56 protein-coding genes (2 of these 56 only partly in view) are annotated in these 57221 nt (G+C 65.4%); 43 read left to right on the forward strand and 13 right to left on the reverse strand.

Annotation, left to right across the window (positions count from 1 at the left end):
- The 6 genes from IPG14_RS11785 to IPG14_RS11810 all read left to right on the forward strand — a co-directional run.
- Window positions 1-156: the end of an Rrf2 family transcriptional regulator gene (locus IPG14_RS11785; RefSeq protein ID WP_343386622.1), read on the forward strand. It extends 282 nt beyond the left edge of the window; 156 of the gene's 438 nt are visible here — the last part of the coding sequence; its start codon lies off the left edge, out of view; the stop codon is at window positions 154-156.
- Entirely contained in the window at window positions 153-1088 is a 936-nt protein-coding gene (cysK, locus tag IPG14_RS11790) for a cysteine synthase A (protein ID WP_343387685.1), read from the forward strand. Before IPG14_RS11785 ends, cysK begins: the two co-directional genes overlap by 4 nt.
- Window positions 1089-1172: 84 nt before the next feature.
- Entirely contained in the window at window positions 1173-2279 is a 1107-nt protein-coding gene (gene moeB, locus IPG14_RS11795) for a molybdopterin-synthase adenylyltransferase MoeB (protein ID WP_343386624.1), read from the forward strand.
- Between the two features lie 51 nt (window positions 2280-2330).
- Window positions 2331-2627, forward strand: a complete 297-nt coding sequence (locus IPG14_RS11800) for a MoaD family protein (protein ID WP_343391965.1) — start codon at window positions 2331-2333, stop codon at window positions 2625-2627.
- A 19-nt stretch (window positions 2628-2646) separates the two neighbouring features.
- Window positions 2647-3591: a cysteine synthase family protein gene (locus IPG14_RS11805; RefSeq protein WP_343391966.1), complete on the forward strand. Its 945-nt coding sequence runs from the start codon at window positions 2647-2649 to the stop codon at window positions 3589-3591.
- An 86-nt stretch (window positions 3592-3677) separates the two neighbouring features.
- Window positions 3678-3977: an HNH endonuclease gene (locus tag IPG14_RS11810; RefSeq protein WP_343391967.1), complete on the forward strand. Its 300-nt coding sequence runs from the start codon at window positions 3678-3680 to the stop codon at window positions 3975-3977.
- A gap of 13 nt (window positions 3978-3990) precedes the next feature.
- On the opposite strand, the gene ppk2 is transcribed toward IPG14_RS11810, so the two are convergent.
- Entirely contained in the window at window positions 3991-4845 is an 855-nt protein-coding gene (gene ppk2 / locus IPG14_RS11815) for a polyphosphate kinase 2 (RefSeq protein WP_343386715.1), read from the reverse strand.
- A 501-nt stretch (window positions 4846-5346) separates the two neighbouring features.
- On the opposite strand from ppk2, the gene IPG14_RS11820 reads away from it, so the two are divergent.
- The 4 genes from IPG14_RS11820 (at window position 5347) to IPG14_RS11835 (ending at window position 8577) form a co-directional block, all read left to right on the forward strand.
- Window positions 5347-5604, forward strand: coding sequence for a hypothetical protein (locus IPG14_RS11820; protein ID WP_343386628.1), 258 nt, complete (start codon window positions 5347-5349; stop codon window positions 5602-5604).
- Window positions 5605-5731: 127 nt separating this feature from the next.
- Window positions 5732-5950, forward strand: coding sequence for a hypothetical protein (locus IPG14_RS11825; RefSeq protein WP_343386629.1), 219 nt, complete (start codon window positions 5732-5734; stop codon window positions 5948-5950).
- A 53-nt stretch (window positions 5951-6003) separates the two neighbouring features.
- On the forward strand, window positions 6004-7152 hold the full coding sequence (locus IPG14_RS11830) for a site-2 protease family protein (protein ID WP_343386630.1): 1149 nt from the start codon (window positions 6004-6006) through the stop codon (window positions 7150-7152).
- Between the two features lie 39 nt (window positions 7153-7191).
- Window positions 7192-8577, forward strand: a complete 1386-nt coding sequence (locus IPG14_RS11835; protein WP_343391968.1) for a MurT ligase domain-containing protein — start codon at window positions 7192-7194, stop codon at window positions 8575-8577.
- Between the two features lie 19 nt (window positions 8578-8596).
- Here the strand turns inward: IPG14_RS11835 and IPG14_RS11840 are convergent, their stop codons facing one another.
- Complete coding sequence (locus tag IPG14_RS11840; protein WP_343386632.1) at window positions 8597-9379, reverse strand: XdhC/CoxI family protein; 783 nt, start codon at window positions 9377-9379, stop codon at window positions 8597-8599.
- 314 nt (window positions 9380-9693) lie between these two features.
- Between IPG14_RS11840 and IPG14_RS11845 the strand changes: the two genes are divergently transcribed.
- The 7 genes from IPG14_RS11845 (at window position 9694) to IPG14_RS11875 (ending at window position 19284) form a co-directional block, all read left to right on the forward strand.
- Window positions 9694-10821 (forward strand): SH3 domain-containing protein, encoded by a 1128-nt coding sequence (locus tag IPG14_RS11845; RefSeq protein WP_343391969.1) that lies wholly within the window; start codon window positions 9694-9696, stop codon window positions 10819-10821.
- A gap of 284 nt (window positions 10822-11105) precedes the next feature.
- The gene (rplJ, locus tag IPG14_RS11850; RefSeq protein ID WP_343386634.1) at window positions 11106-11633 is read left to right on the forward strand and encodes a 50S ribosomal protein L10; all 528 of its coding nucleotides are present in this window, start codon (window positions 11106-11108) and stop codon (window positions 11631-11633) included.
- A gap of 27 nt (window positions 11634-11660) precedes the next feature.
- Window positions 11661-12050, forward strand: a complete 390-nt coding sequence (rplL, locus tag IPG14_RS11855; RefSeq protein ID WP_343386635.1) for a 50S ribosomal protein L7/L12 — start codon at window positions 11661-11663, stop codon at window positions 12048-12050.
- A 100-nt stretch (window positions 12051-12150) separates the two neighbouring features.
- The gene (locus tag IPG14_RS11860) at window positions 12151-13377 is read left to right on the forward strand and encodes a GNAT family N-acetyltransferase (protein WP_343391970.1); all 1227 of its coding nucleotides are present in this window, start codon (window positions 12151-12153) and stop codon (window positions 13375-13377) included.
- A gap of 48 nt (window positions 13378-13425) precedes the next feature.
- The gene (gene metH / locus IPG14_RS11865) at window positions 13426-17001 is read left to right on the forward strand and encodes a methionine synthase (protein WP_343391971.1); all 3576 of its coding nucleotides are present in this window, start codon (window positions 13426-13428) and stop codon (window positions 16999-17001) included.
- A 17-nt stretch (window positions 17002-17018) separates the two neighbouring features.
- Window positions 17019-17978, forward strand: a complete 960-nt coding sequence (locus IPG14_RS11870; protein ID WP_343391972.1) for a GNAT family N-acetyltransferase — start codon at window positions 17019-17021, stop codon at window positions 17976-17978.
- Between the two features lie 25 nt (window positions 17979-18003).
- Complete coding sequence (locus IPG14_RS11875; protein WP_343391973.1) at window positions 18004-19284, forward strand: hypothetical protein; 1281 nt, start codon at window positions 18004-18006, stop codon at window positions 19282-19284.
- Here the strand turns inward: IPG14_RS11875 and IPG14_RS11880 are convergent.
- Complete coding sequence (locus IPG14_RS11880; protein WP_343391974.1) at window positions 19257-20033, reverse strand: hypothetical protein; 777 nt, start codon at window positions 20031-20033, stop codon at window positions 19257-19259. The genes IPG14_RS11875 and IPG14_RS11880 overlap by 28 nt on opposite strands.
- Before the next feature lie 103 nt (window positions 20034-20136).
- Between IPG14_RS11880 and IPG14_RS11885 the strand changes: the two genes are divergently transcribed.
- Together IPG14_RS11885 and IPG14_RS11890 are read left to right on the forward strand one after the other, a co-directional pair.
- Window positions 20137-21060, forward strand: coding sequence for a trypsin-like peptidase domain-containing protein (locus IPG14_RS11885; RefSeq protein ID WP_343391975.1), 924 nt, complete (start codon window positions 20137-20139; stop codon window positions 21058-21060).
- A 41-nt stretch (window positions 21061-21101) separates the two neighbouring features.
- The gene (locus tag IPG14_RS11890; RefSeq protein WP_343387671.1) at window positions 21102-22358 is read left to right on the forward strand and encodes an MFS transporter; all 1257 of its coding nucleotides are present in this window, start codon (window positions 21102-21104) and stop codon (window positions 22356-22358) included.
- Window positions 22359-22366: 8 nt separating this feature from the next.
- Here IPG14_RS11890 and IPG14_RS11895 read toward each other — a convergent pair whose 3' ends face one another.
- Entirely contained in the window at window positions 22367-22783 is a 417-nt protein-coding gene (locus IPG14_RS11895) for a PPOX class F420-dependent oxidoreductase (RefSeq protein ID WP_343391976.1), read from the reverse strand.
- A complete protein-coding gene (locus IPG14_RS11900; protein ID WP_343391977.1) occupies window positions 22780-23583 on the reverse strand; it encodes an alpha/beta hydrolase in 804 nt (267 codons plus the stop codon). The genes IPG14_RS11895 and IPG14_RS11900 overlap by 4 nt, the downstream gene beginning before the upstream one ends.
- 100 nt (window positions 23584-23683) lie before the next feature.
- Here IPG14_RS11900 and IPG14_RS11905 point away from each other — a divergent pair, with 100 nt between their 5' ends.
- From IPG14_RS11905 to IPG14_RS11920, 4 genes are all read left to right on the forward strand, one after another.
- Window positions 23684-25417, forward strand: coding sequence for a PEP-utilizing enzyme (locus IPG14_RS11905; RefSeq protein WP_343391978.1), 1734 nt, complete (start codon window positions 23684-23686; stop codon window positions 25415-25417).
- Window positions 25417-27597, forward strand: coding sequence for a pyruvate, phosphate dikinase (locus IPG14_RS11910; RefSeq protein ID WP_343391979.1), 2181 nt, complete (start codon window positions 25417-25419; stop codon window positions 27595-27597). The genes IPG14_RS11905 and IPG14_RS11910 overlap by 1 nt, the downstream gene beginning before the upstream one ends.
- A 132-nt stretch (window positions 27598-27729) precedes the next feature.
- Window positions 27730-28533, forward strand: coding sequence for an alpha/beta hydrolase (locus IPG14_RS11915; RefSeq protein ID WP_343391980.1), 804 nt, complete (start codon window positions 27730-27732; stop codon window positions 28531-28533).
- A gap of 35 nt (window positions 28534-28568) precedes the next feature.
- Entirely contained in the window at window positions 28569-29282 is a 714-nt protein-coding gene (locus IPG14_RS11920) for an HAD family hydrolase (RefSeq protein WP_343391981.1), read from the forward strand.
- A gap of 14 nt (window positions 29283-29296) precedes the next feature.
- On the opposite strand, the gene IPG14_RS11925 is transcribed toward IPG14_RS11920, so the two are convergent.
- Window positions 29297-30328: a zinc-binding dehydrogenase gene (locus tag IPG14_RS11925; RefSeq protein WP_343391982.1), complete on the reverse strand. Its 1032-nt coding sequence runs from the start codon at window positions 30326-30328 to the stop codon at window positions 29297-29299.
- A 99-nt stretch (window positions 30329-30427) separates the two neighbouring features.
- On the opposite strand from IPG14_RS11925, the gene rdgB reads away from it, so the two are divergent.
- The 7 genes from rdgB to IPG14_RS11960 all read left to right on the forward strand — a co-directional run bounded on the left by rdgB (window position 30428) and on the right by IPG14_RS11960 (window position 35578).
- On the forward strand, window positions 30428-31033 hold the full coding sequence (gene rdgB, locus IPG14_RS11930; protein ID WP_343391983.1) for an RdgB/HAM1 family non-canonical purine NTP pyrophosphatase: 606 nt from the start codon (window positions 30428-30430) through the stop codon (window positions 31031-31033).
- Window positions 31034-31044: 11 nt separating this feature from the next.
- Complete coding sequence (locus tag IPG14_RS11935) at window positions 31045-31542, forward strand: hypothetical protein (protein ID WP_343391984.1); 498 nt, start codon at window positions 31045-31047, stop codon at window positions 31540-31542.
- A 184-nt stretch (window positions 31543-31726) separates the two neighbouring features.
- Window positions 31727-31999 (forward strand): hypothetical protein, encoded by a 273-nt coding sequence (locus tag IPG14_RS11940; protein WP_343386653.1) that lies wholly within the window; start codon window positions 31727-31729, stop codon window positions 31997-31999.
- A 2-nt stretch (window positions 32000-32001) separates the two neighbouring features.
- Window positions 32002-32658: a hypothetical protein gene (locus tag IPG14_RS11945; protein WP_343387661.1), complete on the forward strand. Its 657-nt coding sequence runs from the start codon at window positions 32002-32004 to the stop codon at window positions 32656-32658.
- 83 nt (window positions 32659-32741) lie between these two features.
- Window positions 32742-33788: a hypothetical protein gene (locus IPG14_RS11950; RefSeq protein ID WP_343386655.1), complete on the forward strand. Its 1047-nt coding sequence runs from the start codon at window positions 32742-32744 to the stop codon at window positions 33786-33788.
- Window positions 33789-33842: 54 nt separating this feature from the next.
- On the forward strand, window positions 33843-34508 hold the full coding sequence (locus IPG14_RS11955; protein ID WP_343386656.1) for an ATP-binding cassette domain-containing protein: 666 nt from the start codon (window positions 33843-33845) through the stop codon (window positions 34506-34508).
- Window positions 34505-35578, forward strand: coding sequence for a hypothetical protein (locus tag IPG14_RS11960; RefSeq protein WP_343386657.1), 1074 nt, complete (start codon window positions 34505-34507; stop codon window positions 35576-35578). Before IPG14_RS11955 ends, IPG14_RS11960 begins: the two co-directional genes overlap by 4 nt.
- A 4-nt stretch (window positions 35579-35582) precedes the next feature.
- Here the strand turns inward: IPG14_RS11960 and IPG14_RS11965 are convergent, their stop codons facing one another.
- Window positions 35583-37154, reverse strand: a complete 1572-nt coding sequence (locus IPG14_RS11965; RefSeq protein ID WP_343391985.1) for a fatty acid--CoA ligase — start codon at window positions 37152-37154, stop codon at window positions 35583-35585.
- 173 nt (window positions 37155-37327) lie between these two features.
- Here IPG14_RS11965 and IPG14_RS11970 point away from each other — a divergent pair, with 173 nt between their 5' ends.
- Window positions 37328-38200, forward strand: coding sequence for an HDOD domain-containing protein (locus tag IPG14_RS11970; RefSeq protein ID WP_343386659.1), 873 nt, complete (start codon window positions 37328-37330; stop codon window positions 38198-38200).
- 133 nt (window positions 38201-38333) lie between these two features.
- Complete coding sequence (locus IPG14_RS11975) at window positions 38334-40049, forward strand: CapA family protein (RefSeq protein ID WP_343391986.1); 1716 nt, start codon at window positions 38334-38336, stop codon at window positions 40047-40049.
- Window positions 40050-40055: 6 nt separating this feature from the next.
- Here the strand turns inward: IPG14_RS11975 and IPG14_RS11980 are convergent, their stop codons facing one another.
- A complete protein-coding gene (locus IPG14_RS11980) occupies window positions 40056-41915 on the reverse strand; it encodes a DUF4838 domain-containing protein (protein ID WP_343391987.1) in 1860 nt (619 codons plus the stop codon).
- A gap of 39 nt (window positions 41916-41954) precedes the next feature.
- Window positions 41955-42548: a PilZ domain-containing protein gene (locus tag IPG14_RS11985; protein ID WP_343391988.1), complete on the reverse strand. Its 594-nt coding sequence runs from the start codon at window positions 42546-42548 to the stop codon at window positions 41955-41957.
- Window positions 42549-42622: 74 nt separating this feature from the next.
- Between IPG14_RS11985 and rimI the strand changes: the two genes are divergently transcribed.
- The gene (rimI, locus tag IPG14_RS11990; protein WP_343386663.1) at window positions 42623-43177 is read left to right on the forward strand and encodes a ribosomal protein S18-alanine N-acetyltransferase; all 555 of its coding nucleotides are present in this window, start codon (window positions 42623-42625) and stop codon (window positions 43175-43177) included.
- 1 nt (window position 43178) lies between these two features.
- On the opposite strand, the gene IPG14_RS11995 is transcribed toward rimI, so the two are convergent.
- Both IPG14_RS11995 and IPG14_RS12000 read right to left on the reverse strand, forming a co-directional pair.
- Window positions 43179-43505 carry a hypothetical protein gene (locus IPG14_RS11995; protein WP_343386664.1) on the reverse strand — a complete coding sequence of 109 codons (327 nt, stop codon included), beginning with the start codon at window positions 43503-43505 and terminating at the stop codon, window positions 43179-43181.
- A 42-nt stretch (window positions 43506-43547) separates the two neighbouring features.
- Window positions 43548-43964, reverse strand: coding sequence for a hypothetical protein (locus IPG14_RS12000; protein ID WP_343386665.1), 417 nt, complete (start codon window positions 43962-43964; stop codon window positions 43548-43550).
- Window positions 43965-44067: 103 nt separating this feature from the next.
- Here IPG14_RS12000 and IPG14_RS12005 point away from each other — a divergent pair, with 103 nt between their 5' ends.
- The 4 genes from IPG14_RS12005 to IPG14_RS12020 all read left to right on the forward strand — a co-directional run bounded on the left by IPG14_RS12005 (window position 44068) and on the right by IPG14_RS12020 (window position 47956).
- On the forward strand, window positions 44068-44517 hold the full coding sequence (locus tag IPG14_RS12005; RefSeq protein ID WP_343386666.1) for a hypothetical protein: 450 nt from the start codon (window positions 44068-44070) through the stop codon (window positions 44515-44517).
- Window positions 44518-44561: 44 nt separating this feature from the next.
- Window positions 44562-44891: a metallopeptidase family protein gene (locus IPG14_RS12010; protein ID WP_343392274.1), complete on the forward strand. Its 330-nt coding sequence runs from the start codon at window positions 44562-44564 to the stop codon at window positions 44889-44891.
- 109 nt (window positions 44892-45000) lie between these two features.
- Window positions 45001-46425: an LCP family protein gene (locus IPG14_RS12015; RefSeq protein ID WP_343386667.1), complete on the forward strand. Its 1425-nt coding sequence runs from the start codon at window positions 45001-45003 to the stop codon at window positions 46423-46425.
- Window positions 46426-46501: 76 nt separating this feature from the next.
- A complete protein-coding gene (locus IPG14_RS12020; RefSeq protein ID WP_343391989.1) occupies window positions 46502-47956 on the forward strand; it encodes an LCP family protein in 1455 nt (484 codons plus the stop codon).
- Between the two features lie 9 nt (window positions 47957-47965).
- Here IPG14_RS12020 and IPG14_RS12025 read toward each other — a convergent pair whose 3' ends face one another.
- Window positions 47966-49138: an acyl-CoA dehydrogenase family protein gene (locus IPG14_RS12025; RefSeq protein WP_343391990.1), complete on the reverse strand. Its 1173-nt coding sequence runs from the start codon at window positions 49136-49138 to the stop codon at window positions 47966-47968.
- A gap of 183 nt (window positions 49139-49321) precedes the next feature.
- Window positions 49322-51517 carry an MMPL family transporter gene (locus IPG14_RS12030; protein ID WP_343391991.1) on the reverse strand — a complete coding sequence of 732 codons (2196 nt, stop codon included), beginning with the start codon at window positions 51515-51517 and terminating at the stop codon, window positions 49322-49324.
- A 244-nt stretch (window positions 51518-51761) separates the two neighbouring features.
- Between IPG14_RS12030 and IPG14_RS12035 the strand changes: the two genes are divergently transcribed.
- The 6 genes from IPG14_RS12035 to IPG14_RS12060 form a co-directional block, all read left to right on the forward strand.
- Window positions 51762-52337 (forward strand): TetR/AcrR family transcriptional regulator, encoded by a 576-nt coding sequence (locus IPG14_RS12035; protein ID WP_343386671.1) that lies wholly within the window; start codon window positions 51762-51764, stop codon window positions 52335-52337.
- 138 nt (window positions 52338-52475) lie between these two features.
- Window positions 52476-53426 carry a MoxR family ATPase gene (locus IPG14_RS12040; protein WP_343386672.1) on the forward strand — a complete coding sequence of 317 codons (951 nt, stop codon included), beginning with the start codon at window positions 52476-52478 and terminating at the stop codon, window positions 53424-53426.
- A 6-nt stretch (window positions 53427-53432) separates the two neighbouring features.
- Window positions 53433-54683, forward strand: coding sequence for a DUF58 domain-containing protein (locus IPG14_RS12045; protein ID WP_343386673.1), 1251 nt, complete (start codon window positions 53433-53435; stop codon window positions 54681-54683).
- Window positions 54671-56074: a hypothetical protein gene (locus IPG14_RS12050; protein WP_343391992.1), complete on the forward strand. Its 1404-nt coding sequence runs from the start codon at window positions 54671-54673 to the stop codon at window positions 56072-56074. Before IPG14_RS12045 ends, IPG14_RS12050 begins: the two co-directional genes overlap by 13 nt.
- Window positions 55998-56963: a transglutaminase domain-containing protein gene (locus IPG14_RS12055; RefSeq protein WP_343391993.1), complete on the forward strand. Its 966-nt coding sequence runs from the start codon at window positions 55998-56000 to the stop codon at window positions 56961-56963. The genes IPG14_RS12050 and IPG14_RS12055 overlap by 77 nt, the downstream gene beginning before the upstream one ends.
- A 39-nt stretch (window positions 56964-57002) precedes the next feature.
- On the forward strand, window positions 57003-57221 hold the start of the coding sequence (locus IPG14_RS12060) for a methylated-DNA--[protein]-cysteine S-methyltransferase (RefSeq protein WP_343391994.1). The gene runs 300 nt beyond the window's last position; the window shows 219 of its 519 coding nt (coding positions 1-219); it begins with the start codon at window positions 57003-57005; the stop codon falls past the right edge of the window.

The raw sequence follows: 57221 nt of genomic DNA on the forward strand, positions 1-57221 counted from the left end.
GAGCCGCCAGAGCTGACAGACCACCCGCACCACTGCGGCCAGCGGGAAATCTGGGAGCGCATCCGCAACGCGACTACGGAGATCCTGGAGTCTTATTCGGTGGCCGACCTCCTCGAACGGGAGCCGACGGCCGTGAGCGGAAGGTGGGTGATATGACCGCCCCGGTTGCGCGGCCCGCGATCGCCGAGTCGGTGCTCGACCTCATCGGGGCGACCCCTCTGGTGCGCCTGAAGCGGGTCATCCCGCAGGACGCCGCGGCGGTCCTTGGGAAGATGGAAAGCTTGAACCCCGGCGGGAGCGTGAAGGACCGAATCGCGCTGGCGATGATTGAAGACGCAGAGCGTTCGGGCCGCTTGAAGCCCGACTCCGTGATCGTCGAGCCGACTTCCGGGAACACTGGCATCGGGCTCGCGCTGGTGGCGGCCGTGAAGGGCTATCGCATCATCCTGACGATGCCGGAAGACATGTCGATCGAGCGGCGCAGACTGCTGGAACGCTACGGCGCCGAGCTCGTTTTGACCCCTGCGATCGAAGGCATGACCGGGGCCGTCTTCGCCGCCCAGGAGCTGTGCAGGGAGAACGCCTCGTACTTCATGCCGCAGCAGTTCGAGAACCCCTCGAACCCTGAGGTCCACCACCGGACGACGGCGCGGGAGATCCTGGATGCCACGGGTGGACGGATCGATGCATTCGTTGCCGGGGTGGGGACGGGCGGGACGATTACCGGGGTCGGGAAGTTGCTGCGCGAACAGATCGGCAAAGGCGTCCTGATCGTCGCCGTGGAGCCCGCACGATCGCCCGTCTTGAGCGGGGGCCGCGCGGGTATGCACGGGATCCAGGGCATCGGAGCAAGCTTCGTGCCGGGAGTACTGGACCGCGGTGTCTACGACGAGATCATGCGCATCGAGGACAAGGATGCGATGGCCTTCAGCCGCCGCCTGGCGCGGGAAGAGGGCCTGCTCGCGGGCATCTCCGCGGGTGCGAACGTGTTCGCAGCGCGGAAGGTCGCGGAGAAGCTCGGCGCCGGGAAAACCGTGGTCACCATCATCTGTGATACGGGGGAGCGTTACCTCAGTGTCAACATGTAAGTGAGAGCATTTTCCACCGTGCACGAGGTTGTGCGGGGTGGGTTTCAATGTGCAACGATGGATCGCCGCCGAAGGAGGGCCACCATGTCAGTTAACGTGTATATCCCCACGCCGTTCCGGCACCTGGTCGGGAACCGGGCGAACGTGAAAGCCACCGGCGCAACCGTTTCGGACCTCCTGAAGGACCTGGATACGCAATTCCCGGGATTCAAAGCCCAGGTGGTGGATAGCAGTGGCGAGCGCGCGCCACACATCAACATCTACGTGAACCAGGTGGAAATCGAGAATCTCCAGGGCGAATCGACGGCGCTGCAGGACGGTGACGAAGTGGCCGTCATCCCCGCACTCGCGGGCGGCGCGCCGACGGTGATGACGCCGGAGATGGTGGAGCGCTACAGCCGCCACCTGATCATGCCCCAGGTCGGCAGCGCCGGTCAGCGAAAGATCATCGAAGCGAAGGTGCTGATGATCGGAGCAGGTGGGCTGGGTTCGCCGGTAGCGCTCTACCTCGCCCTCGCCGGCGTCGGGACGATCGGCATCGTGGACTTCGACGTTGTGGACCGTTCGAACCTCCAGCGCCAAATCCTGCACCAGACGGCCGACATTGGTAAGCCGAAAGTGCAGTCCGCAAGCGAAACCCTCCTGGCGCACAACTCGAATGTGAATGTGGTCACTCACGAGGCGCCGATCACGAGCGACAACGCGTTCGAGATCATCTCGCAGTACGACATCGTGGTGAACGGCGCGGACAACTTTGCGACGCGTTACCTGGTCAACGATGCCTGCTACCTGTTGAAGAAGCCGCTCGTGGACGGCTCGATCCTGATGTTCGACGGGCAGGCCACGACATACCTGCCGGGGAAGGGCTGCTACCGCTGCCTGTATCCGGCGCCGCCGCCGCCGGGCCTCGTGCCGAGCTGCGCGGAAGCGGGCGTCCTCGGGGCCATGTGCTCGACCATCGGAAGCATACAGGCGACCGAGGTGCTGAAGCTCGTCCTCGAAGTTGGCGAGCCGCTGGTGAACCGGCTGCTCCTTTACGATGCCCTCTCACTCGAGTTCCGCATCGTGAAGGTCCGCAAGGACCCGGAGTGCCCGCTGTGCGGCGACAACCCGACGATCAGCGAGCTGATCGACTACGAGCAGTTCTGCGGTTCGCCAATCCCCCACCGCGACGACCCGACCGGCGGTTGAAAGGGCAGCTGCCCCACCGCTTCGCCACTTATTGAAGGAGAACCTGCACCTATGACGAGTGCGACCGCCCCAACAATCAATGTCCGTGTGACCGCCGTCCTGCAGAAGGTGACCGGCGGGCAGAAGACCGTCGAGGCCAGCGGCTCGACGGTCTCGGAGGTGTTCAACGACATCGACGCCAGGTACCCGGGCTTCAAGGCCCAGGTCTACGGGCCAGATGGGAAGCTGCATCGCTTCGTGAACATCTACCTGAACGACGAGGACATCCGCTACACGGGCGGAGTCGAAACGGCGCTCAAAGCCGGGGACACACTTGATGTGCTTCCCGCGCTGGCGGGCGGCTGTTAGAAACGGGAGACCACGCCGCGTGACGCTTTACCGCTCCGTCATCGAGATGATCGGCAACACGCCGATCGTTGAGTTGCGCTCGTTCGCACCGCGGGCCGATGTCCATATTTACGCGAAGCTCGAGGGCCAGAACCCGACGGGCTCGGTGAAGGACCGGATCGCGAAGTACATGATCGAAGCGGGAGAACGCTCGGGAGAGTTGAAACCCGGCGCAACGATCCTCGAGCCGACCTCTGGAAACACGGGCATTGGCCTCGCGATGATCGGTAAGGTGAAGGGCTACAAGGTTGTCTGCGTGATGCCGGAGAGCGTGAGCGAAGAACGCACGTTTCTGCTGAAGGCGTACGGCGCGGAGATCATCTACACGCCCGGCGACCTGGGCTCGAACGGGTCCATTGCGAAAGCGAAGGAGATCGTTGCCGAGAACCCGGGCAAGTACTACTTCCCCTACCAGTACGGAAACGCTGCGAACCCGAGGGCGCACTACGAAACGACAGGCCCAGAGATCCTCCGCGACTTGCCGCAGACGACGGTGTTCGTCGCCGGGTTGGGGACGGGTGGCACACTAACGGGGACGGGCCGCTACCTGAAGGACCAGAAGCCGGGCATCCGCGTGATCGCGGCTGCGCCCCATCCCGGGGACCTCGTCCAGGGCCTGCGAGCACTGGAAGAGGGCTTTATCCCGCCGATCTTTGATGAGACGGTGCTGGACGGGAAGATCGTGGTCGACAGCCGGAGCAGTTTCGCGATGTCGAAAGACCTGACCCAGAGGGAAGGCCTTTTCGTCGGCATCAGTTGCGGGGCCGTCGTGCGTGCGGCGGTGAAGGCGGCGGAGCGACTCGAAGGTGAGCAGCACATCGTTTGCCTGCTGGCAGACGGCGGCTGGAAGTACCTCTCTTCCAACCTCTGGACGACCGAATGGGAAGACCAGCCGGACGATGTGGAGAGCAAGATCTGGTGGTAGCAGGATCGCTCGGCTGCGTTCCTTACGATGGCGGCTGCAGGGTCTGTTTCGGACCGATTGGCGGGAGACAAATCGTCTACTGCTCCGTGAAATGCCGCCGGCTCTTCTACCGCAACCACCAGTGGATGTGGGCACGCCGTGCCGCGAAGATCAGGGCGCGGCGACGGGTGGAAGGAAGGCTGCTCCCGGGCTGGAAGTGCGCTCGCTGCGGCGATGTCACCTTTGAACCAGAGGTGAACCACATCGTGCCGCTCAACGGGGATCGACCGAACCTCTCCTGCGGGCACCACCAGGCCAATCTCGAAGTGCTGTGCCGCAAGCCCTGCCACGTGGAGGCGACAGCGGAGCAGCGGGCCGCCGGGCTGATCAGGACGAAGCAGAACTGACGGCCCGAAGGCCTCAGTCGATCCGCCTGGCCGAGCGGTGGAACCGGCCAACGACCTCTGGGTCCGGGATGACCGAGACGCGCGACTTGTCTTTCCCGGTGTAGTCGAAGGCTGAGAGCACGTAGCGGATGCTCTCCAGCCGGGCCGCGCGCTTATCGTTCGCCTTCACGATGATCCAGGGGCTGAAGCTCGTGTGCGTCAGGCTGAACATCCGCTCCTTGTAGCGGGTGTAATCATCCCAGAGTTCCTGGCCGCGTTCATCGATGGGGCTGAGCTTCCATTGCTTCAACGGGTTGTTTCGTCGCGAGTCGAAGCGGGCACCCTGGACCTCCTTGGAGATGGAGAACCAGAACTTCACGATCTCCACGCCGTCTTCGACGAGCATGTGTTCAAACTCGGGGGTCTGGCGCATGAATCGTTCGTACTGGTCCGGGTCACAGAAACCCATGACCGGTTCGACGACAGCGCGGTTGTACCAGGACCGATCGAAGAAGACGATTTCGCCGCGGTTGGGGAGCTGACGCATGTAGCGCTGGAAGTACCACTGCCCGGTTTCGTCGTCGGTCGGCTTGGGAAGCGCGACGACGCGGATCGCGCGCGGGTTAAGGTGCTCGATGAAGCGGCGGATGGTTCCGCCCTTGCCGGCAGCGTCACGGCCTTCGAAAAGGATTGCGACGCGCCGTCCGGAGTCCTGGATCCAGCGCTGCAGCTTCACGAGTTCGATCTGGAGGCTCTCGAGCTCGAACTCGTATTGCATCGCGCGCTTCACGCGCGAGACGTTCACGTTTTTCGTCCGGAGCAGTTGGATGAATTCGCGGGAGGTATGGAGGTCGCTCAGTTCTTCGCGGAGGACCACCTGATCGGGCATCGGGCTCCAGGAGGTGGAGTGGATCGCGTCGGCGATCTCCCGGAGCTTCTCATCGGGAAGGTCTGCCTCCTCGGGCAGGACTGCGCGGAGAACGCCGAGAAGCTCTCGTTTCAAGGAGTCGGCCGGGACGATTTCACCGTTTCGCGCGGGGCCGGTCCGGTTGATGCTGTGGAGAGTGGCGTGTGTCATGCAGTTTACCTGGCGGCTCGAAGTGAAAATGTGGCCGACCGCCATAATCTTCGGCAGATCAAAGGGAAAGTTCATGGCCTTAAGGACAGAGAGTTGTGTCCCGAGGGGGCCGGTAGGGCACGGCGCCTCGCAGGGGGTGCTGAACTTCGTCTCGCAAGCCAGGTCGCTGGCCACCAAAAGATCTGTTGACACGGTGATCCATAGCGGCGTAGGTTGCAATGGTATGGGTGTGTTGGTTGGCATCCATGGATAGAGACGGCGGCGCCACATAGCGCCGCCGTTTGCGCTTCTCGTGAGAAGGAGTTACCCGTCATGCAGTCGAGCTTGATTGGCAAGGTTGAGAAGGCAAAGGCCTACGCGGGCGAACGGCACCGCATGCAGATAGATGATCTGCACGTAGCTTTCCACGGCGAAAACAGCGACCACGAAGTCGCCCTGCACGAAGGCAAGTGGCGCTGCAATTGCGACTTCTTCGTAGCGTGGGGCTCCTGCAGCCACACGATGGCGCTGGCACGCGTGCTCGAGGGCATGGTCCCCGCGGCGGCAGTGCCGGAGCTGGTCACGGCTTGAGCCAGGCGGGCCGCACCGGCCCTCCCGGGTCGCGTGGCTGAGGCGTACTTCTAACTGGTTTCTCCCTGTTGAACGGGTTACTGAGGCCGAATTCGGGTTGTAGGATCCGGGCAACAAGGAGCGAGCTATGTTGCCACTCGGTTTCAGTTGGGGTGCGTTCTTCGTTTACGTTGCCGCCCTGATCTTCGTGACACTCGGCGGTGTCTGGGGGCTCATCGAGAGCCACCACCCGGCCTTCCTCGTCCCAATCCTCATTGGACTGTTCTACTTCTACCTGTGCTGGGAAGCGGTCGTGGAGGACGAGGACAACCCTACCGCCCCACCCGCGAGTAAGAATCACGGTTAAGCCAGGAGTTTGGCGAGACGCGGCGCTAACCGGTCAACCGCTAAGGTAGGCGCATGAAGTTCGGCAATATCCGAGTTGGTTCGCTGGCGGGCATCCCGATCCTGGTGAGTCCCAGCTGGTTCATCCTCTTTGGCCTGACGACATGGCTGCTGGCGACGCAGTTCTACCCGGATGCACTCGAAGGGGCGGGCCGCACCACGCATTACGCGATGGCCGTCGCCAGCGTCATCCTGTTCTTCGCCTCGATCGTCCTCCACGAACTCGCGCACAGCCTGGTCGCACGCGCCTACAACATCCCGGTGAAGAGCATCACGTTGTTCATCCTCGGCGGGGTCGCGCAGATCACGCGAGAGGCGGCGAAGCCGCTACACGAGTTGTTGATGGCGGCAGCCGGCCCGCTTACGAGCTTCCTGTTGACCGGCACTTTCTTCGGCGCATGGTTTGCGCTGGGAGCGAACGACACGCGCCCGGTGGACTATGTCCTGGTCTGGCTTGCACTCATGAACCTCATCCTGGGCGTCTTCAACCTGTTGCCGGCCTTCCCGATGGACGGCGGCCGCGTCTTCCGCTCGATCTGTTGGCTCATCACCGGCGACTACAGCAAGGCGACGAGTATCGCGGCGTGGACCGGGCGTGGATTCGCCGCGGCCGGGATCGCGTGCGGGCTGCTTGCCGTTGCGGGGCGCGACATGGTCATCGCCGATAGTGCGGCGAGCGGCGCCTGGATCATCTTCCTTGGCGTCTTCCTCGAAAATGCCGCGCGCAAGAGCCTGGCCCAGAACCGGCTCGTGAACGAGCTCCGGATGTACAAGGCCGAGGACGTGATGACGCCGAACCTGCCTGTCGTGGATGGCGGCCAGACCGTCGGGGCGCTCGCCCGAGGTGTCATCGAACTCAACCCCCGGGTCTGCTACATGATTTCCGATGAAGGGTCGCTCGCGGGACTGTTGAGCGGCTACGAACTGCGGGGTGTACCCGAGCGCGAGTGGGACAACGTCACCGCCCGCCAGGCGATGGTGCCGGCGGCCGAACTGCGGGCGACGGCACGCGAACGGCTGGTCTCTGATGTCCTCCTGGAAATGGAAACCGAGGACTTGTTCCACATGCCGGTTGTCGAGAACGGACGAGTAGTAGGCGTCATCGCCCGGGACCGGATCCTGAAACTCCTGGTACAGGCCGGTCTCGTGCCTTCCCGCACCTAAGCTTTGATTGGTGGGCGAGCGACCGCGACCATTTGACTCGTGACGAACCCACGGACCGCCGCCGCCGTTGTCGCCGGAAAGCTGGCCTCGGCTGCGTCTCGCGCGCTTCGCCGGGGCGGAGGGACGGCCCTCCCCGGGCTGGTGGCCGAGCGGGTGGACCCGGCACTGGTGGCGCACCTCGGCCGGACGCTGGGGCGGGGACGCATCGTCGTCACGGGAACGAACGGGAAGACGACGACGAGCCGGATCATCGCTTCGGCCATGGATGCGGACGCGATGCCGTACGTGCACAACCGGGAAGGCAGCAACCTGATGCGGGGAATGGCCAGCACGCTCCTGGCAGAAGCCGGGATCACAGGCGGGATCCGGAGCGCGCGGGACGCGGCGGGCCTGTTCGAGACGGACGAGGCCACGATGCCGGCAGCGGTCGCGGCACTCCAGCCTCGCGTGCTCGTTTTCACGAACCTCTTCCGCGATCAGCTCGACCGTTACGGCGAGGTCGACACGGTCGCTGGTCTCTGGCGGACGGCGCTGGAGCGGGCTCCCCGAGACGCGACGCTAGTCCTGAACGCCGATGACCCCTCGGTGGCGGAACTCGCGACAGGCTGGAGTGGCCCCGTGCACTGGTTCGGGCTGGACGACCCGGCATACGCGACGGACAGTGCCGGCGCCTACGATGCCCGCTGGTGTGCATGCGGCGGGGACTATCGCTACGACCGCCGCTACTTCGCTCACGTCGGGCACTGGCGGTGCACGAAATGCGAGCGCCGGAGGCCGTCGCCCCAAACCTCCGCTTCGGCAGTCCGGCTCGGACTGGATTCGGCGATGCTTTCGATCGATGGCCATGAGGCTGTGGCGATGCCGCTGACGGGCCTGTACAACGTCTACAACGCATTGGCCGCAGTCGCGGCTTGCCGCGCCTTCGGAATCGGTGACGAGGCGATCCGGCAGGGGTTGGCCCATGCCCAACCCGCATTCGGGCGGCAAGAGGTCGTGGAGATCGAGGGACGCCGCCTACGCCTATACCTGGCGAAAAACCCGGCGGGCGCGAACCAGGTGCTCTTTCTGCTTCGCGAAATCGCGCGGGAACGGCCTCCGCTCAAGGTTGCGGTGCTCTTGAACGACCGTTACGCGGACGGCCAGGACGTGAGCTGGACCTGGGATGTCGACTTCGAGGTGCTGGCCACGTCCGCGGGGAGATGGTGGGCCGGCGGCGACAGGGCCGAAGACCTGGCGGTGCGGATGAAGTACGCGGGCTGGGAACGTCCCGCAGCCGTGGAGCACGAAGCCGGGAAGCTCCTGGATGCAATCCTCGCAGGGACGGACTGGGGCGACGACGTCTTCGTCATCCCGACGTATACGGCGATGCTGGACCTGCGGGCAGAGCTCCACGGACGCGGCGCCGTGGCCGGACGGCTGGAGTAGGGTCGCTCAGGCAGGGAACTCAGCGGTGGTACATCACCGAGCCGTCGCCGCCGCGGCGCAGCATGATGACCTCGGCCATGATGGAGATCGCGATTTCCTCCGGGGTTTCGGCGCCGATGCTGAGGCCGATCGGCGTGCGCACTCTCGCAAGCTCCTCCGGGTCGAAGCCGTCCTCGCGCAGATGTTCGAGGACGGCGCCGGTTCGCCTGCGCGAGCCAATCATCCCAAGGTAAGCGGCACCCCGCCCCAGGCAGGTCCGCAGCGACAATTCGTCCTGTTTGTGCCCGCGAGTGACGAGCGTGATGTAGGTGCTCGGCCCGATCGGGTACTTCTTGAGTGCTTCCTCGAAGTCTTCGCAAAGGACCTCGTCAGCTTCGGGGACGCGTTCGGAGCTGGCGAAATCATCGCGGTCGTCGAGGATCGCCACGTGGAAATCGAGGAAGTCCGCGAGTTTCGCCAGCGAACGCCCGATGTGGCCGGCACCGACGATGAGGAACACCGGCTTGGCTTCGACGACTTCGACATAGACGGCAGTGGCACCCTTCGCGGTCCGCTCGGAGAGCCCGCCCGGCGTGACGTACAGGGTCGCTGCGATGTGCGCGGCGAAGGCATCGGGGGCGTAGGCGGCAAGGGCGTCGTCGAGCGCGGTGTCGCCGAGGGAGCCGAGGCGTTCGCCCGACCGTTCGACGAGCATCCGCGCACCCGGCACGAGTGGACGCGGGCCCGACTCAAGGACAGACGCGAGGAAGACCGGTTCGCCGCCTTCGGCAGCACGGAGGAGGCGTTTGGTGATTTCGAGCACTGAGGGATGGTAGCTGATCGAGAAGAGTCGTACGTGTCGAACTTGCCAGCGGGGAACCGTGACCGATTCAGTGGCGTTACTCTTGGTAGATGAAGCGCGCGTGGTCCTTCGCCTTGGCCGGTCTGCTGTGCTGCACGGCCTGTTCCCGCGGCGAAAGCCCTCCGCCCGCGGCCGAATCGACGGTTACGCCGGCCGAATCGACGGCCGCAACCCCTACGCCAACCGCGCCGCCAAGCGTCGCCTCGACGCCAACTCCGGCGTTCGTTGCCAGGGCCCTGCAACGCGCGCAGCCGACCCCCTTTCCGTCCGGGGTCGTGGTGTACGCAATCGACGGTGTCTGGGAGGGGCCAACGGCGGCCCTGCGGCGTTACTACCGGGATTCGGCCGGGCAGTTCCGCGTCGACGACCTGGTGCTTTCTACGTTCGGACAGGGTAGGCCCGGCGATCGCGCCATCGTGGGGGTGCAGTTCGGGAATCCCGGCGAAGTTGGAGTCGCGCTGTGCCATGGCATCTGTTACGGCAGCCCGGAGCCCGTCACCATCGCGCGCTCAGCTGATGGTGGCGTTACATGGCATGACCTCTTCGACCTGGAGGCCGGCGGATGGGGTTCGCTTCTGGCGATCGAGGGCGACACGACGATCATTCGCGGCCCCACAGCCGATGACTGGTGGTCGTTCCAGAAGGTCACCCCATCAGGTCGGACCGTGCTTGCGCTGCCTGCCGGCATACTGCCGACTGCGGACACCGTGGGTGCTTTCGGAGCCGGGCAGCGGGTGGCTGTGTACTCGGAAGATCGGCGCACGATCCGGGATCTCCTCTCCGGGGAGCTGCTGCTGACCATCCCGCCGGCATGGGACGCCCGGCAGTACTCAGCTTCCTTCATCACGCGCGCCGGCGGCGAGTCAGTCGAAGTCCAGCTCCTCAGTACCTCGCAGGAGTATCGCGAAGGCTACCTCGCGTTCATTGACACGTCCTCCGACGCCGTCACCGACGTGTACCAGTGGCGCGAAGCCGACGGGCTCAGTGGAGTCTCGATCGTGGGGTGGATTACACCCACGCTGGCGATCGGCCGCGCCGACTTCGACCAGGCCGACTACTTGCCCAACACGGTTTCGTTCTTCCACGGAGTCCCGGCGTTGATCGATCTCCAGAAGGGGACGGTGTCACCCATTTCCGAGTTTCTGCCGCAACTCACGAAGAAGGCCGGGGGGCCGCAGCCTCTCCTCGTCGACCCAGGTAGTTTCGCCCGCGTAGTCACTGGCGCCGATTGCCTGAACGTCCGCTCCGAGCCACTCCTGTCAGCGTCGGTCCTCGGCTGCATGGCGGACCGAGTCGTCATGGCGCGACGAGCGGAGGTGGCAACAAGAGGATGGGTGGCGGTCACGACGCCGGATGGGCGAGATGGCTGGGCATCGAGCGAGTTTCTTGAGTTGTTCCCCTAGCGGGAACGCGAGATTTCCCCGAATCCGGAAACCTGATACCTTCTGGTACGACAACTCAAGAGCCAGAGACCGCAGGTCCCTATGCGAGCCGTCATTGAGATGGTAGGGGTAATGCCGAAAGGCGCCTGTCGAGGCAGAGATTTCGGGCCGGCAGCGATGCTGTGCGCCGTCAAAGTTCCCGCGAGGGAAGTTTGAATCCCTGCCAATGCGCAGGGATTTTTGGTCTCCGGGCTCTTCCGCACCGGGCCGGTGAGAACCGTGCCCCGTTCATATCGGAGGTGGCTATGCCTACTCCACGGAAAGAAGCAATGCTGGCAGAGATCCAGGACCGCATGGAGCGGGCCTCGATTGCCATCAGTGCTGATTATCGTGGGCTCACCGTCGCCCAGATCACCGAGCTTCGTCGCGCGCTGCGCCCGACCGGAGCGGAAGTGAAAGTCGTTAAGAACACACTCGCCGCGATGGCCGCCAAAGCTGCCGGGCGCGAGAACATGGCCGAGATCCTGCAGGGGCCAACGGCACTCGCGATTGGATTCGACGACCCGATCGCGCCGGTGAAGGCCTTCACTGAGCACCTCCGGGCACGCCGCCTCAACATCGAGATCCACGGGGGCTGGCTGGAAGGCCGGGTGCTTTCGCGCGCGGAAGTCGAAAGCCTCGCGACGATGCCACCCAAGGAGCAGCTCATTGCCGACGTGGTCGGCAAGCTCCAGAGCCCGCTCTACAACTTTGCGGGACTGCTGCAATCGACGATCCGGAACTTCGCCGGGCTCATCGATTCGCGCGCCAACCAGCTCGAAGCCGCCGGCTAAGACGAACCAAAACCAGGAGACACTGCAATGGCTAAAGTTGAAGAAGCACTCGAAATCATCAAGGGTATGACCCTCCTCGAACTGCGCGACCTGAACAAGGCGATCGAGGAAGAGTTCGGCATCACCGCCGCGGCCCCGATGATGATGGCTGCCGGCCCCGCCGGTGGCGCCGCCGCACCGGCTGCCGCCCCGGAGGAAGAGAAGACGGAATTCAACGTCGTCCTCAAGAGCTTCGGCGAGAACAAGATCAACGTCATCAAGGCCATCCGCGAGGTCGTCAGCGGCCTCGGCCTCAAGGAAGCGAAGGACCTCGTCGAGGCCGCTCCCGCGAAGGTGAAGGAAGGCATCGGCAAGGAAGAGGCCGAGTCGATCAAGGCGAAGCTCACCGAAGCCGGCGCCACCGTCGACATCGAGTAGTTCGTCCCCACGGCGAATCACGAGAGGCCCTTCCATCTGGAAGGGCCTTCTTCGTGGTCGCTGTACCATTCGCCCGAACCCGCAACGCAGGAGCCTCACCGTGGACTACCCCATCCGGCCTATCGCCCCGAGCGAAGCGCAGAAGTTCTTCACTTCGAACGCCATCGCGTTCGGCCACGACCCGCGTCCGGAGGAGGCGATCGCTTCGACGCTCGAGTACGCCGACCTCTCGCGCTCGATTTCGGTCTGGGACGGCGACCAGGTGGCGGCGACTGCCGGGACCTGGTCATTCGAGATGACGACACCCGGCGGCCTGGTCCCCTGCGGTGGATTGACGTGGGTCGGAGTGCTGCCGAGCCACCGGCGGCAAGGGATTCTGACCGCGATGATGCGTTACCAGCTGGACCAGGTGCGCGAGCGGGGCGAGGCGATTGCCGCGCTCTGGGCTTCGGAGGCGATCATCTACCAGCGGTTCGGGTACGGGATGGCCGCGGAAGGCGTCGAACTGGCGATCGACCGGACGCGCACTGCGTTGCGGACGGCCCCGCCGTTCAGTGGCCGTTGCCGTTACATCCAGCGCGATGAGGCGCTTGGGGCCTGGCCCGGTATCTGGGACACCGACCGCGTGAGGTACCCCGGGATGCACTCCCGGTCGGCCGGCTGGTGGGAGAACCGCGTCCTGAGGGATCCACCGTGGCCCGGGCCCGCCGGCTTCAGCAGCCTGTTCAATGTCCAATACGAAGAGGGCGGCAAGCCGCTGGGCTACGCCCGATACCGGATCAAGGAGCACTACGAGAACGGGTCGGCGGCCAGTGTCCTCTCGGTACAGGCGCTCCACGGGAACACGGACGGGGCGTATTCGGCGCTCTGGCAGCACATCTTCGGTGTCGACCTGGTCGGGAAGATACAGGCTGAGTGGCGCAGGACCGACGAACCACTGTATGCGATGCTCGCAGACCCGCGCCGCCTCGTGCGGCGGCCTTCGGACACGCTCTGGGTGCGGATCGTCGATACGGTGCAGGCACTGGAGGCACGGCGCTACCGCACCGCGGGCGCGCTCGTGATCGAGCTCAGGGACGACTTCTGCCCGTGGAACGGCGGTCGCTACGTGATCGAGGGCGGGCCGGACGGCGCGCGCTGCAGCCATACGACGAAGACGGCGGACTTGACGATGACCGTCAATGAGCTTGGTGCGCTCTATCTGGGGGGGATGAGTGCGCACCAGCTGGCGCGCGCTGGGCGGATCGAAGGTGCGGCGCAGGCCATCACGACGGCCGACTCCATGTTCGCCTGGGCCCCTCAGCCGTGGGCGCCAGAGATCTGGTGAGCCGCCGGAATTTCAGCCCGGCCCCTGTGATACGCTAGCCAGCACCTTATGTACCGGCCTCTCGATCACCCGCTGCTGCGCCGCCTGCGGGAGCAGGTGCTGTACTCCGCCGGGCCTATCGGCTCGACGCTCCTTTCGTACAACCTCGGACCGGAGGCGTACGTCGCCGCGGACGGCGAATCGCATGATGGTTGTCCGGAATGGCTCAACGTTTCGAATCCGGCCGTGCTCGAGAAGATCTATCGTTCGTTCTATTCGGTCGGCGTCGACGCGGTTGATTCGTGCTCATTCGGCGCGAACGAGGTCGTGCTGGCTGAGTTCGGGCTGGCGGATCGCACACGCGAACTCAATCGACTCGCGGCGGAAGTCATCGGGCGGGTGCGGGACCAATACAGCACGCCCGAGCACCCCCGTTACTCCTTCGGGACGATGGGCCCGGGGACGAAGTTGCCGAGCCTCGGGCATATCGACTGGGACGATCTCGTCCGCGGCGCACGAGAGCAGGCGATCGGCCTGATCGAGGGCGGGATCGACGTCCTGAAGGTCGAGACCTGCCAGGATCTCCTGCAAACGAAGGCTGCCCTCGCGGGCTGCGCCGAAGCGTTCGAAGTGACTGGCCGGCGAGTCCCGGTGATCGCGAGCGTGACGATCGAGACGACGGGCACCATGCTGCTGGGGTCGGACATCGCCTGCGCGTTGACCACGCTCGAACCACTCGACATCGTCGACATCATCGGCATCAACTGCGCCACCGGACCGGAGCAGATGATCGAACACGTCCGTTACCTGGCCGAGCACTCGCGGCGACCGGTGTTCATCGGGCCGAACGCAGGGTTGCCGGAAGTCGTCGATGGCGAAGCCTGCTACAACCTCACACCGGCGCAATTCGCGAAGCACCAAACGGTGTTCGTCAACGAGTTCGGGACGAACGTCGTGGCCGGGTGCTGCGGGACCACACCGGCGATGTTCGAGGCTGCGATCGCGGCGATCGGGCGGCGGGCGCCGAAGTTCCGCCCGGCCGCTTCCGAGTTCCTGGGCAGCGGCAAAGGAACGTATGAAGCGAACGTCTCCTCGCTGTACACGAGCGTCCCCATCGAACAGGACATCTCGTTCCTGGTGATTGGGGAGCGGACAAACGCGACGGGTTCACGAGCGTTCCGGGACCTCCTGCTCGCCGGTGACCTCGACGGCGTGGTGGCACTGGCTCGCGAACAGGCGGCGGAGGGCGCGCACGTCCTCGACGTCATGGTGGACTACGTGGGGCGCGACGGTACCGCCGACATGGAACAGGTCGCCACCGCGTTACGCACGCAATCCACGTTGCCGCTGGTTTTCGACAGCACCGAGCCGCCGGTGATCGAGACGGCGCTGAAGCTCTACGGGGGCAAGGCGATCGTCAACTCGATCAATCTCGAGGACGGCGAACGGAAGATCCGGCGAGTGCTTCCGCTGATCCGCCGTCACGGAGCTGCCGCCATCGCCCTGACCATCGACGAGGAAGGCCAGGCGCGGACCACGGAATGGAAATTGCGAGTGGCCCGGCGCATCTACGACCTCGCCGTCACCGAATACGGTATGGAGCCGGGCGATCTGCTCTTCGACTTCCTGACGTTCCCGCTCTCGGGCGGCCAGGAGGACTTGCGCAAAGACGCAATGGAGACCTTCGCCGCGATCAAACAGATGAAGGCGGAGTTCCCCGGCATCCACACGACGCTCGGCGTTTCGAACTGCTCGTTCGGGCTGAAACCTGCCGCGAGGCGGGTGCTGAACTCGGTGTTCCTGTACGAGGCAGTTGAGCACGGTCTTGATTCGGCAATCGTCAACGCGAAGCAGATCGTCCCGCTGAACCGCATCCCGGAGGAACAGCTCAACACGGCGCGGGACCTGATCTATGACCGCAGGCGCGAGGGATACGATCCGCTCCACCACTTCATCTCGCTCTTCGAGAACATGGAGGCGACGAAGGAAACGAAGGCCGACCGTTCGAAGCTACCCGTGGAGCAGCGCCTTCAGCAGCGGATCATCGATGGCGACCGGCGCGGACTGGACGACGACCTGGACGAAGCGATGGGCCGATTCGACCCGCTCACGATCATCAATGAGCACCTGCTGGAAGGGATGCGCGTGGTCGGTGAGCTTTTCGGTTCGGGGAAGATGCAACTGCCGTTCGTGCTCCAATCGGCCGAAACGATGAAGCAGTCAGTCGCCCACCTCGAACCGTTCATGGACAAGATCGACGGCTCGACGAAGGGGAAGGTCGTGCTGGCGACGGTGCGAGGGGACGTGCATGACATCGGCAAGAACCTCGTCGACATCATCCTGAGCAACAACGGGTACACGACCTACAACATCGGCATCAAGCAGCCGATCCAGAGCATCATCGAGAAGGCGCAGGAAGTCTCGGCAGACGCGATCGGGCTTTCTGGTCTCCTGGTGAAAAGCACGGTGGTGATGCGCGAGGATCTCGAGGAGCTCAACAGCCGGGAGTTGTTCCACTATCCGGTCATCCTTGGCGGCGCCGCGCTCACGCGGCGATACGTGGAGGACGACTTGAGGCGCGTCTACAAAGGCACGGTGTACTACGCCCAGGATGCATTCGAGGGCCTCGCGACGCTCGACAAGGTTGTCCCGGCCGCCCGCGAGGGCCGCCCCCTTCCGATCCTCACGCGGGGGGGGGCAGAAATCACCCGCGACCAGGTCTACGACGAAGTGCGCGTGACGGTGCCCGGGAGCAACGATGCCGCCAGCGACGGACCGAGCGTGAGAGAGTATGCCCAGTCGCAAGTCGCAAGAGCCGTGCCGATCCCCGAGCCGCCGTTCTGGGGCAGCCGCGTCGTCCGCGGGCTTCCGCTGCGAGACATCTTCCCCTGGATCAACGAGGTCCAGCTGTTCCGCGGCCAGTGGCAGTACCACCGTGGCGAACGGGGAGAGGCCGAATACGAGCGGTTCGTGGATGAGGAAGTGCGGCCGATCTTCCGCAGATGGGCGGAGCGAGCGATTTCCGAACAGCTGCTCGTGCCCCAGGTGGTCTACGGCTACTTCCCCTGCCTTTCGGACAGGAATGAACTCCTCTGCTGGCCGGACCTGGAGGATGGAAGGCCGGCGGGCGAGCCGGTACGGCTGAGCTATCCACGCCAAACGACCGGTCGCCGCCAGTGCATCGCGGATTTCTTCCGTTCGGTGGACGAAGCGCGCGGCGGGGGACCGCAGTACGACGTCGTGGCGATGTCGCTCGTGACGATGGGCGAGCGAGCGAGCGTGTTCGCGAAGGAATTGTTCGACGCGAACGAGTACCGCGACTACCTCCACTGGCACGGGTTCTCCGTCGAGAGCGCCGAGGCGCTTGCGGAGATGTGGCACGGCCGCGTCCGTGAAGAGCTCGGAATCGCCGGTAAGGACGGCCCGGATCATCGCAGCCTGTTCCAGGCCCACTACCAGGGCGCCCGCTACTCCTTCGGCTACCCTGCCTGTCCGGACCTGGAAGAGCAGACCAAGATGGCGGCGCTGCTCCGGCCCGAACGAATAGGCGTCCACCTGAGCGAAACCTTCCAGTGGCATCCGGAACAGAGCACCAGCGCCGTGATCGTGCATCACCCGGAGGCGCGCTACTTCGTCGTGAAGTAGCGCTCGGGGTCGTCCGAATGATCGAGTGGCCAGCCTTCTCCACAGACGAGTTCCTGGATGCCGTGCGCGACGCATTCATGCCGGGAGCGACGTCCGGCATCGCCGAATGCGGAGGTTACCGGGTGCGTACGCTACTCCGCGGCGGAAAGGCGGTAACGGGACTCTGGCAGTTTCCGGTGTATCGCGAACCCCTCGACCCCGCGACGGTCGCCGGCGGGACGCGGGTGCCATACCTCGATGACGTCGTCGTCGCGGTGACACGGGCAGGAGAGGCCGGCCCTCCCGGGACCCGGCCGTCCCCGTTCGTTTCATGGCGGGACTTCCCGGATTGGGAGACGTTCCTCGCCCGGTCCCAGGCGCCTCCCGGGCTCGACGCCCCTGCGACCGTGCTCCGGAAGATGCGCAAGCTCGAGCGCGAACTTGGCCCGGTGGAACACCGGCTTTTCGATGACGACCCGGAAGTCTTCGAAACGCTCATCCGGTGGAAAGCGGCGCACTTCGCGCTGACGCGCCGGGATCATGTGCTTTCGCGGCCCGAAGTGGTGGAGTTCTACCGGGAGCTGAGGCGCCGGGGGATTTTCAACGCATCGAGCCTCCGCGCCGGAGGACGGCTGGTGAGCGGGCAGATCGCTTACCGCGTCCATGGACGGCACCTCTCCCGCCTCATGGTGTACGACCACGACCCGGCCCTCCGGCGCTACTCGCCGGGTTCGGTCATGCAGCTCCTCACGCTGGAGGCCTCTTACCGCGCCGGAGACTCGGAGTTCGACTACCTCATGGGTTCGGAGCCGCACAAATACACCTACTCCACACACACTCGCTGGGTGGGCAAAGTGGGCCGGGAACCGGCTGTGCGGCGGATGGAGCGGGTCGCGCGACGCCAGGTCTCAAGGCGCCTGAGCCACTTTCCCGGGGCGTACAACCGCATCCGTGCCATGGAGCGGCGCACGAAACGCTGGGTCAACCGGGCTCGCTAAGCGGGCCGACGGCTAGAATCGTGCGGTGAAAGCTTCGTCTCCCCGGGGGTTGCCGCCGGCCATCTTGCTCGAAGGACATATGGATGTCCTGCGTGACCTGCGTGGCCGGGGAGTGCCTCTCGTGGCGGCGTCGAGCTATCGGCGCCATCCAGCCAAGGCATCCACATCCATCACGGGCAGCGAGTTATCGCCGGCCCTTTGGGACGCCGCCTATGAGCGGTGGTTCGAATCGGCCATCGCGCGCTATGAGGGAGCGGTGGTGTTCCCTTTGACCGAGGATGACTCATGGTGGCTGGACGGTTTTCGCGCCACTCACCCGGAGACCACGGTCCGCACTCCGGTCCCGCCACGCGAGGCGTTACGCACCGTGACCTTGAAGTGGGAGCTGTACCAGGCCTGCCAGGCGCACGGCATCGCCGCCCCGGCTACGTGGCTCGCACGAAGCCCGGCCGACGTCCGCCAGCGCGCGGGGGACTTGAAATTCCCGGTAATCGTCAAGCCACAGAGCCGCTGCGGGAACCTCCATTGGGGCCGCGGAGAGGTTGCGAACAACGCAGAAGAACTCGAAGAGTCGGTCAGCTGGGCGCTGAGCAACGTCCGGTTCCGGGACGAAGTTGCCGACCCCTGCCCCGATGTCCGGCTGCCGTTGGTGCAGGAAGCCATCGGCGGCCGGGACCGCCGCATCTACCACATTGCGGGGTATCTCAGCCAGAGCGGGACCTGGGCGGCACTGGCACACCGGAAACTCCTCCAGTTCCCGCGTCGCTTCGGCAACGGCCTCTGTTTCGAGACTGCCTCGCTGGATGTGGCACTGGCGGAACGCCTCGTCGAGATGCTCCGTGCTATCGGGTTCCGCGGCATGTTCGAGGCCGAGTTCATCGAGCGCGGCGATGAGCGGCTCCTCATCGACCTCAACCCTCGTGCCTACAACGGGATGACGCTCGAGGTCGAACGCGGCCTCCACGTGGCCTGGTACGCCTACCTCGAAGCGGCGGGCGAGTTGGACTTGCTCGACAGGGAACTGGGGAAGGCTCACCAACTGGAGGACCGGCAATTCACGTGGTGCCGGAAGCTTGAGTTCGGGGCGATGCTCGCTTCGCAGCTGGCGAGCGGCGGTTTCACGCCACGTGAGGCCAGTCGGTGGCTGGGCTGGTACCGGCAGAATCGCGGACGGATGCTCGACCCGTTCGTCATCGAGGGTGACCGGAGAGTGGGCAGAGCGCGGCTGCGGTTCCAGCTTTCGGACTGGACCCGCCACCCCCGACGCTTCGTGGGGACCTATGCCCGCCGGGAGTCCGGCCGATAACCGGACCGGTCGTCCTCGTCCTGGGGTGCTTCGGCGGTCTCTTGGCGCTCGTTCCGGCGCCTCGTTTTTCGGCGCGGAGCGATCCGAGGCGCCGGCGCGCCGGCGTATGCCAGGAGCGCCGGTGGCAACGCAGCTGGACGTTGTGCGGCAGCCGGCGCCGTGCCTGTATCCGCCAGAGCGGCGACCGCCATGAGGACGGCAACGGCGGCGCGTTCGAAGCTCGTGGAGGGAGATCCGAGGGTGCCAGGGGCGGAATCCGGCGGCGCCGCGAGCAAGAGCTGCCGGGCAATCACGGCGATCCTGACCAGTACGCCCGCTGGAATCGGGCGGCCGGCAACGGAGAGCACTTCCCGCACAAGCGTCGCGGCGAGAAGAGCAGGCGGATCGCCCGTCGCCGGGAGAGGACCATCCGCGATGGCCGCTGCCATCCGTCCGACGAGTTCAACAATCCGCGAGGCCGCCGCCGCCACGGCACGCGGTTCGTTCGCGGCATCGATGGCCCTGAAGGCCTCGACAAGGCCGGCGGGCGAGGGGAATGACGGGAGCCGAAAGGGGCCGACGCCAAGCGACTGGGCCGCGCGTGCTTCGGCCGAGATCTGGACCGAGTCGGGCAGCTCCACGGCAGGCGCGGTCGCACCATGCCCCGGTTCGGACAGCCGGGCGCTGAGCTTCGGCAGTTCGGCAGCGATGTCGCCGCGCCGCGCACTGAACTCCCGGGCAACAGCCTCTTCGAAATCACCGATGCGCATCTTCCGGAAAGCTTCTCCTCCGCTGATTGTCGGCAGAATGGTCCACCGTGCCGATGCCCCACGCGCGTTCGCGCTTCGGCACAGGAGGGCCGAAACTGCGCGTGTGAAACCGCTCTTGCTGGTGCTGGCGTTTGCAGCGGCCCTGCTCCCGGCCGGCGCCTCGCACGAACGCGCGAGCGCCCATGGCTTCAGCCACCGGGACAGGACGGCGAACGGGGATGTCCTCCCGGCCCGGCCGGCCGGCCGCGCCATCGAGCCGTCGGTCATTGGCGCCGACGAACGCGTCCAGGTGACGGCAACCGAGTCGTTCCCGTTCAGCGCGGTCGCCTACCTGGAACTGGAAGACTCTTTCGGCGTGGTATTCGCATCGTGCACAGCGACATTCATCGGGCCAGACGCGCTGCTTACAGCCGGCCACTGCCTGTGGGACGCGGAACTCGAGGACTGGGGCGCGGAACACATCCGGGTAGTACCGGGCAAGGACGGCGATTTCGAGCCTTTCGGCTCGCAGTACGCTTCGGACTGGTGGGTACCCGACCAGTATGCCCTGAGCGGGTCGCCGGATTGGGATTGGGGTGTCATCAAGCTGCCGAATAGCCTGTTGTCGGACGCGACTGGCTGGTTGAGCGTGACGGTGGCGCCGACCGAGGCCCTGGAAGACCCGGAGTTCTTCCCGACGATCGTGGGATATCCGGGAGACAAACCTGAAGGCACGATGTGGGGCCTGATCCGTTCAGCATTCCTCGCGGTGGAAGAGTTCACGCTGTACTACGACATCGACACGGCTCCCGGGCAAAGTGGCTCGGCAATCTGGTCCGCGGCCGATGGGCCTTACCTCGGGCTCGTCGTGGGCATCCACAGTCACGGCTCGTCGGTGAACAGCGGGGCGCGGATCGACCGCGAACTGATGGAAGACCTGCTGGCAGCCTGCGAGGCGATGGATTGCTCCATCGATGAGGTGGAGGCGCCGGACCCCCCGGAGCCTTACCCGTACCACAGTTTCGCGGTGGCGATCGCCCGGGACTGACAGGCCCTATCCGGGACGGTCCGCATCGGCCAGACTACCGCATGGCTCGAAGCCCCTGGGCACACCGCGACTTCCGGCTCCTGCTGGCGGGCTCTGCGACGGTGAGCTTCGTCATGCCGATGCAGTTCCTCACACAGATTTTCTGGGTACAGGACCGCTTCCCCGAACGCGACGTGCTCTACGTGGGCCTTGTTGCGGCCAGCCGTGGCTCGGCGATGCTCCTGTTCGGGCTCGTCGGTGGCGCGTTCGCCGACCGGTTCGAACGCCGCAGGGTCCTGCTGGGGTGCCAGGTGGCATCGCTCGCGATCGGCGCCGGGGTAGCCGCTCTCATGATCGCCGAGCCGCTGGGCGGGGCGAACATCGGGATCCTGTTGCTGCTGACGTTCGCGCAGGCAGGGACGATGGCAGTGGATCAACCAGCCAGGACGGCGGCAACGCCGGCGATTGTCGGTATGGAGAGCCTGTCCAGCGCGATCACCTGGCAGATGGTCGCCCAACAGGTCACCTTCCCTATCGCACTCCCGCTGGTGGGCTTCCTGAACTCGATCGTCGAACCGGGAACGGTCTACCTGTTCACGCTCAGCGCATGGCTGGTAATCCTGCCGTTGATCGCGATGTTGCGGTTCCGGAGCGTTGGCACGGCGAACCGGTCCGTGAGCATGCTGGGCAACATCCGTGAAGGGCTGGCCTACACCCGCCGCGATGCCACGCTTTTCGGCGTCATCGCACTGGTTGTCGTCCTCCAGGTAGTCGGGATGGCTGGGCCGGCCACGCTGGGACCGGTCTGGATGCTCAAGGTCCTCGGCCTGAGCACGACGCAATTCGGGTTCATGGCGATGACCTGGGGACTGGGGACATCCGTCGCTTCGTTCTTCTATGTATGGCAGAAGAACCTGCCGGCCCAGGGACAGACGCTTTGTACGGCCGTGCTCCTGTTCGCGCTGTTCGCCGTCGTCTTCGCGCATTCGCGCCTGGCGCCGCTCACGGCGATCGCGAACTTCGGTCTCGGGTTCGCGCTCGTCGGCACGATGGTCTCGTCATCGACGATCGTGCAGCGGACTGTGAGCGATGAGATGCGCGGCCGCGTGATGGGGCTGTTCCCGCTGACTCAGGGCCTTTCGATGCTCAGCGGGTTGCCGGCTTCGGTGGCGGGGCAGGCGTACGGGCTACCGGTGGTCTTCCCCATCCTCGCATGGACGACGCTCGCAGCCGCGGCGATGATCATCCTCAGACGGCCGAGCCTGCGAGTGGTGGGGCGGTCGCAGCCCGCGACTTCCGCGGTTTCCGGCGGCGATTAGTCCCGCCGTTACCCGCGGTTGACCACTCCACTGACACGGGCCGGGGTGATCCGGACGACTACGCGGCCCTGGGTGCGAAGCGTCTCGAGGTAATCGGCGGGTGGTTCCCAGTCCGGCGCGCCACGCATCACCCGGTTAATGGCTATGTGGCCGGGCACAATATCGGAGTCCTCGATCGCGGCGGAACCTTCGACGCTGACAAACCGGTAGGGCGCACCTTCATCGAGTACGGTCAGAGAAGCGCGCGGGTTCCGGCTCAACGTCTTCGCCTTCAAGCGGTCTTTCGTGGTGCTGAAGATGAGATCGTCGCCGTCAACGGCGTAGAAGACGACGGAGTTGGTTGGGCTGCCATCGCTGCGCAGCGAAGTGACCACTGCCCACTTCATCGAACGGACGAACGCGTCCTGGTCAGGTTTTCCGATCATGCCTCGCCTCCCGGGCCATCGATTTCGTCGAGGAAACCGCCGACGATGCGGTTGAATTCGGCGGCTCGTTCAAAGTACACCGAGTGGCCCGCCCGCGGGACGCTCACGAAGCGGCCGTTGGGCACGGCCACGCAAAGGAGCCGGACAGCCTCCGGAGGGATGACGATGTCCTCGTCCCCTGCCATGCCAAGGATTGGCATCGAAAGCGCAGCCAGTGCTTCGACCGGAGTATCTCGCATCGCACCGAGCTGGAAACGGAGAGCGTCCTTATCCACGCCGGCTGCGAGGTTGTTGATCTCCCAGTAGAGGAAGTGCAAAGCGGGCTGTTCTTCTGCCATGCGTTCGCCACCGGCGGGGTGGATGCCCCGCTCGAAGAGGCCCTGTTCCCGTCCCCCGGGCCGGGCCGCCCAGATGGCCGGGAACTCCGGGTGGGCCAGCGTCCCGGTCGTATCGCACATTACGAGGGCCTTTACGCGGGTGGGGTGCGCCAACGCGAACGACAGGCATGTCCAGCCACCCATAGATTGGGCTACCAGCCGCACCTGCTCGAGGCGAAGGTGATCGAGCAATGCTGCCAGGTCAGCCGCGAAGGCGAGGGCGCCGGGCCCGCCGGCATCTTCCGTAGACGGCGCGAATCCTCGATGGGCAAAGGTCACACAGGTGTAGCGGTCGCGGAAGGCGGGGACTTGTTGCCACCAGCTCATGTGATTGCCCCCCAGACCGTGGGCGAACACGAGCGGCGGACCGGCGCCGGCAACTTCGTAATAGAGGCGGGCGCCGGGACGTTCGAAGTAAGGCATCCGGCGCAGTCTAACGAATTCGGAACCGGCGTACGTGCGGCTGGCGGCGCGGATAGTGTATTCTCCCGCCTTCCATCGCAAACACCACGGAGGCCGCCCGTTGGAACCATGGATCGTCGGTAGCAACCCCAGTAACCGGTACCCGCTCTGGACTCGAGCGAACGTCGGAGAGGTCTTCCCGGACCCCGTCGCCCCACTGACGTTTACGACGTTCATGGAGGAACAAACAGAAGGCGCCTGGCGAGACGCGCTGGTCCAAATGGGGGCGTTCACGCATGACGAGTTCGCACCCGGCGAGATGGAGACGCTTGGGGTGTTCGGTGGCTACTGCTACCTCAATGCCTCGGTGACTCGCATCCTGGGTGAACGCGGGCCAGGGCTCTCGGCACAAATGATGGATGACCTGTTCTTCGGAGCGCAGCCGGGAATCCCGCCCTATGAAGTCGCTGCCGGCGATCAGAACGAAGAGCGGACAGCCGCCATCGGGGCAGTGTTCCAGTGGGCCATGACCACGGACAGGCTGGATATCCCGGCCGAGGCCGCGACGCTGGTCGACTCGATCCGGGCGGCGCGACCGAACCTGGAGGCGATGACGAACCAGGAACTCTGGGAATACGCGCGCAAGCTCTACACAACTTACCTGCGGCGCTTCTTCGGCGAACACATCTTTATTACGTTCATCAGCACGGTGCCCGTCGGAGCGCTCACGCAGATCTGCGCCGCAGTCGGCAGGCCGGAAGACGCGATGCGTCTCATCTCCGGAGTGGGGGATGTGGAGTCCGCGGCGCCTTCGATGGCGATGTGGAAGCTCGGGCGGATGGTGGCTTCGGACCCTTCCCTCACGGCTGCGTTCGACGAGGGGATCGACGGGCTGGCGGCACGGTTGAAAGCGCTCGGCCCGGCTGGCTCCGCCTTCAACGCACAGTTCGAGCAGTTCATCAAGGACTACGGCTCGCGCGGCCCGAACGAGTGGGAAATCCGCAGCAACACCTGGGAAACGCGGCCGGAACTGGCGCTCGCCGCCATCGACCGGATGCGGCTCGCCCCGGAAACGGCCTCTCCGATGATGCGGAACAAGCACATGGCAGAAGAACGCGAACGCGTGTACGCCGAGGTTTCGGCGATGCTCGCGGGGGACGCCGAGACTCTGGGCATGTTCCAGGCCGCCTGCCGTGCCGCCATCCTCTTCCAGGCGGGCCGGGAGCGGACCAAGACCAACAACGTGAAGCTCATCCAGGAAGCGCGGATGGCCATGCACCTGATCGGCCGCAGGCTGGTGGAACAAGGACTGTGCGATGAAATCGCCGACTTTGGCCTGGTGAAGGACGGAGAGATGGACGCGTGGCTGAAGGATCCGCGTCCTTTGCGGGCGGAGATCGCCCGCAGGCGGGACTTGATGGCGGCGTACGCCAACCTCCAGGAGCCATTCGTGTTCTGGGGGACACAGCCGGATGTTTCCACGTGGCCGGCTCGCGGGGCGACGGCGATTGAACCGGTCAAGGCGGGTGACGTACTCAGTGGCTTCCCGGGGTGCCCCGGACAGGTGACGGGCGTCGCGCGCGTCATCCTCGACCCGATCGACCCCACGGCGTTGGAACCAGGCGACATCCTGGTCGCACCGATCACCGACCCGTCGTGGACGCCGCTCTTCGTCTCAGCCGGCGGGGTCATCGTGGATGTGGGCGCGGCACAGAGCCACGCGATGATCGTCAGCCGCGAACTCGGGATCCCGTGCGTGCCATCGGTAACCAATGGGACGCGGCGTATCCCGAACGGCGCTACCGTGACGGTGAACGGGGATGCCGGCACCGTGACCATCGTCGCGCTGCCCTGATGACAGGAGCGGCCGGCCGCCTCTTCGGGTTCGCGGAGCCGCTGGCTGCGGGCGTGGAGCCTGCGGCCCTGCTCGGCGGCAAAGCTGCCGGACTTGCCGTGATGGCGCGGGACCTCGGGCTGCCGGTGCCACCGGGGTTCGTGGCAACGACGTCCGTGTGCCGGGAGTACCTGGCTGATGGCTGGCCGGCGGGGCTCGATGACGAACTGCGCGGCCGGCTCGCCTGGCTCGGCGAGCAGACGGGACGCGGCTTCGGCAGTACCGACAACCCACTGCTGGTTTCCGTGCGGTCCGGGGCCCCCGTCTCGATGCCAGGCATGATGGACACGCTCCTGAACGTTGGCATGACGCCCGCGATCCGCGAACGGCTGGCCGACCAGAGCGGCGATGCGGAGTTCGCCGCGGACACCTGGCTGCGGTTCAATCGCATGTACGCGGAGATCGTGTTGAACGCTCCGCGCGACGAAATCGCCGGGATCTCTATCCACGACGGGACGGCGCGGGGCATGCTCGGCACGGCCGAGCGGGTCCGGGCGGCCGCCCGCGCGTTCGGCGGCATCCCGGACGACCCTTTCGAACAGCTCAAAGGCGCAATCTCGACGGTGTTCGCGTCCTGGGAGTGCGACCGCGCCCGGACTTTCCGGGCGAAGGAAGGCATCGCGGCCGGGCTCGGCACGGCGGCGACCGTCCAGGCGATGGTCTTCGGCAACCTGGACGACCGTTCGGGGACGGGCGTGGCGTTCACGCGAGACCCGTCGTCCGGGGCGCGGAAGCCGACGGGCGACTACCTGGCCCGTGCCCAGGGTGAGGATGTGGTCGCGGGGACGCACCGGGTCCACGGCCTCGAAGCCCTCCAGCGACAACTCCCCGAGGTGGCCCAAGAGCTCCTGGGCGTCATGGAACGGCTGGAACGGCACTATCGCGACATGTGCGACATCGAGTTCACGGTGAGCGCGGGAAAGCTCTACCTCCTGCAAACGCGCGTCGGCCGGCGGAGCCCCCTGGCGGCGGTCCGAATCGCAGTCGACATGGCCGAAGACACTGGCTTCCCGCTCAGCCGGGCGGAAGCCGCCGGACGCGTAAGTGACGATACGATCGCTGAACTGGCCCGGCTGGGACATATCCGCCCGGGCACAGAGGCCATCGGCGAAGGGCTGGCGGCCTCACCCGGTGTGGGCGCCGGAGCGCTGTGCTTCGACGCTTCAAGGGCGGCCGAACTGGGAGCGGCTGGCGTGGCGGTCGTCCTGGCGCGGCCCGAAACCTCCCCGTCTGATGTGCATGGGATGGCAGCGGCGGCGGCGTTGGTCACGACGCTTGGCGGCATCATGAGCCACGCCGCCGTCGTCGCCCGCGGATGGGCGATCCCGGCGGTGTGCAGCCTCGAGGACGCGAAATTCGAGATGGGCGGTTTGCGTATCGGCAGCGTCTTCATCGCCGAGGGCGAGACTGTCACGGTGGACGGAGCGACCGGGCGGCTCTTCCTCGGCGACCAGCGAGGGGAGGGCGCGCACGATCTTCCAGAGCTGCTGAAGCTGCGGGAATGGGCCTCCGAAGCGGGAGACGCCGAACGAACCGCAGCCGGGCGATGCGTCTCGCCGTTCGAGGTGCTGCGGGTTATGCAGCTGAAAGGGCTTTGTACGGCGGAACGAGCGGCCGGGGTGCTCCGCGCGGACGTGGCCGATGTGGCAGCGATCCTCACCGGCCACGAGCACTTGCTCAAGACGACGGCACGAGGGATAGCGTTAACTGCCGACGGACGCGCCTGGGTCGAGGACCGGCTCTCGGAGGAACGCGCGGCGATCGACTCAGAGGCACTCGAACCGTGTTTTGGCGAGTTCCTCCCGCTGAACCGGCGGTTCAAGGAACTCGTGACCGGGGCGCAACAGGGCGGGATTACCGGGGCCGACCATGCGGACTGGCCGGCGCTCCTCGCCTCGATGCGGGCACTCCACGCGAATTTTGCCCCGATTGTTGAAGCGGCCGGAAACGTCGCCGTGCGGCTGGCGAACTACCGGACACGGTTCGAGACGGCGCTTGAAGCATTCGCCGCCGGCGACCACTCGATGCTTGCATCGCCGCTGAAGGACAGTTACCACACGGTCTGGTTCGAGTTCCACGAAGAGTTGATCGCGCTGACAGGGCGGGACCGGGCCATCGAAGAGGCCTCGGAGGCCCAGTAGCCGGGGGCGGAAACATGCGGATTGGGCCCGCCGGCCCCGTCGAACCTGTCCCGATGCCTTCCAAAGCCGGTGATGGCTGGTAGTGGGCGGCTCTGCGTACAATCCCCACACATACCGTCAAGGACATTCGCGATGCCCTACGTACCTACGCGCGACATCATTACCTATTACGAAGAGACGGGACGCGGTGAGCCACTGGTCCTCATCCGCGGTCTTGGCAGCGACCTCCAGGCATGGGCGACGCAGGTACCCGACCTGGCGAAGCATTTCCGCGTCATCACCTACGACAACCGTGGCGCCGGCCGGACCGGCGCTCCGGACAAGCCGTATTCCCTCTCCGGGATGGCCGATGACCTTGCCGCGCTCCTCGAAGCGCTGAAGGTCGAGAAGGCGCACATCCTCGGCTACAGCATGGGCGGGATGATCGCGCAGGAATTCGCACTCAAGTACGCGAATCGGGTCGACAAGCTGATCCTCCTGGGGACGAGCGCCGGCCTGGACGGCTATTCGAGAGTCGTCCTCCAGAACATGGTCAACGTTCGCCGATCGAACATGAGCCGCGAACAACTGGTCCGCAACACGGCACCGTTCATCTACAGCGCTGCCCTGCTGGATGACGGCGAACGCTATGAGCGTGCCATCCAGGCGACAGTCGACAACCCTTACACGCAGCAGGACCACGCGTTCATCCGCCAGGTCCAGGCAATCCTCGCCTGGGATGCCACCTCCCGCTCGAACGGGATCAAGTCATCGACGCTCGTCGTCACCAACAGCGACGACATCCTTGTGCCGCCGCGCAACGGCGAGAAGCTGAGCAAGCTCATCCCCGGGGCGAAGCTGGTCTCGCTCGAGGGCGGCCACGCCGGCGTGACAGAAGCGCCGCACGAGCACAACACCGCGTTCCTCGAGTTCCTGGGGGCGGCCGTCCCGGCCTAAACGCGGCTGGGCTGGCCATGCCGTACACTCGAAGGGTGAACCCCCGCGCGATTTTCTTCGACATGGACGACACCCTGCTCGACACCTCGGGCGGTGTCGCCGAGGCCTGGACGACGACCTGCCAGGCGTTTTCGGTGGACCTCGGCTGCGATGCTGAGGAGCTGAACAAGGCGATCCGCGCCCAGATGCTCGCTTTCTGGAAGGACGAGGCGGCGGTGGAGCACTGGCGGACGAAGCTGCACGAGGCGCGCGCCCACAACGTCGAGTCGGCGCTGGCGGCGCAGGGGCTCGATACGTCGCGAGCGAAACTACTGGCCGACCGCTACTGGGAGGAGCAATCCAGCCGATTCCGGCTTTTCGAAGATTCAGTGGAGACGCTCGATCGACTCCGCGCGGAGGGGTTCCGTACGGGGCTCATCACCAACGGTCCCCAGGAGATGCAGCGCTGGAAGATCCAGCGATTCGACCTGGCCAGGCACTTCGACGTGATCGTCATTGAAGGCGAGTTCGGGCGCGGCAAACCGCACCCGGACGTCTTCCTCCACGCAATGGAATCAGTTCGGGCGAGGCCCGAAGAAGCCTGGCACATCGGTGACAACCTGTACGCCGATATCGGCGGTGCGCAGGGCGCAGGGGTGCATGCGGCGTGGATCCACCGCGACCGGCTCGAGTTGAAGGATGACGCGCCCCACGTCCCGGACCGGGTGTTCGCGCATCTGCCGGAACTGCTGACCGCACTGGACCTGTAACGGTACCGGGAAGCTCAGGGAACGAGCACAACCTTGCAGTCGTGCGGGTCGGCGAGTGCTTCGAAGGCAGCGGGAAGCTCGTCGAGGGAGACCGTACGCGTAACCATCGGCGAGGTATCGACTGACCGGTCCCCGAGCGCCGCAAGTGCCTCCGCGTATTCGACGGGTGTGTAACCCAGAACGAACTTCAACGTGAGCTGTTTGTTGATGCCGACCATCGGATAGATCCGGTCTTCCTTCATGCAGACGCCGACAACAATGACGCGGCCGCCGCGTTCGACGAGTTGCATAGCCTGGTGCAGCGTGCCTTCGACGCCGACACATTCGAAGACCGCGGGCACCGCCGCTCCGGTGGCCGCCAGGTGCACTGCCGCAAGGTCGTCCTTGGCGGGGTCAACAACGAGGTCGGCGCCGAGCTTCGCGGCGAGATCACGCCGGGTCGGGGCGTAATCGCTGACGGTGACATGGGCGACGCCTTCCTTCTTCAGCCAGATCAGCGTCATCAGGCCGATCGGCCCCGCGCCCATGACGATGGCGGCCTCCCCCGGCTTCATTTCGGCCTGGCGCACCGCGTGGAGGCCAACGGCGCACGGCTCAGTGGTCGCGGCGGTAGTGTCGGCGAGCCCGTCTGGCACCCGCAGCAACATCGGTCCGCTCATGAGGACGTACTGTCCGTAGGCGCCCGGGTAGACGGTGCTATAGCCAATGGCCGTCATGCCGTTCGGCGATGAAGGATCGATGAGGACGGGGACGGAGGTGACGCGTGTGCCCGGCGTCCAGCTCTCGGCGCCCGGGCCGGCTTCGACGACTTCGGCGACGAACTCGTGGCCCATGACCATCGCCGCGGTCTCGGCGCGGCTGTCCCAGGCGACGCTCCCGCTCAGGCGCGAAGCCGTGATCATGTCATCCATGTACTTGGCCGCGTGGAGGTCGCTCCCACAGATACCGCAGGCAAGGACTTTCGCGAGGACCTGCATCGGTCCAGGCTGGGGGACTTCGACATCTTCGATCGCCAGGGCTTTGCCACGAAGGACCATAGCTCGCATGTTCGTTCGCCTCACGCGAAGGATTTGGGGGACTCTACCATAGCCCCGGCTAACTGATGGCCGTTGCCGTGACGAACGGAGAGGCCCGAAACTAGGCGCGTGGAGAACCGCCAGCACCTGCTCCTCGCGACGAACAACCCGGGCAAGGTGCGCGAGTTTCGCCGCTTGCTCGCCCGCAGCGGCTTCGAAGTGGTCACGCCGGCGGACCTTGGGATCACGATCGAACCGGAGGAGACCGGCACGACCTACGGGGAGAACGCGGCCCTGAAAGCGCAGGCCTTCGCGGATGCGGGCCGGTGCCTCGCCCTCGCAGATGACTCGGGGATCGAAGTTGACGCCCTCAGCGGCAGGCCGGGGATGTACTCGGCACGCTTCGGCGGGCCCGGGCTGGACGATGCCGCGCGGACCGCCCAGCTCATCAGTGAACTCCACGGAGTCCCCGATCCGAAACGGACGGCGCGCTACCGCGCGGTGGTCGCGCTGGCCTGGCCGGCGGGGCGCGAACCGATGCTCTTCGAGGGCGTGCAGGAGGGGACGATTGGCCACGAGCCACGAGGCGGGCGAGGTTTCGGTTACGACCCGGTCTTCCTGGTCGACGGGGTGCGTGCCCAGGCCGAAATCTCGGACGACGAGAAAGACCTCATCAGCCACCGTGGCAAGGCGGTGAGGGCAGCGGCCGAGTGGCTGGCGAGTCATTGTCCATGAGAGCGGTCGGTATGTCCGGGCTCCTCAGTCTCGTAACACTCTTCGGTGGGTGCGGGGCGGCGGCTTCGAGCTTCCCGGAGGAGACGGCGTGCCCGGCGCCCTCTCCGGTGGCGACTTCGCGGGCGAACCCGGGGACCATCTCGGCGCAGGCTTACCTGCGCCGGCTGCAGGAAGCCGTGGTCACGCTCGAAAAACTGCGCGCCGAACTCCGGGTGGAGTACCCCGAAGACACTTTCTATCGCCGGGAGGAGTTCCGCCCCGATTTCGCGGAGTATGCGAGCCAGACAGTCTGCGCAGCGCAAGCGGTGTTCGAACTGGCGCCGCCCGACGCGCGCTTCTCAGCCCACGATGCGAAGGTCGATGCTGCGTTGACCGACCTCATCGCTCACACACGCGCGGGGCGCGAGGCCGTGCGCAGCCGCAACGTGAGCGACTACCGTGATTGGTACAGCGGCGTCGATGCGCGAATCGCGGCCGTACGGCTCGCCGCCTCGGAGGGCAGCCCGTGACCGCTGTCAGTTCACCTGGCGGGCGCGCCCGTGCCAGTAGGGGTCGCGCAGTTCGCGCTTGAGCATGAGTCCCCGGCGAGGCCGGGTGCATTATCCGGTTTTACGGTTTCTTGCTTGACATTCGGCTCATGCCGTGACCAGCATGGCCGCGTCCCCCCGTGGCAGAGGGAGAGGAGGTGGAGCGATGGCGGCACAGGCGTTGGAATCGGCGCGCTGGTTCGCGGAGTTGGCGGCGATACATCTGCCTGGCATGCGGCCTGAGTACAAACGAACCCTGCTTCTACTGGCCCGCTGCAAGACGCGAGACGCGATCGCCGCACGAGAAGGCGTAGAGCCTGCGACCGTGAAGCGGTGGGTGGAAACTGCTACCGCGGAAATCGCCAGCCACCTCTCCGCTGAGCGGGCGAACCCCGGCGAGCTTCGTGGCGCGTGGGTCAACACGAGCGCGAGTAGGTAAGCATGCTTTCCGGACGCGAGGTCAAACACCAACGACTCCTCCTCAATGCTGCGTGGCTCATCTCGGCCTGGATCTTGGCTGTCGGTTGCAATTCTTCCGGACCCGGAGCACTTGAGGTTCCCAATTCGACGTCAGCGTCATCCGACGGTTCGCCACAACTGGTCCTCAATGCGGTAACCAAGGAGTTGTTCAAGAACTCTTCGGCGTTTCAGCAGTCGATCGCGGCCGACGGCGTGATCGATTTGCCGGAGTACGACGGTGCCGCCCTCGCCATGGTGTCGTGCATGAAAGAGCGCGGGTTTTCGACTGCGCAAGAACCCCTGCCTGACGCCCTTCACAGGTACCGCCTCGTATTCGCGTACGGTGCAGGTCAGCTCGAAGCTGGCCGCTCCGCCAATCAGGAGTGCTTCAAAGAGTACTTCAGCGAGATAACCCTGGCTTGGGCCGACTTCGTGGCGCCGGATGGAGCCAAGGTCATCGCGGAAGCGCAGCAAGCGGTGCTTGCCTGTTACCGAGAACGTCTGGTCCATCGAGCGGCGCCAACCGATGGAGTAGAATTTCAGAACGCCAAGAATGCATTGATGGAGGGTGACCGGGATGCCGGCGATTGTTTCGCGCGCGCGAGAACCCAATTCAACTTACCGTTCTGGGGAGGTTGAATGACGGGCGGTCAGCGGGCTCTGATGAATTCAGGGCAAAGTCCGGCGGCGCACCCGATGGCGGCGTTGAAGGGTCGCAATCGATGGCGACCCTTCGTGTGAGGACGCGGCTGTTGTCGGGAGTAGCCCTCCTGCCGCTGCTGCTTGCGGCGGTGCTAACACTTCGCCAAGACGAGCTCGGAGATGACGGCCACTCCACCTCCCCCCTCCTCTCCTCTCCCACCTCCCGAACCGTCACGGACGAACGCCAGCTTCGCATCGTCGCCACCGCTATCCCGGGGCCAGAGGTGGCGGCGGGGGCGGCGCGCGGGACCGTTACCTCCGTCAAGGCCAGGCCGGGAGACGCGCTAGCCGGTGGGGCGGTGCTCTTCCAGGTCGATGGCATCGACCGCGTTGGCTTCGCCTCGTCCATCCCGTTCTACCGGCCGATTGCTTCCGGGACGGAAGGCCCGGATGTCGCGGAGTTGCACCGGTTGCTGGTGTTGAAGGGGGCGCTGGACGCAATGCCTGCCAACGCGCAGGTTGCGACGTTCGCGACCGCGCAGGCCGTCGGTGATTTTGCCGAGCACATCGGTGCGGCCCGCACAACGACGTTCGACCCCGGCTGGGTAGTGTTCCTCCCAGCGCAGGAGCTGGTAGCGGAAGCGGTGAACCTGAAAGTCGGGCAGCAGACGCCGGCCCAGGGGGCAGTCATCATCACCACGCCGGGCAAGGTCACCAGCGCGCGGCTCGTCTCCGGCAACCAGGAGCCGCTCAACTTCGCGCCCGGCGTCGAGTACGTCGCCATCGTCGATGGGCAGGAGTTCGTCATAGACACAGGCACACAGTCCATCGCCGCCGCGAGCCTGCCGCACCTTCGCAGCCCGAAGGAGACGGAGCGCGACGGCATCCCGGCGCTGACGAAGAGGAAGACGCCCTTGCAGGCACTGGCTGTGCCCTCTTCCGCGGTGATGACGAACGAGAAGGGCACGCTCTGCCTTTGGCTGCCCGCGGGGAAGACGTACCGGGCGGTGACGGTGACGGTAGCGGGCGCGCGGGGCGGGGTGACGAACATCGCGAGCGGGTTAGAGGCTTCACAGCAGGTGCTTTCGAACCCGGCGCAAGTGTTGGACGAGCCACAATGCCCGTAGAAAGGGGAAAGAGGAAAGAGGAAAGAGGAAAGCGGTGAGCGTGGAAGGTGAGCAATGCCCCTGACGTTACACAGGGTATCGCACCGCTACGGGGCGGCGATGCCGTGGGTGGTGCGAGGAGTCGACCTGGAGGTTGGCGACGGCGAATCGGTCGCGTTGATGGGGCCGTCGGGGTCCGGGAAGACGACGTTGCTATCGATCCTGGGGCTGTTGACGCATCCCACGGAAGGCGAAGTACTGCTCGATGGCGAGGCGGTCAGTAAGAGCCGAACGGCCTCGGAGCTTCGGACCACGCAGTTCAGTTGGGTTTTCCAGACGGCGAACGCACTCCTGCGGCGGACGGCGCTGGACAACGCCTCGCTGCAACTCCTGGCGCGAGGGGCGTTGCCGGAGGCGGCGCGACGCACGGCGATCATGGAACTGGACCGCGTGGGTGTTGGGCACCTCGCTTCGCGGCCCGCCCGGCTGCTTTCCGGCGGCGAACTGCAACGGGTATGCATCGCGCGGGCGCTGGCCGCGGCGCCGCGCTGGATCCTGGCTGACGAACCTACGGGGCAACTCGACCGCGCAACCACCATCGAAGTGGGCAAGGCCCTCATCGAACAGCGGCCCATCGGCACGGCGGTCATCATCGCGACGCACGACCCGGAGGTAGCCTCGCGCTGCAGCCGCATCATCCGGCTGATCGACAGTGCGATCGTCATCGAGAACTCACCGTGAGCTGGCGGGTTGCGTCCCTCATCGAGGAAGGGCTCGCGAACCTCCGCGCCAACGCGTTCCGGTCTCTGTTGCTGCTGGGGATTTGTGCGGCGGGGTTCGGCGGACTGGCGTTCCTGGAGCTGCGGCAGGGGATGGACCTCACGGACTTCGCCCGCGATTTCCGCGAGGGGGGAGCGTATGTGGCGATCGCGACCGTGCCGGGCGGTGGGCTTTCGGGGCCGCGGTGTGAGTCGCTCAACGGGCAGCCGGGAGTGGTGGCGGCCGGTGCCTGGCGAGGGACGGGGCAGAGCACGTTCCCCACGGCGCCCGGCGTGTTGTTCCAGGCAGCCGAGGTAACGCTGGGGATCCTCCGCGTTTGGGATACGCGACAGGCGTTGGGGACTGGGCCTGGGCTCGTCATCGGACCGGCAATGGCGACCGAACTTGGGCTGAGGCCGGGGCTGATCGCGGCATTCGCGGATGCGGAACCGGTCCGCGTGTCCGGTGTTGGCGATTTCGCGCAGCGAAACCCACAGGCGGCACGCTGGGCTTTGAGCCCGGTCGCTCCGGCGGAGACATTCGATGAGTGCTGGGTGGAGTTCGAGCCGGGCGCCTACGAGGCAGGCCGGGATTCGCTGGCGGCGCACTTCGCAGAAGGCTCAGCCGACCCCGCCGTGCGTCCGTATCGCCGCTCGGACGAGTTCACGCGCGACCCCGCAGCGGAGTGGGAGGCGCGGCCACAGAGGCGTGGCTGGGTGGCGGTTTCGGCGGTGGCGTTCGGGTTCGCGCTCGTAGCGGCGTGGTTCCGCCGGTCGGAGGCGGGCCTTTACCTCTCGATGGGGACGCGCAGAAGTCAAATGGCGATCATGGGGGCGGCCGAAGGTTGGCCGCTCGTCGCCGCCGGATGGTCGCTCGGCTTCAGCTATGCGATTGCCGCGCAAGCGGTCTGGGGAAGCGAGCCGACGCGGGAAGTGGCGCTGCACGCAGCGGCGACGAGCGGATCTGCGGCGCTCTTGCTACTTGCTGTGTTCCCCTGGGCATCGGCCGCTGTGGCGCGCGGAAGCATCGCCACCTTGCTCAAGGACCGGTAGCACCTCAGTTCACCTGGCGGGCGCGCCCGTGCCAGTAGGGGTCGCGCAGTTCGCGCTTGAGGATCTTGCCGGAGGGATTGCGGGGCAGTGCCTCCACGAAGTCGACGGACCTGGGCGCCTTGTAGGCGGCAATACGCTCGCGGGCGAAGGCGATGATCCCGGCCGCGTCGGCCTCCGCGCCAGGCTTGAGCACGACGATGGCCTTCACGGCCTCTCCCCACTTGTCATCGGGGACACCGATGACCGCGACATCAGCGATGGCGGGGTGCCCGAAGAGCGCGGACTCTACCTCCGCTGGATACACGTTTTCGCCGCCGGAGACGATCATGTCCTTCACCCTGTCGTGGATGTACAGGTAGCCGTCGGAATCGAGGTAGCCGGCATCTCCGGTGTAGAACCAATCCCCCTTCATGGCCTTCGCGGTCTCATCCGGGAGGTTCCAGTAGCCCTTCATGTTCTGTTTCGTCTTCACGATGATTTCGCCGACTTCGCCGGGGGGAAGATCACGGCCGTTGCCATCGACGACCCGGACCGTGATGCCGCCCATCGGGCGGCCGCAGGACCGCATCCGGGCGTTACCGTCCGGGTCATGGTCCTCGGGAGGCAGGTAGGTGACGGCGCCGGTCGTTTCGGTGAGGCCGTAGACCTGGGCGAAATCGCACTTGAAGGTGGCGATCGCCGCACGGAGGAGGTCGAGTGGGATCGGTGATGCGCCATAGGCGATGAGGTTCAGGCTGGAGAAGTCGGTCTCCTGGGCACCCGGGGTCTGGACCAGGAACAAGAGCACGGCCGGCACGAAGATCGCCCGGGTGATCCGGTGTTCTGGGATCACCTTGAGGATCTCGGTCGGGATGATGTCGCGAACGACGACAGACCGGGCACCTGCATACAGTCCGAGCACACCCCAGCCGCTGCCGGCGATGTGGAAGAGCGGCATGCAGACGAGGTTTACATCGTCGATGGTCCACCGGGCGCCCCACTCGTTGGTCGCCGCCGGGAGCAAGGTAAGGAAGTTTTCGTGGGTGAGTTGGGCGCCTTTCGGGTGTCCCGTCGTGCCGCTCGTGTACATCTGGACGGCGACGTCTGAAAGGTCGACCGGGATCTGCGGGTCTGTTTCCGGCTGAGCGTCGCGCCAGGCCTCGTACTCCTCCCAGCCGGTGTGGGGCGCATCGAGCGCGATCACTTTGCGGACGTCCTTGAGGTCGGGGAGGAGGTCCTCGAGGACTGGGAAGAACTCCTTGCCGACGAACAGGACCTCGGCCCTGGCGTCGTTGAGTACGAAGGCGATTTCGGGGGGCGCCAGCCGCCAGTTCACGGCGACCATGACGTCGTTCGCTTTGGCCGCACCGAACAGCACTTCGAAGAACCTGTCGGAGTTCCTGTCCAGGTAGCCGATACGCGCCTGTGGTCCGATCCCGGCAGCGATGAGGCCGTTTGCGACTCTGCTGGCACGCCGGTCGAGTTCGGCGAAGGTCGTTTCGCGGCCCTCGCAGACGAGGGCGATCCTTTCACCGATCGTCATGGCGTGGCCGCGAGTCACATCTGCGAGGCTATCGATACGGACTTCGTTGGGCACGGGGCTACCCTCGGTTTGGTGACGCCGAGTTTGCTCCGGCGGACGACGAGAGACAAGAAACGTGAAGCTGGGCGCTGAAGGCGACGGTGGGACACGGGTTTCCCCTGATTCCCGCGCCGGACACGCGAAGTCACGGGTTCAGAGCGGTCCCGAATACGCCGAAAGAGTTAGCGATGGGCAAGGACGCTTCCGAACTGCTGAACCGTGTCGACGATCTCCCGCCACTTCCGGCTGTGGCCGCCAAAGTGATGAGCATGGCCGAAGACGACAAGACAAGCGCGATGGACCTCGCCGGGGTCCTCGCGACGGACCAGGCGCTGACCGCGAAGCTGATTCGCATCAGCAACTCGGCGTATTACGGCTTCGCCCGGCGGATCAGTACGGTCCGCGAAGCCGTGGTCATGCTGGGTTTCAAACAGGTGCGCCAGGTCTCGGTGGGTGCGAGCATGATGAACGCATTCAAGCGGAACGGGGTCGATGACGGATTCGACCTTGACCTCTTTTGGGGCCACAGCGTGGCCGTGGCGGTCGCCTCCGAGGCGCTCGCCCGGAAGACGCTCGGCGCGAAGCCGGAAGACGCATTCACGGCCGGGATTCTCCATGACATCGGACGGCTTGTGCTGCGGCAGGTGATGCCGCAGGAGTTCGCCAGGGCGGTGGCCATCGCTCGCAGCGGCGACCTCCCTCTCCATGACGCCGAATTCGAGACGACGGGCTATCAGCACGACGAGATCGGCCAGGCGCTGGGCGAGCGCTGGAAGTTCCCGGGGCACCTGGTGGACGCGGTCCGTTGCCACCATGATGGTTCGCTCACAGCCGCTGCGGACGGACTCGCCGGCGTGGTCTCCCAATCCAACCAGCTGATGCTCCACTACGGCCTGTTCTGCGGCTACGACATGGATATCGGCGAAGTCCCCGTGCTCTCGACGGAACTGGAACAGGTCGAAACCGCCTGCGGCGGTATCGACCGCGTGCTGGCGAAGGCGTTCAGTTTCATCGAGAGCGCGAGCGGCACGCCCGACAAGTGGTACGCGAAAGCAAGCTGAGGCAGCCGTGCGCGCCTGCCTGAACCGCGGCATTCCCGGGGTTTGACCACGATGGCCGGCCGCGGCGAGTATCTGCCAGATGACGCGCGAGCCCGTGGCACACCGGCGAAGCTCATGGCTACCGTGGTTCTGCGTGGCTGTGGCCGCCCTGGCGGCAAGCCTGGGCTTCCTTGCCTTCGTCCTCTTCGACACCATTTCCGACGGCCAAACGGGAGACCGGGTTGCTCCGCTCGCGGGCGCGACAACGGCTTCCGAAGTGCGGGAAGGTCTGACCTTTGCCGGACCCTTGCCGCACGGCGGCGCCGCGCTGGGACTGAAGGCGGTCGAGGCCGGAAAGGTCCCGGACATCGAGTTCGCCTCGGGGAACGGCGAAGGGTCGGTGGTGGTGAGGTACTACGTGCCCGTGGCGGCCCTCGGTGCGGGTATCGACACGCTGACCTCGGACCAGCTCGAGCGCATCTGGCGCGGCGAGATCACCGACTGGGGAGAGGCCGGTGGGATACCCGGCAGGATCCGCCAGGTGGTCGCTTCTGCAAGTGACACACCGGGGCGTTACGGCCTCGGCGAAGGCTCGCTTCTCGCACCGGTAGTGGACGGGTATGCGGCACTGAGAACGGCGATGTCGACGGGCTCAGGGGTGTTCGCGATCGTTCCCCTGGAAGAACTGGCGCCGCAGATGGTTGCACTGGGAGTGGACGGCAATGACATCGCGCGTGGCACCGGCGACCCTGAGGAATGGCCCCTGGTGGAACGCATCCAGGTTGTTGGCCGCACGGACCGGGGCCGTGCGGAGGTCAGCGACATCAAGACGGCGATTGCGGCGAAGCTCCCCGAGGTCACCCGGATTGTCGCCACCGGCGATGTGCTCCAGTCGCGCTGTTCGCTCGCAGCGATCAAAGCGACCGGCGACTGGGCCGCAGCATTGCGCGGTCCGGTGGGCGAATACCTCGCGGGAGCAGACCTGGCGCTGAGCTCGCTCGATGGTTCGATCCAGGGGCTGGGAGAGCCGTACCTGTGCATCGTCATGGAGTACCCGAACCTGACGTCGCCGCCGGAGGTCATCGAGGCGCTAACCCTCGCCGGAATCGACGAGATGACCGTCGCCACCAACCATGCGTTCGACTGCGGGCGCGGCTCGTGCGGGAGCCAGGCACTGCTGGAGTCCATCGCCAGGCTCAGCGCCGCCGGCATCAGGACCGCAGGCGGCGGGCGGAACCTCGAAGAGGCCCTCGCGCCGGTCATCCTCGAAGTGAACGGCCTGAAGTTCGGCATCCTGGGGTTCGACGACATCGCGGCGGAGGACTTGCAGGCGACGGCCACATCGCCGGGGACCGCGCCGCTGGATGACAGTTACGCCAACGAGAAAGCCGACCTCCCGGCCGAGCCCGCGTTCTACAAGCCCGCTTCGCTGCTCGGAGTTTCCCGGCTCCAGGAACGCATCCGGGCGCTGCAGACGGAGGTCGACGTGGTCGTCGTGCAGATCCAGAGCGGCACGGAGGACACCCACGCACCCAGCCCCCGAAGCATCAAGGCGCTCCGGGCCGCCGCCGATGCGGGCGCCGACCTCGTCGTCGGCAACCAGGCCCACTGGGTGCAGGCTCTCGAAGTGCGGGACGACGCGTTCATTGCCTACGCACTCGGCAACTTCATCTTTGACCAGACGCACACGCCGGAACACACCGAGGGATACCTGCTCGAAGCGACCTTTCACGGGAAACGACTGGCAACCGTGCGCCTGGTGCCCTACCGGATCGAGAACAAGTACAAGCCGGTCTTCGTTGCGGGCGAGACACGCCTGAAGGTGATTTCCGATGTGATCGAGGCCTCGTTGGACCTGCCGCAGCCGTGACGCCGCCTATTCGATGAGACCGGAAACTCGCTCCGTGTGCCAGGCGGCAGCACGCAACATTCCCCGGGAGAGGTTCGCGTAGCCAGGCGGGGTGTGCGTGTGGTCCCAGTCCCCCAGGGCACTGAGGTGGAAACGCGCGAGTGAGAGCGCGGTTTCGGCCTCTTCCCGGCGGCCAGCGAGGGCTGCCTCCCAGGCGGACACGCGGCAGGCGATGTGGTTTGCGGCAGCGAGCTGGACGGCGAGGTCCTGGCGGAATGCACTGCCAAGCCCGCCGGGAACGATCGGGAGGTGGGAAACCGCCCCGTTCATCGTGTTTATGGCTTCCCGAAGCTGGACGGCTTTGCGGGTGAGGGCCGAGCGCGGGGTATCTGAAAAGTCGAGCACGTCGTGGCGCGGGATACGTTCGAGCTCACCCAGATCGAGCAGTGACCGATAGGCACTGTCGAGGTCTTCGTACAGCCGGACGAACGTGTCCGCATCCTCGCCGAACGACGCGCGGCAGAATCCCGCGAGTTCGGCCGATGCATCGGCCTCGGCGTTCCACGCGCAACGCGCGAACCACCAGGCATGCCACGCCGGACCGACCCAGGGGCGAGGCGTAACCGCAAGGTTGCCGAAGTCGTGGACGCCCGCGCGGCAGTAGGCCCGGGCGTCGGCAGGCAGAACTCGGAGACTCGGCGGGGCCATCCATTTTAACAGGACGGCATCGCTGTAGTACTCGAACACGGCGAGAGACTCGGCGCGGGCGGCGAAGGTGTCGCGCAGCCCCAGGAGCTCGGCAAAGTGCCCCGCAGCATTCCTGGAACATGTCTCGTCATCGATCGGAAATGCGTAGTTCCGGTTTCGGGGCGCGTACAGCGCCGTAACGTTGCCCGCGGGGGTGGGTTCCCTGGGTGGCGCGATCGTGTCGTGGTAGGCGAGGTGAGCGATCACCGCGGATGGATCGACTTCAGTCAGGACCCCGGCCAGCACATTCGTTGCCCTGAGGGCCTGGTCAGACGGAGACAGCCGTCCACAGTCGTCGCACGAGCACCAGCCTCCTCCGGTGATGTCGTCGGCCCACAGGTGATAGGCAGCGGCGCCCGAGAAGCGCGTGAAGAACTCGCGCGCCCGCGCCCGGACCTCCCGGATGGCTCCCGGGCTGGATGTGCAGAGGTTGTAGCGGGCGTCTCGACCTTCCGTGCGGAATGGGAACCAGTCCGGATGTTCGGCGAAGAGCAGGCGACTGAGGAGGCCCGGGAGGTGGTGCCCGCCGAACTGAAGCGCGACGCCGCGCCGCGCCGCTTCCCGGCAGATAGCTGCCCCGTCAGCGTCCCATAGTTCGAACATCCAGCCCCGCCCATCGCTCGCGAGTCCCTCGGCTGTGGACGGCCGGGAGGCGCCGCCGCGGTCCAGCACACTCGGCGGCGTATCGTGAACGAAGAGGCTGTTGTAGCGATTGCGGCTGGCGAACTCAAGCCAGTCCCGCCAGTCGTCGTGGAGAGCGTCGTTCCCCAGGATGAGCGTGCGCCGGGGGAAGGACGGCCTCTCGCGGTATTCGCCGTCGGCCAGGGCCAGGCCGGGAACGAAGCGTGTGCCCGCCTGGCCCGGCCGCACCCAGGCGAAGCCGAGCTTTTCGAGGAGCCAGTACGCGCCATTCAGCGTCCCGCGCGGAGATTCCCCGGTGATCACGATGGCGGACGGCGCGGCGGTTACAACGAAGCCATCGGTAGCGCGAGTGCCCGTGGCCAGACTAATGCGCACCGTCCCTGCGGCGCCCGCTCCGGTGAGGTGTTCGCGGAGTTCTGCCGCTGCGAATGCGAGGACACCATCGGCGGAGTCGTGCACGATCGAGCCGGGGTCGAAGTCGGACGCGCGCAGTGCCACGGCCGCGCATGGTACTCGCCTGTGGCTCGGCGGGGGAGACTACGAAGCGCGCTCTTCCGTTTCGAGCAGCCAGGCGACGAGGTTGCGGACGAAGGCCTGGTGCGGCGGCGTAAGGTCTTTAAAGCGCAGGTGAATGACCGTCTCGTCACCCACCTGGCTGGAACCGACCAGGTCGCACAGGAGACGGGCGGAGTAGCCCTGGGCGGCGATGCCGATCTCGACCTGGCTGCCGCCGGGGCGACTCTCAACGACGGCCGCTGCCCCGCCGAGCGAGACATCGATGAGGCGGCCCTGCTGGCGAGAACTGCCAAGCACTGAGCGGACTTCGACCCGCAAGTCCGTGGCGAAGCGCTGGTCCCGACGCAAGTCCAGCGGCTTCCAGTTCCCCAGGACCTTAAAGGCCGTCACCTCGCCGTTCCGCGCGACGAGATGCGCCTGGGCCGTCAGGCGGGAACCCGGCGTACCGCAAATCACGACATAGGGGCCGTTCGGATCCCAGGACTCGGGGGCATTTTTCACGCGGACGGCCAACGACGTTTCGCGCACCGCGACGACTTCGCCCTGCCACTGAACCGGTCTGGGTGTCCGCAGAACGACGACCACGGGCATGCCCGGTATGGGCGCTCCGTTCATGTCATGGTTATCGGCGCATCGCCAGGATTCCTGAGTGCTGTTTCCAGCGGCGATGAAGCCTGAAAATGGCACCGGTGAGCCAACTTCCCCCCACACTCTCGATGATGCACCCGGCGGATGCCACCGAGGTGATGTCGGTTGAACAGCTCGCGTACTCTCCGGGATGGCCCGCGACGGCGTTCGAGCGGGAGCTCACCCAGAACGGGATGGCCCGGTACATCGTCCTGCGGGATGCCGGGACGGGCCGGATCGACGGGTTCGCGGGGCTATGGCTGATGGTGGATGAAGCCCACGTTGTAACCGTTGCGGTGTTGCCGGAGTCTCGGCGCAAGGGCTTCGGCCGGATCCTGGTGGCGGGACTCATGGCCGTGGCCATCGAACATGGCATGACGATGGCAACCCTGGAGGTGCGGGTTTCGAATGAGGCGGCGCGGGGGCTGTATCGTTCTTTCGGCTTCTACGAAGTGGGCACGCGAAAGCGCTACTACGCGGACAACCGCGAGGACGCAGTGATCATGACGACTGAGGACATCCAGGGCGAGGCTTACCGGAGGCGTCTCGCGCGGATCGCGGCCGGCATTGAGGAACAGTACCCGGGGATCGACCTGATCCCCGCCGGGCTCGCCTGAATCAAGACAGGGAACGGACGAGGTCTGCGAGGACGGCTTCTGCGCGTTCGAGCCGCTTCAGGATGCCCCAGGGGCCGTGGATGTTAAGGGTCATGTTCTCGGCCTGGCCCCGCACGCCGGGAAGCCGTCCGCGTTCGCCGGCCGCCGCCATGTACCGGTGCATTTCCGCGGAGTCCTGCCCGTAGACCGCCCCAAGCACTTCGAGTGTCCGGCTGTTCCAGAGGTCATAGTCAAATGGGTTGGGGCCACTGCCGCGCAGGCGGCCGATGCTATCGATCTGCGACTGGATGCGGTCACGAGCACGTGCGGGATCGGAAACGCTGGTCATGCGTGGGAGTGTACCGATTCGTGGCGCAACGATCACCGCCTGTCAGGCGGCACGGGCGTTGAGTTCGAAGGCGATGTCGCCCAGGCTCAGGAGCGCGCCGACCATTTCGCCAGGCCGGCCGTGCATCGCGCGGCTGGCATCGCCAAGGAAGGCCCGGACCTGCTCGGCGCCCTCATCGGCGTAGAAGCTCCCGGGCCGCAAGACACCGAGGCTGTTGCTGCAGACGACCCGCCCGCCTTCATCGCGGGCTGCGAGCGCGAGCGCGACGTGGTCGATACCGTACGGGCGGCGCATGGCGCCCATGGACGAGCGCACCCAACCAATGACATCGTCGACGAGCGCATCGGCCGTCCCAGAGCCTGCCGCATCGATGGGCCAGCATGCTTCGCGGACTCCCACACCGTCGCGAATGAGCCGTTCCACCTTCCGGTGTGCCGTCGACCTGCCGAAGAGCGCCATCACTGAAGTAATCGGCAGAGTGGCTGTGCTCTTGGTGACAGTTGGGTGTTTTGAGAGGCGAGACGGTGGCCGGGCGGGCGCTCGCAACGTACACTGCCGTACGGTGGATAACGATTACAACATCGACCTCGGCGAGATCGCCTCGACGATCCGGAGCCACGAAGTCATCGTCCTGAGATTCGTCACCGTGGGCCAACGGCTGCTCCTGGACTTTCGCTGCAGCGACATCGACGGACCCGCCGTGCGGCTCGTCGAACCGGTGAAGAGCGTCCAGGAACGATACGCGAACCTTCGCAAGATCCGTCCGCGCTTCCGTGACCCGGAGAAGATCGTGATGGTCTACTGGCCGCGATTCACCCGATCGCTCGGAGAGACCGAGGCCTGGCGGGAAGTGAACGCCCGGCTTGTGGATAGCGGACATCCCGAATCCGTCCGCGAAGCCGAACAGGCGCTGGCGGAGTTGGTGAGCGCTGAAGACGAGCACCAACGTGCGGCCGTGCGTGGCGGCGAGGGTTTCAAGACGCTCTGGGACGCCTCCCCGGCGAAGCGGTAAACGCGCTGGAACGCGCCGAATTCCGGCGGCTGGTGCGTGAGGCGGTGGCCTCGTTGCCGCCCGATCTCCTGAAGAGCGTCCACAACGTTGACATCGTGATCGAGCGTCGGCCGACTGCGCGCGACCGAAAACAGGCGAAGCTCGGCCCGGGAGGGCTCCTCCTCGGGCTGTACCACGGGATCCCGCTGACGAAACGCGGCGAGTACTACAACCTGGTCGCTCCCGACAAGATCAGCATCTACCAGGAGCACATTGAAGCCGTTTGCCGGGACGATGACGAGATCCGGGAGCAGGTTCGAAAGACGGTGCTGCACGAGCTTGGCCACTACTTTGGAATCGACGACGACCGGCTGCACCAGCTTGGCATGGGGTAAAGGCCGAGTCTCGCCATGCAAAATGTCGGCAAATTCCTGGGCGAGAGCGGGTAACCGGGTGTTTCCCTCGGATTGACGGTGGCATCGCCGCCTGCGACGGTGGGAATTCATGGCGGGCGGTGGATACGCACTCCGGCAACCAGGTTCGATGGTTCGAAGGGCGCCGGCACTGGCGTCCGGAGGCCAGCGAGCGCTCTACGCGTTCGCCGTCCTGACGCTGTTCCTCGCGGCTTCTTACACGGGTGTAGCCATGCTCGCCCGGGTGACACCCGCGCTCTTCCCCGGCCGCTCGCTGAACAACGTAGGCGTGGTCGCATTGCTGGACAGAGTGGTCAGCGTCCCCTCCGCCTCAGCCACCGGCTCGTTCACCGACCCTATTCATGTCCTCGTCCTTGGCATCGACAAGCGGCCCCAGTACGAGTTCCGTGAAGACCAGACCGGTGTGTACCTGACCGACGTGGTGATGGTCGCATCGATCGACCCGGTCACGAAGAAGACCACGCTCCTGAGCTTCCCGCGCGACATGCTCATCAAGATCACACGGAAGGATGGATCGAGCTTCCAGGGACGGATCAATCGCTCTTACGGCATCGGCGTGGACGACGGCGGCAGCCGGTCATCCGGGATCGAGCAGGTGAAACGGGACCTGATGAACGACTTCGCGATCGAGATCGACTACTCGATCCTGATCGACTTCAAGGGCGTCGAAGGGCTCGTCGATTCGCTCGGGGGCGTGACCGTGGACGTACCGGAAGAGCTCTCGATCTACGACTGGTACTACAGCGACGACGACCTCCACGCCCGCTACATCAGCTTCCCAACCGGGGTAAACCACCTCGACGGGTACCATGCCGTCGCGTTTGGGCGGAACCGCGAAGGCGACAGCGACCTCTACCGGATCAAGCGGCAGCAACTGGTGGTGAAAGCGGCAGTCGATAAGACCTTTTCCAGCGGGATCATCGGCCGGGACCCGTTCGAGCTCTGGGATGCCTACAACTCCTTCGTGAAGACGGACATTCCGAGGGGATCGATGCTCGGCCTGGCTGATATTGGGAAGCGCACGAACGGGAGCATGCTGACCTACTCCCTGGGCGACCCCGTGGACGGCGTGCCAACGATGATCCCTTTCACGATGGAAGACGGTGCTGCGGTGCTCAAGTGGAACCCGGAGAACGTGCAGTACTGGCTTGCCCGCGCCTTCCCGGTAACGCGCCACGCGGACGCTGTGGTCGAGCTTCGGAACGGCTTCGGGAACGCCGAGCAGGGGAACTCCAGGACGGCGGCACTTGGGCGGTACCTCGTCTATTCAAAGGGCCTCGTGACGGTCTACTACGGGGACGACGCCGCCGCATCGGCGAAGACAAGAGTCATCCTCCACCGGGAGGCGCAACGTTCGGCCGCAGACGACATCGCCGAGTGGCTCGGGCTGCAGAAGGACGGTGTCGTGGTGCAGCCCGTGTCTGCGGACGACACGTCCTCGCCGGACATCAGCGTCGTCGTAGGTGCGGACTTCGTGATTCCCGGAAGCCGGTAAGCGGCGGCTTAACCGGGCGCTCTCCCGGCTGTGGGGGCAATTGACCCTTCGCGAGTGGGCCGCATAGTTTGAGTTCGTGGCGACACGCATCGAAGAGTCGACGCTGGCTATCCCGGTGCAGAGAAAGCGGTCGCATCCCCGCGCGGCGGCCAGGCCGATCTCCGCCATGCAACGTTTGCTATTCGTGTTCGCGCTGCTGGTCTTCGGGCTGGCGTCGACGTACTCGAGCATCGCCCTGCTGGCGCGAGTCACCCCGGCGCTGTTTCCCGGCAAGGATCTGACGTCTCTGAGCATTATCCGGCCGCTGGCGGCGCTTGATACGCCGCTTGTGCCGATCAAAGCGCCGTCCGACGCGAGCATCTTCAACAAGCGCATCAACCTGCTGGTACTCGGAGTGGACCGCCGGCCGGCTTACGGGAACGACGGGCAGCCGCTTCCAATCCCGGACAATGAAAACGCCGGCCACCTGACCGACACCATCATGGTCGCCACGATCGACCCGGTAGGGAAGACGAGCAGTGTCCTGAGCTTCCCGCGCGACATGCTCATCGACATTCATACGAAGGACTTCCAGTACGAAGACCGGATCAACACCTCCTTCGGGGTGGGCGTACGCAACGGGAAATCGGTGAGCGCGGGAATCGATCAGTTGAAGGTGGACCTGAAGGCGAACTTCGGGATTGAGATCGACCACTACATCGTCCTGGACTTCAAGGGAGTGGAGAAGCTGGTTGATTCCGTGGGCGGCGTTGAAGTCGACATCCCGTACGACCTTTCGGTGCCAAACTGGTTCTATAGCGACGACGACCTGAATGGAGTGTGGGTGAGTTTTCCGTCCGGGATCAACAAACTGGACGGGTATCATGCCGTCGCCTTTGGGCGCCACCGCGAGTACGACAGTGATTTCAAGAGGGTGAAGCGGCAGCAACTCGTGTTGAAAGCGGCGCTCGCGAAAGTCTTCTCTCTGCAGATGCTCAACGACCCCCTGGGTCTCTGGGACGCCTACGCATCCACCGTGCGAACGGACATCCCAAAGTCGAAGATGCCCGGCTACGCGGCCCTGCTCAAAGATACGAACGGCCGGCTGGCGGCGTACTCCCTCGGTGACCCGGTGAACGATGTACCGACAATGACGGGCCATATGACACCCGGCGGCGCAGCAGTCCAACTCTGGGACGCAGAGAACGTGCAGTACTGGCTGAGCCAGGTGTTCACCAAGTCTCAGTACAGCGCCTCGGCAGTCGAGATCCAGAACGGTTACGGGGAAGACGGCAGTGTGCGAGCGGCGGCGCTGGGGCGCTACCTTGCCTACAGCAAGGGCTTGCCCACGGTGTACTTCGGCCCCGACCAGGCGGCCCAGCCGCACACCACCATCACGCTCTACGGAAACGACAAAGAAGCACTCGCGAAGGATATCGCGAAGTGGATGGGGGTCCCGGAATCTGAAATCGTGACGCTCTCCAAGTCCGATTCCAGCCTCCCCGACGTCGTGATCGTGATCGGCAAGGACTTCAAGGTCCCCGGGGGCTAGACACGCGGGTTACTCCGCCGGCCCAGCAGGCTCGATCGGTTCATCGAGCGCGCTGCGGGCCAGCATCTCGAGCGCGCGGTCTTCGAGTGGCGGATTGTGGAGTGGCGCGCGAACGTCACGGTAGTACCGCTCGATGGGCCGGGACTTCTGGAGGCTAACGCCGCCAACGACTCGCATGGCCAGGTCAACGGCCTCGATGCAGCTATTCAGGGCCTCGATCTTGGCGACGGCAACCCGGTTGAGGACGGGCATACCTTCGGACGACCCGGCTTCCCATGCCCGGCAGGCGTCATCCATCAGCGCCCGGCTGCGCTGGATGAGCAGGTCCATCCTGGCGATCCGCGTCCGCACGCCCGGGTAGTCCTTAATCGTGCGGTTGGAGTTCGGCGTGCGTTCACGTGCGTAGGTCACTGCGTAGTCTCGTGCGGCCGTGGCCACGCCGAGTGTGACCGCGCAGATGCCGAGGGCGAACCACGCCATGCCCGCGCCGCCACGCGCGTCGCCAGCGCCGAGGGCACGACCGTTCAGCAGGCGCTCCGGCGAAAGCCGAACGCCGTCGAAAACCACATCGTGGGAACCGGTGGCGCGCATGCCCAGGCTGTCCCATGTCTCTTCGATGCGCACACCGGGGTCAGTGCGGAGCACCATGAAGTTGCTGACTCGCGGTGTCTCTCCTTCGAGAACCGGGACGCGAGCGAGGACGATGAAGTAGTGGAGTACGGGAGCGAGCGTCGCGAAAGTCTTGCGCCCATCCAGCAGCCAGCCGTCGCCACTCGGGATCGCGACGGTCTCCGGGAGCCCGCCCCCAGCGGGCGAGCCAAGCCCCTCTTCCGTCGCGACTGTGTTGACCAGGTAACCATGCTCGAGCGCGCCGCGGGCCATCTGTCCCAACCATTCGGGAGGGTAGGAAGGCGCGTCGCGCTCCTGCCCAAAGGTCTTCAGGTGCATCATGAAGGCGAGCGCCGTCGAACCATCGCCCCTGGCGAGCGCCTCCAGCACAGCGAGATACGTGGCGAGCGGGACTTCGGCGCCGCCGAAGCGTTCGGGCACGGTCAACCCGAAGAATCCGGCTGCGCGGAGGTCCGCGAAGTTCTCGAAGGGGAACGAGCCTGCCCTGTCGTGCTCAGGGGCACGAAGGGCGAAAGTGGCAGCGAGTTCGCGGGCGGCAGTAACCCAGTCCATCGGGGGAATTGTGGTGGACTGGTGGCTTCGAGGGCGAATCGTACTACCCGCCGGATCCGAGACCATCGATGGGGCTCGCATGGCACCGGCACGCAATCTGGCTCTTTCCGGCGGTCGCTGGACATGAAGAGACCCCGACGTTGACGTCGAGGTCCTTCGTTGTTGCTGAGCGGGGTGACGCGGTTACTTGCCGCCGGCACCTGCGCCCGATGCGACGGGGGCATCGTGCGGGCCATCGACATTGATGTCCGGGAGGAGACGGTCGAGCCACTTCGGCATCCACCAGTTGGCATCGCGCAGCAGTTCCATCGTCGAGGGGACAAGGAACAGGCGGACGATTGTTGCATCGACCAGGATGGCGGTGGCGAGGCCGATCCCGAACTCTTTGATCACCCGGTCTGGCCCGAGGACAAAAGCGAGGAAGACGGTGACCATGATCGCGGCTGCAGCCGTAATCACGCGGGCTGTCGCCGTAAGGCCATTGGCCACCGCGGTTGGGGTGTCTGCGCCGTTGAGGTACTCCTCCCGAATGCGGCTGATGAGGAACACCTCGTAGTCCATCGAGAGCCCGAAGAGGATGGCGAACATCATCATCGGCAAGAAGACTTCGACCGGGCCCTTGTCGACCCCGATGAGGTTACCTCCCCAGCCCCACTGGAAGATGGCAACGAGGACTCCGTAGGCGGCGCCGATGCTGAGCAGGTTCATGATCGCGGCCTTGATCGCGATGACGACCGAGCGGAAGACTGCCGTGAGGAGGATGAAACTCATCCCGATGACTCCCAGGAAGAGCAGGGGCATGCGTTCCTGGATCTGGTTGGCGGCATCGATGTTGAAGCCGGTCGACCCGGAGAGGTAGTAGTCGGCGCCGCCCGTTTCGAGCCCGGGGAGAACATCCGAGCGCAACCGGTTGACCAGGTCGGTCGTGTGATCGCTCTGCGGCTTGGTCGTCGGGAAGATAGAAAACACGGCGGTATCGCCGCCCTCGTTGAAGAACGGCGGTGAAACAGCGGCCACGCCCGGGTCCTTTGCGATCACTGCCAACGCTTCTTGGACGGACTCCTTCGCGTCTTCTCCGAGGTCGACAACGGCGACGATGGGGCCGTTGAACCCTGGCCCGAAGCCTTCAGCCAGCAGGTCGTATGCGCGGCGACTGTGAAGTTCTGTGCTGCCATTTCCTGCATCGGTGAATCCGAGGTCCATCACGAGCAGGGGCGATGCCATCACCAGGAGGGTGCCTGCCGCGGCGAGCGCGAAGGGCAGCGGGTGGCGCTGGATGCGGCGGCTCAGCCGGTACCAGAGGCTACTCGGGTCGACGCCTTCGGTCTGGTGCAAGAACGGCACCTTCCAGCTATCGATCCGATGGCCGACGAGCGAAAGGAGCGCCGGAGTGATGGTAAGCGCGACGACGACTGCGAGGAGGACGACGATGGCGCCGGAAGTCCCGAGCATGGCGATGAACGGAAGCCCCATGACGAAGAGGCCGAGGAACGCGATGGCGACGACGACGCCGGCGAAGATGACTGACTTGCCGGCGGTGGTGACGGCCATGACCACCGAATCCTCGACGGGACGCCCGGCGTGGAGCCCTTCCCGGAAGCGGGTAACCACCAGGAGGCTGTAGTCGATGCCGACACCGATGCCGATCATTGCCGCGAACTGACCGCTGAACTCGGGGAAACCGAGGAAGTTCGCGAGCAGGGCGATGGACGCGAACCCGGAGAACAGTCCGAAGAGCGCTGAGGCGATCGGGAGCCCCATCGCCACGACGGAGCCGAAAGCGATCATCAAGATGACAACTGCCGCGAGCATGCCGAGCATTTCTGAGCCGAACTCGGGCTGCTCGTTGAACATGATCGCATCGCCGCCGACCTCGACCTGGACTCCATCCTTGCCGTTGTAGGCATCGACGATGTTCATGATTTCTTTGGCGGCCGCGCTGTCGATGTCGTCCTGGCGGCCGTTGAAACGGAGGACCGCCCGGGCGATAGTCCCGTCGCGGGAGATGAATGCCGGATTCTCATAGGGGGACTCGACCTCGGCAATGAGCTCGTTCGCCGCCAGTTCGGAGATTACCTGGTCTGCGACGGCTTTCGCCTCGGGAGCGTTCATGCCTCGGGCGTCTTTGAAGAGCAGGTCAGCCTCGGCGCCGGCACGGGCCGGGAACCGGCCTTCCAGGAGGTCAAGGGCGCGTTGGGATTCAGAGCCGGGCAGGCTGAAGTCGCCGGTGAACTCGCCACCGTACTGCCTCATGCCGAACATGAGAACAGCCACCGCGACGACCCAGAGGCCAAGGATGGTGCCGCGACGGCGGTGAGTGAATCGTGCCCAGCGTTCGAGCGTGGACGGCTTTGTGGTTGCTGCTTTGCGTGCGGCCAAAGTGGCACTCCCCCAGAGTTTCGGACTTACCGATGATCTACCGTAGCCGTCAGGTCGTGGCGCGCGCCTCATACCTTTGGGTGGTTTGGTTTTCCGGAATCGAAATTCCGTTTCCACCAGTATGCGCCTGAAAAGACCAGGCTGGCAAAGTGCAGTCCCTGGGAAGCGACGGCTATCGAGTATGTGAATCGGAATTCCGGTTCAGGTTTATCCATGGTATGCTTCCGGCTGAGAGGGGAAGCCCATGGGCCATGCACCCGAGCGTTCTGACGCGCGCGCCAATCGCCAGAAAATCCTCGATGCCGCGGTCGAAGTGATCGCAGAGCGCGGCGGCAGCGCCGAGGTGAAGGATGTCGCGGAGCGAGCCGGGGTCGGCGTGGGCACCATCTACCGCAATTTCGCGACAAGGGACGACCTGTTTCGGGCTGTCGTCGAAGAGACGCTGCAGCGGCTGTACGCGGTGCGCGATGAGGCCCTTGCCCTGGATGACCCGGCCGAATCGGTAGGCGTGTATGTGCGGGGGATGTTTCACATTCTCGAGCGATGGAGCCCGGCGCTTTCGGCCATGATCGCCGGCGCGTTCACCGAGGAGATGAAGGACCGCTTCATCGAGTTCACTTCGGACCAGCGCCTGGAGGCGATCTTCCACCGGGGGATAGCCCTCGGCGTGTTCCGGAAGGACATTCCGGTGGCCCTTGCTCGCGGGTTCCTGGTGAGCACCTGCGACCCCTTGACCTACCTGGCACTGCGAGCTTCGGCGACTCCCGAGGAGATGGCCGCCGGATATACCGACCTGATCATGCGCGCCCTTCGGGCGTAACCCGCCCGCTTTCGATTGGTAAGCCGCTTAACCGGAGCCCGGTGGTAGGTTGCTATAATCCGGGTCACTAACAGGGGAGCCGCGTGGCACCGGTTTGGCCCGCCACGGCCCGGACTGCCCTGCCGGAGTCACGCCTGCGTGGAAGACCCAAAGATCGTCGCCGAGCGGATCATCTCGAACGTTGAACACGTCATCGTGGGCAAGCAACGGGAGTTGCGGCTCGCCGTGACGGCGCTGCTCTGCGGCGGCCACATGCTCATCGAGGACGTACCGGGCGTTGGGAAGACGATGCTCGCGCGGGCGATCGCGGTCTCGACCGGCTGTTCGTTCCGGCGAATCCAGTTCACGCCGGACTTGCTCCCGAGCGACGTCACCGGCGTCTCGATCTACAACCAGAAGACTGGTGACTTCGAGTTCCGGGCAGGGCCCATCATCGCCCAGATCGTCCTCGCCGATGAGATTAACCGGGCGACGCCCAAGACGCAGTCGGCGTTGCTCGAAGCGATGGAAGAGCGCCAGGCGACGGTCGATGGCGTTACCTACAAGATGCCCCAACCGTTCATGGTGCTGGCCACGCAGAACCCAATCGAGTACGAAGGGACGTTCCCGCTCCCGGAGGCGCAACTCGACCGTTTTCTCATCAGGATCTATCTGGGCTATCCCAGCCCGACCGATGAGGTGTTGGTCCTCGATCAGCAACAGACCGCCCACCCGATCGAATCGCTCCAGCAAGTGACCGATGCGACCGAGATCCTGCAGTTGCAGAAGGCCGTGCGCGAAATCTACGTTGACCCCCTGATCAAGCAGTACATCGTCCAGCTCTCGAACGCGACGCGAGAGCACGAGGCCGTGTATCTCGGGGCAAGCCCTCGCGGTTCGCTGGCGCTCTTCCGGACTGCACAGGCGAAGGCGTTGCTGGAAGGCCGCGACTTCGTGACACCAGATGATGTGAAGGAACTCGCGCTCTTCACGCTCGCCCACCGCGTCATCGTAAGCCCCGGCGCGAAAGTGAAAGGCATGACCCAGGCCGACGTGGTCGCTCAGTGCCTTTCGCGGGTGCCAGTGCCGGGCGCACGGGCGAGGGTGTAATCACCCGTGATACGGACCGTGCGGACGCTGTTCAGCCCCGAACGCCGGATCCTCTCGCTGGTCATCGCGATCCTGTTGGTCTCGATGTTCACGGCCTTCGGCACGGGCTTTTGGCTATTGTTCCGACTGGTCTACATCATCGCGATCGCCGTGCCGCTGGCGTGGCTGCTCGTCTGGTGGAACACACGCGACATCGATGCCGATGTGGATCGCAAGACATCCCGGGCCCAGGTGGGCCAGGACGCGCAGGAGATCATCGAAGTCCGCAACCGTTCGTTCCTGCCAAAAGTGTGGCTCGAAGTCGAAGACCCCAGCGACCTCCCCGGCCACCGCTCCAAGCGGGTTGTCATCATCCCGCCGCGACGCAGCCGGAACTGGATCGTGAATACGCCGTTGCGCCGCCGCGGCCTCTTTGACTGGGGGCCACTCCGGGTCACGGCGTCGGACCCCTTCGGCCTCTTCCGGCGGGTCCGGCTGGTTGGCGGACAGCAGCAAATCCTCGTCTATCCCCCGGTTGTCGACCTCCCCCACTTCCAGGCTCCGCCGGCGAACCTGCCCGGCGAAGGGCGCTTCCGGCGACGGACGCACTACGTGACCCCGAACGCCTCGGGTGTGCGCGAGTATGCCCCGGGCGACGCGTTCAACCGCATCCACTGGAAGAGCACCGCGCGGACAGGCGAGATGATGGTGAAGACGTTCGAACTCGACCCCGCGAGCGATATCTGGATCGTGATCGACCTCGAAAAGCGGGTAAACGCCGGACGCGAAGACGACAGCACCGAGGAGTACGGCGTCCGCATCGCCGCGAGCATTGCCCGGCACTACGTCGTGGGGAACCGCCCGGTGGGCCTGATGACCTTCGGCCGCGACCTGAGCGTCCTGGAACCGGAACGCGGCCAGCAACAGCTCACGCGGATCCTGGAGTCGCTGGCCACAGCGAATGCCGTCGGGGATGCCCCGCTCGGCAACCTCCTGATGGAGGAGCAGCGCCGTTTCGGACGCCACACGACGCTCGTCGTGATCACTTCATCCACGGATGACTCGTGGCTGACAGCGGTCCAGTCGCTCACGCAGCGAGGCGTACGCGCGGCCGTCGTCCTCATCGACCCGAGCACCTTCGGCGACACCCGCTCCCCGCTCCTGCTCTTTGGGCAGCTGACGGCGAGCGATATCCTCACGTACGTGGTTCGGCGCGGAGACGACCTTGGGCTGGCGCTGAGCCCAACATCGAGCGGAGTAAACGCGTGGCGAGCATAAACCCTCCCCTGGAGCGCCCCGCATCGCGCCGGCTTGGGGCAGCTGCGCTGAAGGCGCCGCGGCTCGTCATGAGCTGGGAGGATTGGCTGACCTTCTTCGCGGCCGTCATCACTTTCCTGGCGGTCGCCGTCTCGCTCCAGAACGCCCGGTGGGTGCCGGGCATGCCCTCATTCGTCCCGACGACTCTCGCGGGACTGCTCATCGGCATGATCGCGGCGCGAATCCGGTACTACGCGGCGATCATCCACCCGGTCGCGCTGCTGCTCGGCGCGATCATCGTCGTGCTGGCCGTCCAGAGCTACGCGGATGGGCTGACGATGGGCGAGCGCCTCGCGGACTTCCGCGTCCGCATGGAAGAGTGGTACCAGGTGGTGCGCGCGGGAGACATCAGCAACGACAACCTGCCGTTCGTCGCCCTGGTCCACTCCCTCCTCTTCCTGGCGACGTATTTTGCGGCCTGGTGCCTGTTCCGCTGGCACAACGCCTGGTTGGCGGTCGTGCCGAGCGGAGTCATCCTGCTCTCGAACATCAGCTTCCTCGAAGGGAAGCCGGCAGAGGCGTTCATCATCTTCCTGTTCGGCGCGATCATCCTCATCGCCCGCCTCCACCTCCAGAAGAGCCAGCTGCAGTGGCGCAAAGAAGGGGTGGAGTACCCCGAGTTCATCAGTGTCAGCGCCATCCAGCTAACGGTGGCGGCAACCATCGGGCTCATCGTCGCCGCGTGGATGTTGCCGCTCGGCAACCAGGCGAAGGCGATAGAGGGCGCGTTTGACGTCATCGCGAAACCCGTCACGGATCAGTCGGACACGCTCGTGAGGCTGTTCCACAACATCGACTCGCGAAAGGGCGCGCAGCTGCACAGTTTCGGTGACACCCTCCCGATCCAGGGCGAGGTGAAACTCGGGACGAAGCAGCTGTTCGAAATCAACAGTCCAGAAGCCGGCCTGATTCGAGCAACGAGCTATGACACTTACACGGGGGCTGGCTGGAAGTCCACGGGACGGGACATCGAGCGGGTGGATGCGCGCACGCTCGCTGCCGACGAGGAGATCCAGGAGTCGTACGGCGCCCGGGAACTCTCGATCCTCCGGGTGACAATCCTCGACCCCGAAAGCACGCTGCTGACGCCTGGCACGCCGCTCGGGGCGAACATCGACACGTTAGTGGAGCATCCGGATGGCTTCACGGGCGACATCGAAGAGATGCGCAGCAGGCGCGGGCTAAACGAAAAAGATACCTACGTGGCCATCGGCTCGACGAGCCGGGCGACGGCGGAGCAACTCCTGGCCGCATCGAGCGACTACCCCGGACTGGGTGAAGGAACGCTACCTGCAACTGCCGAAGAACCTCCCCGCGAGCGTCGGTGCCGAAACGGACCGAATTATCAATGACCGGCGCCTGCAGACGCCGTACGAAAAGGCGAAGGCGATCGAAGAGTACCTCCGCCAGATGCCCTATGACCTGGCAGTACCGTCACCGCCGCCGGGACGCGATGCCGCTGAATTCCTCCTGTTCGAGCTGAAGCGCGGCTACTTCGACTACCAGTCGACCGCGATGTGCGTGATGCTGCGGACAGAGGGTATCCCCTGCCGGCTGGCGGTGGGTTACGCGCTGGACCCAGAAACGGGCGACGAGACGAGCTACGTGATCCGCAAGGACAACGCGTACACCTGGGTGGAGGTCTTCTTCCCCGGGTATGGCTGGATCAACTTCAACCCAACTGCCGACCGGCCTTCGGGCGGCGCCGGGGGGCTCGGATCGGTGGAGTTCGGATCGGGCGAAGAGCCGTTCGTCCCGGACTTCAGCGATGTCTTCGACCCGATTCCCGACGGAATCGAGATCGACCCGAACTCTCCGCAGGGCGCACTGGCGGAACAGCCGGTGGTAAACAGTCAGTTCCCCTGGCCGCTCGCCATCGGCCTCGCCGGCATCCTCGCCGTTTTCGTGGCGATGGCGGTGGCGGGGCGGATGGCCTGGAACTGGGGGCTTGGCGACCTCGATGGCCGGGGCCGGCTCTGGGCCAAGACGCAGCGGCTGGCCGGTTGGGCAAAACTGGGCAGCAGACCATCCGAGACCCCGCGGGAATGGTCCCGGCGGATGGGGCGCTCGATCGACCGCGAAAGCGATGCGATCCAGCTTTCGGACGCTTACGAAGAGTCTCGGTACGGCCGCCCGGACCTCGTCCGCATCGACGACGCCGACGCTGAGAGTTCGTACAACAGTCTCCGCGGAGCGCTCGCTGCGAAGCTGTTGCGCCGCAAACCGCGGAAGAAGACGTGAGCGGCCGTTACCGGCCCGCGGACGGCACGTTGACCTCGCATGGTTGATCTGGCCGCTATCGTGACCGAAACGGCGATGGGCTGGGCCGGTGTCGCGCTCGGGCCCGGCGGTATCCGTTATGCGACGCTGTTCCACAGGACAGAGGACGCCGCTCTCGGGGAACTGCGGGCGTTCGGCGCCCGACCCGGCGCCCACCCGAGTTCCACAGCGGTCTCCACGCTGCTGGTTGCCTACGCCGCCGGTGAACCGGCGCCTATC

The sequence above is a fragment of the Candidatus Amarobacter glycogenicus genome, assembly GCF_016704105.1.
GTDB lineage: Bacteria > Chloroflexota > Dehalococcoidia > Tepidiformales > Tepidiformaceae > Amarobacter > Amarobacter glycogenicus.

What these genes read in the sequence shown, in the direction of transcription:
- IPG14_RS11830 (WP_343386630.1), top strand. Translation starts at nt 6,004, where the DNA reads ATGAAGTTCGGCAATATCCGAGTTGGTTCGCTGGCGGGCATCCCGATC.
- IPG14_RS11985 (WP_343391988.1), bottom strand. Translation starts at nt 42,548, where the DNA reads ATGAACGGAGCGCCCATACCGGGCATGCCCGTGGTCGTCGTTCTGCGG.
- IPG14_RS11820 (WP_343386628.1), top strand. Translation starts at nt 5,347, where the DNA reads ATGCAGTCGAGCTTGATTGGCAAGGTTGAGAAGGCAAAGGCCTACGCG.
- IPG14_RS12000 (WP_343386665.1), bottom strand. Translation starts at nt 43,964, where the DNA reads ATGGCGCTCTTCGGCAGGTCGACGGCACACCGGAAGGTGGAACGGCTC.
- metH (WP_343391971.1), top strand. Translation starts at nt 13,426, where the DNA reads ATGTACCGGCCTCTCGATCACCCGCTGCTGCGCCGCCTGCGGGAGCAG.
- IPG14_RS11995 (WP_343386664.1), bottom strand. Translation starts at nt 43,505, where the DNA reads ATGACCAGCGTTTCCGATCCCGCACGTGCTCGTGACCGCATCCAGTCG.
- rplL (WP_343386635.1), top strand. Translation starts at nt 11,661, where the DNA reads ATGGCTAAAGTTGAAGAAGCACTCGAAATCATCAAGGGTATGACCCTC.
- IPG14_RS11925 (WP_343391982.1), bottom strand. Translation starts at nt 30,328, where the DNA reads ATGCGAGCTATGGTCCTTCGTGGCAAAGCCCTGGCGATCGAAGATGTC.
- IPG14_RS11870 (WP_343391972.1), top strand. Translation starts at nt 17,019, where the DNA reads ATGATCGAGTGGCCAGCCTTCTCCACAGACGAGTTCCTGGATGCCGTG.
- ppk2 (WP_343386715.1), bottom strand. Translation starts at nt 4,845, where the DNA reads ATGCCCGATCAGGTGGTCCTCCGCGAAGAACTGAGCGACCTCCATACC.
- IPG14_RS11950 (WP_343386655.1), top strand. Translation starts at nt 32,742, where the DNA reads ATGGCGACCCTTCGTGTGAGGACGCGGCTGTTGTCGGGAGTAGCCCTC.
- IPG14_RS11890 (WP_343387671.1), top strand. Translation starts at nt 21,102, where the DNA reads ATGGCTCGAAGCCCCTGGGCACACCGCGACTTCCGGCTCCTGCTGGCG.
- IPG14_RS11945 (WP_343387661.1), top strand. Translation starts at nt 32,002, where the DNA reads ATGCTTTCCGGACGCGAGGTCAAACACCAACGACTCCTCCTCAATGCT.
- IPG14_RS11900 (WP_343391977.1), bottom strand. Translation starts at nt 23,583, where the DNA reads ATGCCTTACTTCGAACGTCCCGGCGCCCGCCTCTATTACGAAGTTGCC.
- IPG14_RS12025 (WP_343391990.1), bottom strand. Translation starts at nt 49,138, where the DNA reads ATGGACTGGGTTACTGCCGCCCGCGAACTCGCTGCCACTTTCGCCCTT.
- IPG14_RS11940 (WP_343386653.1), top strand. Translation starts at nt 31,727, where the DNA reads ATGGCGGCACAGGCGTTGGAATCGGCGCGCTGGTTCGCGGAGTTGGCG.
- IPG14_RS11910 (WP_343391979.1), top strand. Translation starts at nt 25,417, where the DNA reads ATGACAGGAGCGGCCGGCCGCCTCTTCGGGTTCGCGGAGCCGCTGGCT.
- IPG14_RS11955 (WP_343386656.1), top strand. Translation starts at nt 33,843, where the DNA reads ATGCCCCTGACGTTACACAGGGTATCGCACCGCTACGGGGCGGCGATG.
- IPG14_RS11880 (WP_343391974.1), bottom strand. Translation starts at nt 20,033, where the DNA reads ATGCGCATCGGTGATTTCGAAGAGGCTGTTGCCCGGGAGTTCAGTGCG.
- moeB (WP_343386624.1), top strand. Translation starts at nt 1,173, where the DNA reads ATGTCAGTTAACGTGTATATCCCCACGCCGTTCCGGCACCTGGTCGGG.
- rplJ (WP_343386634.1), top strand. Translation starts at nt 11,106, where the DNA reads ATGCCTACTCCACGGAAAGAAGCAATGCTGGCAGAGATCCAGGACCGC.
- IPG14_RS11935 (WP_343391984.1), top strand. Translation starts at nt 31,045, where the DNA reads ATGTCCGGGCTCCTCAGTCTCGTAACACTCTTCGGTGGGTGCGGGGCG.
- IPG14_RS12035 (WP_343386671.1), top strand. Translation starts at nt 51,762, where the DNA reads ATGGGCCATGCACCCGAGCGTTCTGACGCGCGCGCCAATCGCCAGAAA.
- IPG14_RS11970 (WP_343386659.1), top strand. Translation starts at nt 37,328, where the DNA reads ATGGGCAAGGACGCTTCCGAACTGCTGAACCGTGTCGACGATCTCCCG.
- cysK (WP_343387685.1), top strand. Translation starts at nt 153, where the DNA reads ATGACCGCCCCGGTTGCGCGGCCCGCGATCGCCGAGTCGGTGCTCGAC.
- IPG14_RS12015 (WP_343386667.1), top strand. Translation starts at nt 45,001, where the DNA reads ATGGCGGGCGGTGGATACGCACTCCGGCAACCAGGTTCGATGGTTCGA.
- IPG14_RS11800 (WP_343391965.1), top strand. Translation starts at nt 2,331, where the DNA reads ATGACGAGTGCGACCGCCCCAACAATCAATGTCCGTGTGACCGCCGTC.
- IPG14_RS11825 (WP_343386629.1), top strand. Translation starts at nt 5,732, where the DNA reads ATGTTGCCACTCGGTTTCAGTTGGGGTGCGTTCTTCGTTTACGTTGCC.
- IPG14_RS11915 (WP_343391980.1), top strand. Translation starts at nt 27,730, where the DNA reads ATGCCCTACGTACCTACGCGCGACATCATTACCTATTACGAAGAGACG.
- IPG14_RS11895 (WP_343391976.1), bottom strand. Translation starts at nt 22,783, where the DNA reads ATGATCGGAAAACCTGACCAGGACGCGTTCGTCCGTTCGATGAAGTGG.